49 protein-coding genes and 3 pseudogenes (2 of these 52 cut by a window edge) are annotated in these 56973 nt (G+C 68.5%); 20 read left to right on the plus strand and 32 right to left on the minus strand.

What is annotated here, in order from left to right; all coding sequences use genetic code 11:
* The 4 genes in view from HUJ41_RS02775 to xseA are tightly spaced (at most 34 nt apart) and all read right to left on the minus strand, a layout consistent with a single transcriptional unit that may run on beyond the window.
* Positions 1-187, minus strand: the start of a protein-coding gene (locus tag HUJ41_RS02775; protein ID WP_179873265.1) for a carbonic anhydrase. The gene continues 452 nt to the left of window position 1, outside the view; 187 of the gene's 639 nt are visible here — the first part of the coding sequence; its start codon is at positions 185-187; its stop codon lies beyond the left edge, outside the window.
* 34 nt (positions 188-221) lie between these two features.
* Positions 222-872, minus strand: coding sequence for a DUF4245 domain-containing protein (locus HUJ41_RS02780; protein ID WP_179873266.1), 651 nt, complete (start codon positions 870-872; stop codon positions 222-224).
* On the minus strand, positions 869-1135 hold the full coding sequence (locus tag HUJ41_RS02785) for an exodeoxyribonuclease VII small subunit (RefSeq protein ID WP_179873267.1): 267 nt from the start codon (positions 1133-1135) through the stop codon (positions 869-871). Before HUJ41_RS02785 ends, HUJ41_RS02780 begins: the two co-directional genes overlap by 4 nt.
* 1 nt (position 1136) lies before the next feature.
* Positions 1137-2447 (minus strand): exodeoxyribonuclease VII large subunit, encoded by a 1311-nt coding sequence (xseA, locus tag HUJ41_RS02790; protein ID WP_179873268.1) that lies wholly within the window; start codon positions 2445-2447, stop codon positions 1137-1139.
* 76 nt (positions 2448-2523) lie between these two features.
* On the opposite strand from xseA, the gene HUJ41_RS02795 reads away from it, so the two are divergent.
* The 5 genes from HUJ41_RS02795 to HUJ41_RS02815 are packed head-to-tail and all read left to right on the plus strand — an operon-like array spanning position 2524 to position 8378.
* A complete protein-coding gene (locus HUJ41_RS02795; protein WP_179873269.1) occupies positions 2524-3591 on the plus strand; it encodes a 4-hydroxy-3-methylbut-2-enyl diphosphate reductase in 1068 nt (355 codons plus the stop codon).
* A gap of 12 nt (positions 3592-3603) precedes the next feature.
* On the plus strand, positions 3604-4842 hold the full coding sequence (locus HUJ41_RS02800; RefSeq protein WP_179873270.1) for a sensor histidine kinase: 1239 nt from the start codon (positions 3604-3606) through the stop codon (positions 4840-4842).
* Positions 4839-5972 carry a hypothetical protein gene (locus HUJ41_RS02805; RefSeq protein WP_179873271.1) on the plus strand — a complete coding sequence of 378 codons (1134 nt, stop codon included), beginning with the start codon at positions 4839-4841 and terminating at the stop codon, positions 5970-5972. The genes HUJ41_RS02800 and HUJ41_RS02805 overlap by 4 nt, the downstream gene beginning before the upstream one ends.
* A 4-nt stretch (positions 5973-5976) precedes the next feature.
* A complete protein-coding gene (locus HUJ41_RS02810) occupies positions 5977-7161 on the plus strand; it encodes a sensor histidine kinase (protein ID WP_179873272.1) in 1185 nt (394 codons plus the stop codon).
* Entirely contained in the window at positions 7158-8378 is a 1221-nt protein-coding gene (locus HUJ41_RS02815) for a hypothetical protein (RefSeq protein ID WP_179873273.1), read from the plus strand. The genes HUJ41_RS02810 and HUJ41_RS02815 overlap by 4 nt, the downstream gene beginning before the upstream one ends.
* Here HUJ41_RS02815 and fbaA read toward each other — a convergent pair.
* Complete coding sequence (fbaA, locus tag HUJ41_RS02820; protein ID WP_179873274.1) at positions 8363-9391, minus strand: class II fructose-bisphosphate aldolase; 1029 nt, start codon at positions 9389-9391, stop codon at positions 8363-8365. The two genes, HUJ41_RS02815 and fbaA, sit on opposite strands and share 16 nt — an antisense overlap.
* A gap of 239 nt (positions 9392-9630) precedes the next feature.
* On the opposite strand from fbaA, the gene glpX reads away from it, so the two are divergent.
* Positions 9631-10569, plus strand: coding sequence for a class II fructose-bisphosphatase (gene glpX, locus HUJ41_RS02825; RefSeq protein WP_152582222.1), 939 nt, complete (start codon positions 9631-9633; stop codon positions 10567-10569).
* Between the two features lie 16 nt (positions 10570-10585).
* Here the strand turns inward: glpX and HUJ41_RS02830 are convergent, their stop codons facing one another.
* The 15 genes from HUJ41_RS02830 to mftA form a co-directional block, all read right to left on the minus strand.
* On the minus strand, positions 10586-11536 hold the full coding sequence (locus HUJ41_RS02830) for a bile acid:sodium symporter family protein (protein WP_179873275.1): 951 nt from the start codon (positions 11534-11536) through the stop codon (positions 10586-10588).
* A complete protein-coding gene (locus HUJ41_RS02835) occupies positions 11533-13134 on the minus strand; it encodes an AMP-binding protein (RefSeq protein ID WP_246299293.1) in 1602 nt (533 codons plus the stop codon). Before HUJ41_RS02835 ends, HUJ41_RS02830 begins: the two co-directional genes overlap by 4 nt.
* On the minus strand, positions 13119-15128 hold the full coding sequence (locus HUJ41_RS12635) for a hypothetical protein (RefSeq protein WP_218925628.1): 2010 nt from the start codon (positions 15126-15128) through the stop codon (positions 13119-13121). Before HUJ41_RS12635 ends, HUJ41_RS02835 begins: the two co-directional genes overlap by 16 nt.
* Complete coding sequence (locus HUJ41_RS02840; RefSeq protein ID WP_179873277.1) at positions 15068-15709, minus strand: hypothetical protein; 642 nt, start codon at positions 15707-15709, stop codon at positions 15068-15070. Before HUJ41_RS02840 ends, HUJ41_RS12635 begins: the two co-directional genes overlap by 61 nt.
* Positions 15710-15995: 286 nt before the next feature.
* Positions 15996-17396, minus strand: coding sequence for a mycofactocin biosynthesis glycosyltransferase MftF (mftF, locus tag HUJ41_RS02845; RefSeq protein WP_179873278.1), 1401 nt, complete (start codon positions 17394-17396; stop codon positions 15996-15998).
* Positions 17393-18091 carry a mycofactocin biosynthesis peptidyl-dipeptidase MftE gene (gene mftE, locus HUJ41_RS02850; protein ID WP_224744541.1) on the minus strand — a complete coding sequence of 233 codons (699 nt, stop codon included), beginning with the start codon at positions 18089-18091 and terminating at the stop codon, positions 17393-17395. Before mftE ends, mftF begins: the two co-directional genes overlap by 4 nt.
* A 30-nt stretch (positions 18092-18121) precedes the next feature.
* Positions 18122-19294, minus strand: coding sequence for a pre-mycofactocin synthase MftD (mftD, locus tag HUJ41_RS02855; RefSeq protein WP_152582073.1), 1173 nt, complete (start codon positions 19292-19294; stop codon positions 18122-18124).
* Positions 19295-19327: 33 nt separating this feature from the next.
* Entirely contained in the window at positions 19328-20173 is an 846-nt protein-coding gene (locus HUJ41_RS02860; protein WP_152582072.1) for a vWA domain-containing protein, read from the minus strand.
* A gap of 141 nt (positions 20174-20314) precedes the next feature.
* A complete protein-coding gene (locus tag HUJ41_RS02865; RefSeq protein ID WP_179873279.1) occupies positions 20315-21229 on the minus strand; it encodes an AAA family ATPase in 915 nt (304 codons plus the stop codon).
* The gene (locus HUJ41_RS02870; RefSeq protein ID WP_152582071.1) at positions 21226-22059 is read right to left on the minus strand and encodes a mycofactocin-coupled SDR family oxidoreductase; all 834 of its coding nucleotides are present in this window, start codon (positions 22057-22059) and stop codon (positions 21226-21228) included. Before HUJ41_RS02870 ends, HUJ41_RS02865 begins: the two co-directional genes overlap by 4 nt.
* Positions 22060-22149: 90 nt before the next feature.
* Complete coding sequence (locus HUJ41_RS02875; protein ID WP_152582070.1) at positions 22150-22983, minus strand: mycofactocin-coupled SDR family oxidoreductase; 834 nt, start codon at positions 22981-22983, stop codon at positions 22150-22152.
* A gap of 87 nt (positions 22984-23070) precedes the next feature.
* The gene (locus tag HUJ41_RS02880) at positions 23071-23934 is read right to left on the minus strand and encodes a mycofactocin-coupled SDR family oxidoreductase (protein WP_152582069.1); all 864 of its coding nucleotides are present in this window, start codon (positions 23932-23934) and stop codon (positions 23071-23073) included.
* Positions 23935-24052: 118 nt separating this feature from the next.
* Positions 24053-25357, minus strand: a complete 1305-nt coding sequence (gene mftC, locus HUJ41_RS02885) for a mycofactocin radical SAM maturase (RefSeq protein ID WP_179873280.1) — start codon at positions 25355-25357, stop codon at positions 24053-24055.
* A complete protein-coding gene (gene mftB / locus HUJ41_RS02890) occupies positions 25354-25644 on the minus strand; it encodes a mycofactocin biosynthesis chaperone MftB (RefSeq protein ID WP_152582067.1) in 291 nt (96 codons plus the stop codon). Before mftB ends, mftC begins: the two co-directional genes overlap by 4 nt.
* A 7-nt stretch (positions 25645-25651) precedes the next feature.
* Positions 25652-25756: a mycofactocin precursor MftA gene (gene mftA / locus HUJ41_RS02895; protein WP_152582066.1), complete on the minus strand. Its 105-nt coding sequence runs from the start codon at positions 25754-25756 to the stop codon at positions 25652-25654.
* A 104-nt stretch (positions 25757-25860) separates the two neighbouring features.
* On the opposite strand from mftA, the gene mftR reads away from it, so the two are divergent.
* Together mftR and HUJ41_RS02905 are read left to right on the plus strand one after the other, a co-directional pair.
* Positions 25861-26490: a mycofactocin system transcriptional regulator MftR gene (gene mftR, locus HUJ41_RS02900; RefSeq protein WP_179873281.1), complete on the plus strand. Its 630-nt coding sequence runs from the start codon at positions 25861-25863 to the stop codon at positions 26488-26490.
* On the plus strand, positions 26490-28001 hold the full coding sequence (locus tag HUJ41_RS02905) for a GMC family oxidoreductase (protein ID WP_165638013.1): 1512 nt from the start codon (positions 26490-26492) through the stop codon (positions 27999-28001). Before mftR ends, HUJ41_RS02905 begins: the two co-directional genes overlap by 1 nt.
* Before the next feature lie 407 nt (positions 28002-28408).
* On the opposite strand, the gene HUJ41_RS02910 is transcribed toward HUJ41_RS02905, so the two are convergent.
* Together HUJ41_RS02910 and HUJ41_RS02915 are read right to left on the minus strand one after the other, a co-directional pair.
* On the minus strand, positions 28409-30004 hold the full coding sequence (locus HUJ41_RS02910) for an MDR family MFS transporter (protein WP_179873282.1): 1596 nt from the start codon (positions 30002-30004) through the stop codon (positions 28409-28411).
* Positions 30001-30627 (minus strand): TetR/AcrR family transcriptional regulator, encoded by a 627-nt coding sequence (locus HUJ41_RS02915; protein ID WP_179873283.1) that lies wholly within the window; start codon positions 30625-30627, stop codon positions 30001-30003. Before HUJ41_RS02915 ends, HUJ41_RS02910 begins: the two co-directional genes overlap by 4 nt.
* 215 nt (positions 30628-30842) lie before the next feature.
* On the opposite strand from HUJ41_RS02915, the gene HUJ41_RS02920 reads away from it, so the two are divergent.
* Positions 30843-31421, plus strand: a complete 579-nt coding sequence (locus HUJ41_RS02920) for a TetR/AcrR family transcriptional regulator (RefSeq protein ID WP_179873284.1) — start codon at positions 30843-30845, stop codon at positions 31419-31421.
* Between the two features lie 36 nt (positions 31422-31457).
* Positions 31458-33827 carry an MMPL family transporter gene (locus tag HUJ41_RS02925; protein ID WP_179873285.1) on the plus strand — a complete coding sequence of 790 codons (2370 nt, stop codon included), beginning with the start codon at positions 31458-31460 and terminating at the stop codon, positions 33825-33827.
* Positions 33828-34048: 221 nt separating this feature from the next.
* Here the strand turns inward: HUJ41_RS02925 and HUJ41_RS02930 are convergent.
* Positions 34049-35273 (minus strand): annotated as a pseudogene (locus tag HUJ41_RS02930) (IS3 family transposase).
* A 49-nt stretch (positions 35274-35322) separates the two neighbouring features.
* On the opposite strand from HUJ41_RS02930, the pseudogene HUJ41_RS02935 reads away from it, so the two are divergent.
* Positions 35323-35930: pseudogene (locus HUJ41_RS02935) on the plus strand (DDE-type integrase/transposase/recombinase); the annotation flags it as partial.
* A 224-nt stretch (positions 35931-36154) separates the two neighbouring features.
* On the opposite strand, the gene HUJ41_RS02940 reads toward HUJ41_RS02935, so the two are convergent.
* Both HUJ41_RS02940 and HUJ41_RS02945 read right to left on the minus strand, forming a co-directional pair.
* Positions 36155-36550 (minus strand): VOC family protein, encoded by a 396-nt coding sequence (locus HUJ41_RS02940; RefSeq protein WP_152582028.1) that lies wholly within the window; start codon positions 36548-36550, stop codon positions 36155-36157.
* A 74-nt stretch (positions 36551-36624) separates the two neighbouring features.
* Positions 36625-37872, minus strand: coding sequence for a DNA recombination protein RmuC (locus HUJ41_RS02945; protein ID WP_152582027.1), 1248 nt, complete (start codon positions 37870-37872; stop codon positions 36625-36627).
* 74 nt (positions 37873-37946) lie between these two features.
* Here HUJ41_RS02945 and HUJ41_RS02950 point away from each other — a divergent pair, with 74 nt between their 5' ends.
* Positions 37947-38861, plus strand: a complete 915-nt coding sequence (locus HUJ41_RS02950) for a LysR family transcriptional regulator (RefSeq protein WP_152582026.1) — start codon at positions 37947-37949, stop codon at positions 38859-38861.
* A gap of 106 nt (positions 38862-38967) precedes the next feature.
* Positions 38968-40470: a CoA-acylating methylmalonate-semialdehyde dehydrogenase gene (locus HUJ41_RS02955; protein WP_152582025.1), complete on the plus strand. Its 1503-nt coding sequence runs from the start codon at positions 38968-38970 to the stop codon at positions 40468-40470.
* A 210-nt stretch (positions 40471-40680) separates the two neighbouring features.
* Here the strand turns inward: HUJ41_RS02955 and HUJ41_RS02960 are convergent, their stop codons facing one another.
* Positions 40681-41208: a DUF421 domain-containing protein gene (locus tag HUJ41_RS02960; protein ID WP_179873833.1), complete on the minus strand. Its 528-nt coding sequence runs from the start codon at positions 41206-41208 to the stop codon at positions 40681-40683.
* Between the two features lie 353 nt (positions 41209-41561).
* On the opposite strand from HUJ41_RS02960, the gene HUJ41_RS02965 reads away from it, so the two are divergent.
* Entirely contained in the window at positions 41562-42113 is a 552-nt protein-coding gene (locus HUJ41_RS02965) for an OsmC family protein (protein WP_179873287.1), read from the plus strand.
* A 40-nt stretch (positions 42114-42153) separates the two neighbouring features.
* On the opposite strand, the gene HUJ41_RS02970 is transcribed toward HUJ41_RS02965, so the two are convergent.
* On the minus strand, positions 42154-42768 hold the full coding sequence (locus HUJ41_RS02970; protein WP_179873288.1) for an exonuclease domain-containing protein: 615 nt from the start codon (positions 42766-42768) through the stop codon (positions 42154-42156).
* 67 nt (positions 42769-42835) lie between these two features.
* On the opposite strand from HUJ41_RS02970, the gene HUJ41_RS02975 reads away from it, so the two are divergent.
* Genes HUJ41_RS02975 through HUJ41_RS02985 form a run of 3 tightly spaced genes read left to right on the plus strand, consistent with a single transcriptional unit; the run spans position 42836 to position 45358 of the window.
* Complete coding sequence (locus tag HUJ41_RS02975) at positions 42836-43804, plus strand: DMT family transporter (RefSeq protein ID WP_179873289.1); 969 nt, start codon at positions 42836-42838, stop codon at positions 43802-43804.
* A 7-nt stretch (positions 43805-43811) separates the two neighbouring features.
* Positions 43812-44849: an LLM class flavin-dependent oxidoreductase gene (locus HUJ41_RS02980; RefSeq protein WP_179873290.1), complete on the plus strand. Its 1038-nt coding sequence runs from the start codon at positions 43812-43814 to the stop codon at positions 44847-44849.
* A complete protein-coding gene (locus HUJ41_RS02985; RefSeq protein ID WP_179873291.1) occupies positions 44846-45358 on the plus strand; it encodes a metallophosphoesterase family protein in 513 nt (170 codons plus the stop codon). The genes HUJ41_RS02980 and HUJ41_RS02985 overlap by 4 nt, the downstream gene beginning before the upstream one ends.
* A 256-nt stretch (positions 45359-45614) precedes the next feature.
* Here the strand turns inward: HUJ41_RS02985 and HUJ41_RS02990 are convergent, their stop codons facing one another.
* On the minus strand, positions 45615-47459 hold the full coding sequence (locus HUJ41_RS02990) for a gamma-glutamyltransferase family protein (RefSeq protein ID WP_179873292.1): 1845 nt from the start codon (positions 47457-47459) through the stop codon (positions 45615-45617).
* A 17-nt stretch (positions 47460-47476) separates the two neighbouring features.
* Positions 47477-49132 (minus strand): cell wall-binding repeat-containing protein, encoded by a 1656-nt coding sequence (locus HUJ41_RS02995; RefSeq protein WP_179873293.1) that lies wholly within the window; start codon positions 49130-49132, stop codon positions 47477-47479.
* A 90-nt stretch (positions 49133-49222) separates the two neighbouring features.
* On the opposite strand from HUJ41_RS02995, the gene ychF reads away from it, so the two are divergent.
* Positions 49223-50311 (plus strand): redox-regulated ATPase YchF, encoded by a 1089-nt coding sequence (gene ychF, locus HUJ41_RS03000; RefSeq protein ID WP_179873294.1) that lies wholly within the window; start codon positions 49223-49225, stop codon positions 50309-50311.
* Between the two features lie 131 nt (positions 50312-50442).
* Here the strand turns inward: ychF and HUJ41_RS03005 are convergent.
* Positions 50443-51595: pseudogene (locus HUJ41_RS03005) on the minus strand (IS3 family transposase).
* 665 nt (positions 51596-52260) lie between these two features.
* Between HUJ41_RS03005 and HUJ41_RS03010 the strand changes: the two are divergent.
* Positions 52261-53208: a virulence RhuM family protein/type II toxin-antitoxin system death-on-curing family toxin gene (locus HUJ41_RS03010; RefSeq protein ID WP_179873295.1), complete on the plus strand. Its 948-nt coding sequence runs from the start codon at positions 52261-52263 to the stop codon at positions 53206-53208.
* Here HUJ41_RS03010 and HUJ41_RS03015 read toward each other — a convergent pair.
* Together HUJ41_RS03015 and HUJ41_RS03020 are read right to left on the minus strand one after the other, a co-directional pair.
* Positions 53180-53809 carry an FAD-dependent oxidoreductase gene (locus tag HUJ41_RS03015; protein WP_179873296.1) on the minus strand — a complete coding sequence of 210 codons (630 nt, stop codon included), beginning with the start codon at positions 53807-53809 and terminating at the stop codon, positions 53180-53182. The genes HUJ41_RS03010 and HUJ41_RS03015 overlap by 29 nt on opposite strands.
* A gap of 34 nt (positions 53810-53843) precedes the next feature.
* A complete protein-coding gene (locus HUJ41_RS03020; RefSeq protein ID WP_179873297.1) occupies positions 53844-56312 on the minus strand; it encodes a GcvT family protein in 2469 nt (822 codons plus the stop codon).
* A 146-nt stretch (positions 56313-56458) separates the two neighbouring features.
* On the opposite strand from HUJ41_RS03020, the gene HUJ41_RS03025 reads away from it, so the two are divergent.
* Positions 56459-56973: the 5' portion of a hypothetical protein gene (locus HUJ41_RS03025; RefSeq protein ID WP_179873298.1), read on the plus strand. 25 nt of this gene lie beyond the right edge of the window; 515 of the gene's 540 nt are visible here — the first part of the coding sequence; the start codon lies at positions 56459-56461; the stop codon falls past the right edge of the window.

Genomic DNA, 56973 nt, shown 5'->3' on the forward strand with positions numbered 1-56973 from the left:
TGATCTCGGCGGCGAGTCGAGAGTCCGAGCAGCCGAACAAGGCCGCGCCAGGGGCCTGCGAGCCGGCGAGCTCGGTGCGCCGCTCGACGTCCTGGTGCGGATGCTGCGGCTCGCCCGAGACGAACCGCGCGTTGCCGCGCTCCATCTCGCGCCAGGCCTGGGCGGGGGTGCGTCGGGTTGCAGTCATGCGGTCACCTCGCGTTGATCGATCGAGGCCGCGACTACGGTGCGGTCTCGGTCTCGTCCTCGGCAGGAAGGTCGGCGGCGATCGCAGTAGCCAGTAGCGCGAACTCGTTCTCCGACGCGGTGCCGTAGAGCACGATCGTGCTCTCGGCGGCCTCGGTCACGAGGGCGTACTGGCGGCTGCCGACGGCGTCGACCCCACGTCGATCGTAGAGGTTCCACTCGACCCCGGCGATCTCCACGGGCTCTCCGCCCGACGCACCCCGCAGCAGGTCATCGAGCCACGTCGGATTCGTCTCGAAGCCCTGCACCAGGGCGATGAAGGCGTCGGTGTCGGTGAGGAAGCCGATGTACCACTCGCGCACGCCGCCGCTCGCGGTGAGGTCGGCGCGGTTGGCCGACCAGGCCGGGGGGACGGTGGGCGCCAGCACGTCCGTGCCGAGCGCGGCGGAGGCATCTGCTGCGGTCGACGGGTAGTCCACGGGCGGGGGAGTGGGTGTCTGCCGCACGACGACGACGACGAGGAACAGGACGATGCCGAGCGACGCGACGAGGGAGAGCACGAGATTCTTCGTCGACTGGTTCGCGCGGCGACGGCGCCGCGACTCGGCCACGCGTGCCGCGGTCTCCTCCGGCGTCTCGGGCCGACCGAGCTCGGCGACGACCCTGCCCGCTCCCGCAGACGTCACGGGGCGCTGCCGTCATCGGAGGCGGCGGCGCGAGCAGCGTCGAGGCGAGCCTTCGCGCCGAGCAGCCACTCCTCGCATCGTCGCGCGAGCGCCTCGCCGCGCTCCCACAGGGCGATCGACTGCTCGAGCGTCGCGCCGCCCTGCTCGAGCTCGGAGACCACGCGCACGAGCTCGTCTCTCGCCTGCTCGTAGCTCAGGCCGCTGACCTCGGCGCGCTCGGGTGGGGAGGTCTCGGAGGCGGGGGAGTCGGTCACGTCAGTCATGCTAGGTCTGCTTTCCTTCGCTCGGGGTGGGAGTGTGCGATGGGGCGTCGTTCGGCGAGGGCTCGGTGCCCGTCACGGTCGCGGTCAGGCGGCCCGCGGCGAGAGTCACGTGCAGCGCATCGTCGAGCGACGCTCGCGCGGCGTTGCTCACCACGCGCCCGGCGTCGTCCTGCACGATCGCGTAGCCGCGATCGAGCGTCCGCTGAGGAGAGAGCGCCCGCAGCTGGCGGCGCCGCTCGTCGAGGGCGTCGAGCGAGCTGTCGAGGCGGCGCGTCGTCAACTCCGCACCGCGCGCGACGAGGCGCGTGAGCTCCTCCGCTCGCGTGGCGATGATCCACGTCGCACTCGCGAGCGCCGGTCGGGAGCGGAACTGCGCCACGCGCTCGATCTCGGTCGTGAGCATCGAGGTGAGCCGGGTGATGAGCCGAGACCGGGCCTGCTGCACGGTCGCGAGCTGCTCGCCGACATCGGGCACGACCCGTTTCGCGGCATCGGTCGGTGTCGAGGCGCGAAGGTCGGCGACATCGTCCAGCAGCGGTCGGTCGTTCTCATGCCCGATCGCACTCACGAGGGGCGTCTCGCAGTCGGCGGCGGCGCGCACCACGGCCTCGTCGCTGAAGGGCAGCAGGTTCTGGAAGTCGCCGCCGCCGCGCGCGACGATGATGACGTCGACGTCGGGGTCGGCATCGAGCGCTCGGATGCCCGCCACGAGCTCGCCGACGGCCCGGTCGCCCTGCACGGCGGAGTGGTGCACGCGGAACGAGACGGACGGCCAGCGCAGCTGCGCGTTCCGCAGCACGTCCTTCTCTGCGTCGCTGTCGCGTGCGGTGACGAGCCCGATGCACTGCGGGAGGAAGGGCAGGGGCCTCTTGCGCTCGGGGGCGAAGAGCCCTTCGGCCGTGAGCTGACGCCGCAACTGCTCGAGGCGCTCGAGAAGGTCGCCCAGGCCGACGCGTCGCATCTCGAACACCTGCATCGTCAGGGTGCCGCCCTTGACCCACCAGTTCGCCTTGACGAGAGCGATGACCCGATCGCCCTGACCGAGTCCCTCCGGCAGCTTCCCGCGCACGGAGGACCAGATGGTGAAGGAGACGGTCGCCTCGGCTGCGAGGTCTTTGAGCTTGCCGTAGACGTTGCCGCCGGAGACGCCCCACTGGGTGATCTCGCCCTCGACCCAGACCGTGCCCAGGCGGTCGATGTACCCCTTCAGCTTCGAGGAGAGCTGCCCCACCGGCCACGGCGCGTCGGCGGCGCTCGCCGTCGGATCGGGTGCGGCTCCCGGGCGGCGGGGAGCCTCGGGGGCATCGGTCACGCCCCCAGGGTAGCCGCGGGCGGCGACACATGGGCACGGAGTCCACCTTCAGGGGCCCGCGCCTAGACTGGGCCCTGTGAGCACCATCACCAACGGAGCCCCCGTCAGCACACCGATCGTTCCCGCGCGGCGCGCGCGGTTGACCGACGAACCCGTCGCGGGCAGCAAGCGGGTGCTGCTCGCCGCGCCGCGCGGGTACTGCGCCGGCGTCGACCGGGCGGTCATCGCGGTCGAGAAGGCGCTCGAGCAGTACGGCGCACCCGTGTACGTGCGCAAGCAGATCGTGCACAACATCCACGTCGTGACCGAGCTCGAGAAGAGCGGTGCGATCTTCGTCGACGAGGTCGAGGAGGTGCCGCCGGGCTCGCACATCGTCTTCTCCGCCCACGGAGTCAGCCCGGCCGTCGTGCAGGGCGCGGCCGACCGCGGCCTCGCCGCGATCGACGCGACGTGCCCGCTCGTGACAAAGGTGCATCGCGAAGCGGTGCGCTTCTCGAAGCAGGACTACCGCATTCTGCTCATCGGTCATGCTGGCCACGAGGAGGTCGAGGGCACGATGGGTCACGCGCCCGAGCGCACGATCCTCATCGGCAGTCCGGAGGAGGCCGACACCGTCGAGGTGCCCGACGCCGACGAACTCATCTGGCTCTCGCAGACCACGCTAAGCGTCGACGAGACGATGGAGACCGTTCGGCGTCTGCGCGCGCGGTTCCCGCATCTGCAGGACCCTCCGAGTGACGACATCTGCTACGCGACGCAGAACCGTCAGGTCGCGATCAAGAAGGTCGCCCCGGAGTGCGATCTCGTGATCGTCGTCGGGTCGGCGAACAGCTCCAACAGCGTGCGCCTCGTGGAGGTGGCGCTCGAGTACGGTGCGCGGGCGGCCTACCGCGTCGACTACGCGAGTGAGATTCGGCAGGAGTGGCTCGAGGGTGTCGCGACCGTCGGCGTCACCTCCGGGGCGAGCGTTCCCGAGGTGCTCGTGCAGCAGGTGCTCGCCGACCTCTCCGACGCCGGCTACGGCGAGGTGGAGGAGATCACGACGGCCGAGGAGGACCTGCTGTTCTCGCTGCCGAAGGAGCTACGGGTCGACAAGTCGGGCAAGCGTGACGACCGCGCGCTCGGCGGGCGCACGCGGGCCTGACGGGCTGGCTCCATGACCACCGCCGATGCGACCGCTTCGGCGCTGCGACTGCCTCCCCCTCGCGAGGTGACGGCGAGCGCTCTCGTGCGCGGGCTGGCGACTGCGCAGCGCCTCATCGGCCCCGCGAGCATCCTTCTGGCCGGTGGCATCCTGCTCGAGGTGGGCGCTCGACGCGGCGACCTCGCGAGCGTCGCACCGCTCGCGGCGCTCCTCGCCCTCATGCTCGTCAGCTCGCTCGCGCTCGCGTGGCGACCGACGGCGCTGCTCGCGGCGGCGCAGCTCGCGCTCGGCACCGTCGCCGGCACGGTCTATGCGGCGGTCGCGATGCTCACGCTGTCGCGGGGCGAGTCGCAGAGCGCCTACCTCATCGAGGCCGTCGCGACCGCCCTCATCTTTATCGGCGCGATCCGACCGCGCGCCTCGAACGGCATTCTGTGGGTCTCGGGCGCGTGGCTCGCGGGCAGCGTCTCCCTCGCCGCGGGGGCCGCGCTCGTCGGGGAGACCTACGTGCTCTCCTGGGACCGCGTGACCGACGCCGGCATCATCTGCGGGGCGTACGCGATGGTCGCGATCGGCTGGCGCCGCCGGCGGGAGCGCCTGCCCGAGCTGCCTGCGCTGACGCAGTCCTCCCGCAGCGGCGAGGATCAGCGCGTGCGGGAGCGCGCCGCGACCGCGGTCGTGCACGACACGGCGCTCGCCGCGCTCACGCTCGTCGCGCGCAGCGCGCCCGAGCTCGACGCGCGGCTGCGGCAGCGCATCCGTCGTGATCTTCGCATCGTCGCGACCGCGACGGTGTCTCCACGCGGCACGTCGCCGGCACCGGATCCGCGGCGCGCGAGCCTCGGTGCGCGCCTGCTCGCCATTGTCGACGACGTGCGCTGGCGGGGCATGCGCGTGGACGTCGCGGGCGCTGATGCCGCCCTCGGGTATCCCGGTGATGACGCGGCCGAGGCGATCCTGGGGGCGACCGCGGCCGCCCTCGACAACGTCGTCGCGCATTCGGGCACGACTCATGCGGACGTCACACTGGGGTCGGCCGAGGGGCTGCTCACCGTCATGATCGTCGACGGGGGTCGGGGGTTCGACCCCGCGACCGTGCCCGCGGACCGCCTCGGCCTGCGGGAGTCGGTGGTCGGCCGCGTCGAGCGCGTGGGAGGCTCGGCGCGCGTCTGGTCGGGGTCGACGGGCACGACCGTGCTGCTGTCGGTTCCCGCCGAGCCGGTCGCGACAGTGGACGAGGTCGAGCGATGAGACGGTGGTGGCGATTCTCGGCGATCGATGTCGACACGCTCAGCTGGCTCACGTCGTCCCTCGTGACGATCTGGGTGTCGATCGTCGTCGCGCTCCACGGCATCGTCTCGATCACGGCGGGCGGGCAGGCCGGTGGCTCGATCACGACGCAGGTGCTCGCCCTCGTCCTCCTCGTGGCTGCCGGTGTCCTGATCCACGTCGGGTCTCGCCCGTACCGGGGGCGGCTCGGTGCGGCGCTGTCGATCGCCGTCTTCGTGCTGACGGGTCTCGGGGTGCTCGTCTCGGCTGCGGGCCTGCGCGGCGAGGCCGTCGTGCCAGAACTGTGGTGGGCGTCCCTCGCCGCAGCGCTCATCGCCATGTCTCTCGCCCCGTTCGTGCCCGGCCGCGTCTTCCTGCCCGGCATGATCGGACTCTCCGTGTGCACCATCCTCGGCGCGTTGAGCGCGACGGGGGGAGAGGGCGTGCGGCTGCCGGTGGCCGCTGCCCTGACCGCGTCCTCCCCCGTGCTCTTCGCCATCATCGGGGGGTCGGTGCTCACGGGCGTCATGATCGCCGACGTCGAGCGCTGGCGCGGCCTGGTGGGCGACGCCCGCGTGAAGGATGAGCAGGAGGAGCCCGTGCTCGCCATCCTCGAGCGGGTCACGGCGGGCGCCTGGTCGCAGCGCATGCAGCCGTTCCTGCAGTCGATCGCTGCGGCGGAGGAGGTGAGCGACCGAGATCGTCGGCGTGCCGCGGCGCTCGCCGACGAGCTGCGGCGGGCGCTCGTCGATCGAGACGCGCAGTCGTGGTTGAGCGCGATCGTGGCCGAGTGGCCCGTGCACGTCGACGACCCGCACCGCCTGGCCGGCACGATCACGGTCGATCAGCGCAGTGCCATCACAGCTCTCATCACCGGCCTGTTCTCCGACCCGGACGCGGGTGTCTTCGGGGCTCGTCTTCGCTTGGCGGCTGCGGGGGACGACGCGGTGGCCGTGGCCGTCACGGTCTCGCTCGATCTTCCCGAGGGGCGGCGCACGACGGTCCTCGCCCCCTACTATCTGAGCGTGAAGTCCGTCGTGAGGCGCATCGAGTGGCGCAACGGGGAGTCGCTCGTCGTGAGCTTCGACGTCGACGCGGAGGGTCAGCGGTAGCGGCATGGCCGTCTTCGAAACACCCAGGCCGGTGGCGGCGGCCGCCATCGTGCGCGGTCTCGCGGCGGCTCAGCGTCTCATCGTCGTGCTCGGCCTGCTGTTCGGCGCCCTCACGATCGCCGACCTGCTCGCCGCCCGGGGGCACGGCGGGTACACGACGCTCGTCATCGCGCCTGTCCTCGCGGTCTCCCTGCTGGCCCTCGTCCTCCTCTGGCGGCCCACCCTGCTCACGGCGTCCCTCTTCCTCGCCGGTGGGGCGGTGAGCTCGGTCGCGGTCATCACCCTCGGCCTCACCGTGGACCCCGGGTTCGCCGAGCCTGGACCGTTCGCGCTCAACCGCACCGCGAGCGCACTCGTGCTCGTGGGCGCACTGCACGGCAGCGCGCTGAGCGGGATGGTGTGGAGCATGGCAGGTCTCATCGTGGCCTATGGCAGCCTCGCCGTCGGGCTCGCCGCCGGGGGAGGCTCGGCGGCGCCGGGATGGGGCCCGCTGCTCCTGTTCATCGTGTCGTTCCTCGCCTACGGCATGCTCGCGCTCGCCCAGCGCCGCGCCCAGCTCGCGACCCCGGCTCTCGAGAACGCGCTCGCCTCGCTCGAGCGAGCCGAGCGGCAGCGAGCGCTCGAGCTGCGCTCCGCGGCGGTCGTGCACGATACCGTCCTCGCCGATCTCGCCGTGGTCGCGGCATCGCCCGGTGCGCTCAGCGATCGCGCCCGCGCGCGGTTCGTCTCCGACATCGACGTCATCCGGTCGTCGAGCGTGCGGGAGCCGGCCGCCACCCGGCCGGTCGCAACCGAGTTCGGCTCGGCGCTGCTCGAGTTGGCGCACGACTTCCAGTGGACGGGAGTGCGCGTGGAGGTGAGCGGGGCTGAGATGCTCGCACGCACCGTGGAGGCGCGGGTCGCCGATGCGCTGCTGGCCGCTGCGCGTGCCGCCCTCGACAACGTGGCGCGCCACTCCGGTTCCGATCACGCCGACCTCGTCGTCGGCGAGCGCGCGGGGGTGGTCTCTCTCCTCGTCGTCGACGACGGTCGCGGCTTCGACCCTGACGCGGTGCCGGCGGATCGCCTGGGCTTGAGCACGGCGATCAGGGGTCGCGTGGAGGATGTCGGCGGCTCGGTGCGCATCTGGGCGGGCGAGGACGGCACGACGGTCATGCTGACCGCGCCGCTGCGAGAGGACGCCCCATGAGCGGCCGTGCGGCGGCACCCCGGCAGCATCGCACGCCGTGGGACGCCGATCCGCTGAGCTGGCTCGCCGTGCCGAACCTGCCGCTCGGGGCCATCGGGGTGACCCTCGTCTACGGTGCCATCGTCATGCTCGTCGGCGGCCAGAGCGGCACGCCGCTCCTGATGCAGGGCGTCGCCCTGCTGCTCGCGACGCTCGGGCTACTGTCGCTGTTCTTCTCGACCCGACCCCGACGGGGGCCGCTGTCGGGCGGCCGAGCAGCGGTCGCCGTCGCGCTCGTGAGCGCGGGGATGCTGATCTCGGCCGCCGCGCACCGCGGCAACGACGAGATCGTGCTCGAGCTGTGGTGGGCGCCCTTCGTCTGCACCCTGCTGCTGCTCGCGATGGCACCGTACAGCGACCCGCCGTGCGTGCTGCTCTCGGGGCTCGTGCTGCTGATCACCGCGCTGGGTGCCGCCGCATTGCTCGACGCCGGGGCGGCGAGCGCGTGGCCCCCGCTCGCCGCGACGAGCATGATCGTCTCGCCCGTCGTGTTCGGCACCGCCGGCGCCGTCGCGTTCATCGTCACCGTGACGAGGCGGCTCACACGGTGGTCGGAGCGCCCGTGGTCGGAGGGGCCGGCCGCCGCCGTCCACGATGCGGGAGGCGATCCAGACGGCACCGAGCTGCTCATCGCGCAGGTCGACGAGCAGACGAGCGCGCAGCTGGCGGAAGCGCTCGCGCTGCTGGCCGGCGTCGTCGAGCGCGGCGAGATCGACGACCGCGACCAGGGGAGGGCGGCCGAGGTGGCGACGAGGCTGAGAGAGCAGCTGCTCGCGTCGGCGAACGACAGCTGGCTCGAGCGCATGGCGCGCGGCAGGCCGTTGAGCGTGCGCGACCCTGATCGGCTCGCCGACCGCCTCGGCGTGCCGCAGCGTACGGCTCTGCGCGCGATGCTGGATGCCCTGCTCGACGACCCCGCCTCCGGGTTCGTGTCTGCGCGCATCGAGTTGCGGTCGCCCGTGGAGGGCACGATCGCGGTCGCGCTCAGAATTCTCACGACTCTCGCCGAGGGGCGCCGCGTGACGTTCCTCGAGCCCTACTACGTGAGCCTGCAGTCGACCGTCACGGGTATCCGCTGGCGCAACGGGTCATCGATCGCGCTCGACTTTACGACCGCGCCTGACCCGCGGTCGCCGAAGCCGCCGCTCGCGCAGCGTCAGGCTCAGCTGCCCGAGTGACCCGCTGAGCCCAGCTGACGGGTCGCGTCGACGACGCGCGCGGCCATCGCGCTCTCCGCCGCCTTGCCCCATGCGCGCGGGTCGTAGACCTTCTTGTTGCCCATCTCGCCGTCGACCTTGAGGAAGCCGTCGTAGTTCTTGAGCACGCTGTCGGCGACCGAGCGGCTGAAGGCGTACTGCGTGTCGGTGTCGATGTTCATCTTGATGACGCCGTTGGCGACCGCGGTGGCGATCTCGTCATCGGTCGAGCCCGAGCCGCCGTGGAAGACGAGGTCGAGAGGCAGAGCATCCGTGCCGTACTTCGCCTGGATGCCGTCCTGGATCTCCTTGAGCAGCTCGGGGCGCAGCTTGACGTTGCCCGGCTTGTAGACGCCGTGCACGTTGCCGAAGGTGAGAGCGGCCATGTAGCGGCCGTGCTCGCCGAGCCCGAGAGCCTCGACCGCCGCGGTGACGTCGCCGAGAGTCGTGTATAAGGCGTCGTTCGAGCCCTCGTGCTGCACGCCGTCCTCCTCGCCGCCGACGACGCCGATCTCGACCTCGAGAATGGCGTTGATGGCCTTCATGCGGGGCAGGAGGTCTTTCGCGATCTCGAGATTCTCGGTGAGAGGCACCGCCGAGCCGTCCCACATGTGCGACTGGAAGATCGGGTTGCGGCCGGCCTTCACCTCGGCCTCGCTCGCCTCGATGAGCGGCATGACGAACCCGGGCAGGGCATCCTTCGGGCAGTGATCGGTGTGGAGGGCCACGGTGACCGGGTAGTTCTTGGCGACCTCGGTGGCGAAGGCGGCGAAGGCGAGCGCTCCCGACGCGCGGGCCTTGACGCTCTGGCCGGCGAAGTAGTCGGCGCCTCCGGTCGTGACCTGGATGATGCCGTCGGAGCCGGCGTCGCTCAGGCCCTGCAGCACGGCGTTGATCGTCGACGACGACGAGACGTTGATCGCGGGGTAGGCGAAGCCGCCCTTCTTGGCCTTGTCGAGCATCTCGGCGTACTGGTCCGGCGTGGCGATGGGCATGAGACTCCTCGGTACTGGGGGTGTCGTGGTTTCGCGTCGAGTCTAGCCACGGGCGTGCCCGCTGCCACCGGCTGATCGCCCCGACGGGTGTTCAGGCTCGACGCTAGGCTGGTCGCGCGCTGCACTGCCACCCGGCGCGTCCTCATCTTCTCGACGCATCGCCGACCCACGGAAAGGACGCCATCGTGGTGACCACTGAGACCGGAACGCTGTTCCTCCACCCCGACCGCAACCTCGCGATGGAACTCGTGCGCGCCACCGAGGCGGCCGCGATCCGCTCGGCACCGTTCATCGGCAAGGGCGACAAGCTCGCCGCCGATGGAGCGGCTGTCGACGCCATGCGCAAGTTCCTCGGCACCGTCAACTTCTCGGGGCTCGTCGTCATCGGCGAGGGCGAGAAGGACAACGCCCCCATGCTGTTCAACGGCGAGGAGGTCGGCAACGGGCAGGGCCCCGCGTGCGACATCGCCGTCGACCCGATCGACGGCACGTCCCTCACGGCCGCGGGCCGCGGGCACGCCATCTCGATGATCGCCGTGGCGGATCGCGGGTCGATGCTCGACGCCTCGAGCGTGTTCTACATGGACAAGATCGTCGCGGGCCACGAGGGCATCGGCGTCCTCGATATCCGCCAGTCGGTCGAGGAGAACATTCGGGCCCTCGCCGCGGCGAAGAAGAAGCGTGTCGACGACATGCGCATCGCGGTTCTCGACCGCCCGCGGCACGCGCAGCTCATCGAGGAGATTCGCGCGACCGGTGCGGGCACGCGCATCATTCTCGACGGCGACGTGGCCGGCGGCATCAACGCTGCGCGCCACGACTCGCGCATCGACATGTGCATCGGCACCGGGGGCAGCCCCGAAGGTGTCGCGACCGCATGCGCCGTCAAGGCGCTCGGCGGCTTCATTCAGGGCAGGCTCGCGCCGGGCAGCGATGACGAGCGCGAGAAGGGCGAGGCCGCGGGTCTTCTCTTCGACCACGTCTACGAGGCGAACGACCTCGTGCGCAGCGACAACACCTTCTTCGTCGCGACGGGCGTGACCGACGGCGAACTCGTGCGCGGCGTGCGCCGCGAGGGCGAGATCATCACGACCGAGTCGATCGTGCTGCGCTCGCGCTCGGGCACCGTGCGCCGCGTCATCGCCGACCACCTCGTCGCGAAGTGGCTGGACTCCTGACGACTCGCCGAACGCGCTACAGCAGGTTCGGGATCTTCTGCTCCTCGGCGAGGTTCGCGCGGCGGAAGTAGAACGTCACGACCGTCGACACGATGACGATGAAGAGCGAGTAGAGCGCCGGCACGATGAGGATGAGCCCGATGTCGGGGCTGCCCGCGAAGGTCAGCAGCACGATCGCGATCGCGAGCGGGCCGTTCTGGATGCCCGTCTCGAGCCCGATCGTGCGAGCGTTCATCGGGTGCATGCGGATCGCCCGCGCGATGGCGTAGGCGATCGCGATGCCGAACAGCCCGAGACCGATCGCCACGAGGTAGGTCTGCCACGGCGTGGAGGTGAGCAGCGCCCAGTTGCGCGGCACCCACGTGGCCATGAGGAACACGATGAAGAAGAGGCCGAAGAAGCCGCCCAGCAGCTCCATGACGGCGCCGATGTTCGCGCTGTAGCGGCGCAGGATCATGCCGGCGACGACGGGGATGAGCAACGTCGCGAGCGTCACGACGATGTTGAGGATGGGAATCTGCAGCTCAGAGTCCGCGTCGAAGACGAGCGAGCCGTAGAACGCGAGCACGAGGGGGGTCATCAGGATCGCCCACAGGGTCGAGTTGGTCGTCATGATGACGCTGAGTGCGAGGTTGCCCTTCGAGAAGTACGTGAAGATGTTCGACGTCGTCCCGGCCGGCACGCAGCCCATGAGCAGAGCACCGAGGGCGACGGGAGCGGCGCACTCGCGCGGCAGCTGGAAGAGCACGGCGATCACCAGCAGGTAGGCGAGCAGTGGCATGATGCCGAACTGCGTGACGAACCCGATGATGAGACCCCACGGCCGGCGCAGGGCGGAGCGGAAGTCCCGCGGTGTGAGGCCGGCGCCAAGGCCGAACATGATGACGAAGACGAGGCCGACGAGCAAGACCTGCTCGAACTCGGTGACGACGGTCTGGGTCAGAACGATGAGCGAGCCGCCGGTCATGACAGCTCCCTTCCCTGGGTCTCGATACTCGCGGTCGCGGAGGTGACGCCGATGGCACGCAGCTCGCGGCGCAGGATCTTGCCGATGGGGCTCTTGGGCAGCTCCTCGACGAAACGCACCGACTTCGGCACCTTGTAGGCGGCGAGAGCCTCGCGGCAGTGCGCGATCACCTCGGCCTCGGTGGGCGGGTTCTCGGTGGCGACGATGTAGGCGCGCACGGACTCGCCGGTCTTCTCATCGGGCATCCCGATGACACCGACTTCGAGCACTCCCGGCATCGCGGCGATGCGCTCCTCGACCTCGTTCGGGTACACGTTGAAGCCGCTCACGAGAACCATGTCCTTCTTGCGGTCGACGATCGTGAAGTAGCCGTCCTCGTCCATCTGAGCAATGTCGCCGGTGCGGAACCAGCCGTCGAGCATCGCATTCGCGGTGTCGTCCGGTCGATTCCAGTAGCCGCTGGTCACCTGCGGCCCTCGGGCGATGAGCTCCCCGTCCTCGCCGACGTCCTCGCCGACGCCGTCCTCGCCGACGCATCGAATGTCGGTCGACGGCACGGGAATGCCGATGGTGCCATCCTTGCCCACCCCACCGAGCGGGTTGAACGTGAGGGCCGGAGACGTCTCCGTGAGCCCGTAGCCCTCCACGATGGGAGTACCGGTGACGCCGCGCCACCGCTCGGAGACCGACTCGTGCAGAGCCATTCCGCCCGCCGCCGAGGCGACGAGGTGTTTCGGCGGGTTCTCGGAGAACCACCGCTCGTTGAGGAGGGCGTTGAACAGTGTGTTCACGCCCGTCGTCCACGTGATCTTGTAGTTCTCGAATGCCCGCTTGAGGTTGCTGGGCGGCCGCGGGGACGGGATGAGGATGTTGCGTGCGCCCTCGTGGAAGAAGCCGATGAGATTCACCGTGAAGGCGAAGATGTGGTACATCGGCAGGGCCGTGAGCACGACCTCCTTGCCGGGGCGGATGTGCGTGCTGAGCAGCTGCATCATCTGCAGCGTGTTGGCGACGAGGTTGCCGTGGCTGAGCATCGCGCCCTTCGCGACGCCCGTCGTACCGCCGCCGGTGTACTGCAGGGCGGCGAGCGAGTCGGCGTCGAGATGCGCCACATAGCTCTCCGCCTTGCCGAGCCGCTCGCGGCCTGACGCGAGAGCCGCTTGCAGCCCCGTGTGCTCGACGGTGATGGCCGGCAGGGAGCGGTTCCACCACTTCTGCACGAGACGGATTACGCCCGCGATGACGGGCGGGAAGAACTCGCCGATGCGCACGGTGACGACGGTCTCGACGTCGGTCGGCGCGACCACTTCCGGCAACCGGTCAGCGAACATGTCGATGATCACGAGCGCCTTCGCACCGGAGTCGGAGAACTGGTGGATCATCTCGCTCGCGGTGTAGAGCGGATTCGTGTTCACGAGCACGCAGCCGGCCTTGAGGATGCCGAAGGCGACGACCGGGTAGCTCAGGCAGTTCGGCATCTGCACCGCGACGCGGTCGCCCGCCTTCAGGCCCACATCCTCGCGCAGGTATGCGGCGAAGGCGTCGGAGAGCGCCTCGACCTGCGCGTAGGTGAGCGAGCCGTTCATGCCATTGGGCATGCACTGCGTGAACGCGACGGTATCGGCATACTCTGCGGCCGCATTCGCGATGAGCTCCGGCAGAGTACGGAACGGCGGGGGCACGAGCTCGTGCTCGACATCGGCCGGGACTGCTGAAGGTTCTGGTGACTCGTCTTCTCCGGCACCCACGAAGCACTGGGCTTCACGTCAATGTCCTCCGGGCCTAGCTCAGGCGGGATCACCGCCTCGAGCGCGGCCAGGTTGCGCACCAGTGTCGGGTCGTCGGCGAGCTCTTCCCGCACCAACCGCGCGCGAGCGCGCACGTCGCCCGATAGGTATTCGGCGACCGGCACCAGCTGTCCGTGTTTCGCCGGGTCAGGGAACGTGAACGGGGTCACCAGGGCGACCGCGGCCGCTTCGTCGACGCCGAGCAGTTCCGCCACCAGGGGTACGCTGACGCGCCCTTCACGGTCCATGCTGACCGCGACGGCATCTTCCGGTGAGTCCACACGGGTCACCTCGTCGACGTAGCCGATGACACGTTTGGTGAAGATGTCCGCCTTGCGGGCGCGCCCGGAGTCTTCGTCGAAGATCTCCAACGCCGCCACGACTGCGAAGTGCGGGTCGCGGCGCAACTCCAGCAGCGCCCGTGGATATTTCCGCCTGACGATCTCTTCGCCGTCGTCGTCGAACTGCCCCGTGCCGCGCGTCTCGACCCGGTTGATGGGGCCATGCGCGCGCACGTAGTCGTCGTAGGAAGTGTTCAGCGTTGCCCGCAGCTCAGCCAGCAGGTCGCCGTCGTGGGATGACCGTGACTCTGCTTCCAGCACCGTCACCGCCGCATCGCGCAGGCCGATCAGTTTCCGCAGCTCACCTGAGACCGCTGCCGGCAGGCGCACTTCGACGCGACCGTTGATGCCTTGGGCGACGATCTGCCCCATCGCGTCAACCAGCAGACTTCCGACCACACCGCCGGGTTTCTGCGCGATGCGCGCCGGCGGCCTGTCAGTGACGATCTGGCCTTCGGCGGCCCATCCACGGCCCGCCCTGCGCGCACGGGTGGCGACGTCGATCGCCGCCGCACGGAACGCAGCGGCGATCGCGTCATGGCCACCGTCAGGCGGCGGCACGGTCGGCTCGAATCCGAACCGTCCCTGACGGGAGGCGAGTGTGCCAACAACCTGTGCTGGGTTCGCATAGATGTAGTCGCTCACGCGGACGGTGTTTCCGTCGATCAGCCGGTCAGAGGAGGTCAGCCGGTCGGTGCGGGACTGCGTATTCTCCCCCGGCAGGTGCCGACGGAACATCACCAGGTCTGTGACCGCATCGGTGCCGGCGACGTCATCGTGAGCGCCGGCAGGCAACCGCACGGCGCCGAGGAACTCCCCGAGCTCCGCCATCCGCTGACGGGCCGCGTCGTCTTTCGAGTCCAGCGTGAACCGGCTGGTGAGCACCGCGACGATTCCGCCGGGCTTGGTCATGGCCAACGACTTCACGATGAAGTGGTTGTGCATGGACAGCTTCTCGATGTTGTACGCCGGGTCGTACAGGGTCGCGTTGGAGAACGGCACGTTGCCGACCACTGCGTCGAACCCATCGCCGGTCAGTTGCGTGTCGGCGAACGACTCGATGCGGATCTGCGCTTGCGGATAGACCAACTGGCTGATGCGGGCCGTCGTCGGGTCCACCTCAACGCCCACCATGTGCACGCCGGCAGGGGCGGTGCCGATGAAGATGCCCGAGCCGCTTCCAGGCTCCAGCACCTCACCGGTGGTGACGCCGCTCTCAGCGAGCGCTTCCCAGATGCCGTGGGCGAAGTCGCGGGAGGTGTAGTGGGCGTTCAACACCGTGCGGCGTGCTGCCGCCCACTCCCCGTCGGTCCACAGTGCCTTTAGCTGTGCGCGCTCGTCGGCGTAGCGCGCGTCGTCCTCGTCGAACAGTTCCGGGGTGGCACCCCTCCCCGGCCAGCAAGCTAGAAGACGCCGCTCTTCTTCGGTCGGCGCTCGAGACTCAAGAACCAGCTGCTGGAGCACACGTCCTGCAGATACTCCCAACTGAACGCGCGCTCGTCCTCGCACAGTCGGAGCATCCGCCACAGCACGCGCAACTGCATCGGATTCATCGGCCAGGAAAGCCCCTGCGCTTTCGCCACCGGCTCCATCACCTTCGAAAGCGCCACCACCACCTCCGGCGCCCTCCGCAGCGACTGCTCCTGCTCCTTCGACATCCAGAACAGCGTCAGCGACCGGTACTCGCTGGACCACGCCAGCTCGTCCATCTGCTCCGAGTCCTCCACGTACTCCAGCAGCTCCAGAGCTATCGGGCTCGGCATGATCGGCGCGTTCCTCGCGTGCCGATACAGCAGCTGGAAAGCCTCCAGCGCGGTTGGCCTGGCGGTCAGAAAGTAGTTGCGCTCCGCTTTCGTGGTCCAGTACCCAAGTTCGGAGTATTCCGCTGTCTGCTCCGCGTAGGCGATCTTGTTTGCCACCATCCGGTCGTTCGTGAACAACCCCATCCGCTTCAGATACAGGTCGTCGGCCGACACCGTTCGACGGTTCAGGTCGATCTCCACCTGCCGCACCAGCTGCGGGTCCGGACTGAACTGATCGCTCATCGACATTCCTCTCCTCATCGCCGGCAGATGCCGGCGCGCCGTCGTCCGGGATTGGGTCTTCGAGCCCCCACAGGTCGAAAGACAACTGCATGTCACCGACATTCGAACCGCGCCTGCGAGCCATCGAAGCACTCCTCCACGTAGATGTGGAGGCTCACGACGTGTGAGCCTCCGTCTATAGGGAGAGGGTCGATAGTGCGCAGTGATCATGACATGACGAGCGGTCGCCTGAGACCATTGAGCTAGCCCGAATCACGATCATTGCCAAAGGCATGTCCGGGTTCGGCTAGCGAATACGCGACCGGACCCGCACAACCGGTCGCAACGCACGGCTCGACCGCTCGCGCATGGCACCAATCCAGAGGCCAGCGCCATAGGCGAGGTCGTCCAAGCGTCGGGCGATCGCGAAGGAGGCCAGCCCCATGCCGGTGGCGGTGCGCCGATGCTCGTACACGGCATCGGCGACCGCAGCCACGACCACCGCCCGCCCCAGTCTGCGCGACACGAGCGAGCCGACCGCAGCGACGGGCCACCAGTGGCGCGTGAGCAGTTCAGCGGTCTGCGCCGTCGCGGCGAGCGCCCCCAGGCCCGTGAGCCGCACGGCGATGCGCGCGCGATCGGGGGTCGGGCGCAAGCGTGAGCCGATGCGCACTGCTGCCAGTGCAGCCGCGCCGGCCGCGATCGGCAGCGACCAGCGTCGTTGAGCCAGCAGCGCGCCGACGAAAACGAGGGTCCATGGCGTGAAGACCGCGGGCGCGACGGTGTCGCCGTGGCGGGCCGCGAGGTCGTCTGCGCCCGTGCCGTAGAACGCCTTTCGTCCGAGCCAGTCGAGCACGGTGCGGCGATGCTCGTGCCGAGCTTCGACCGCGGGCTCGTATCGCACGCGCCACCCGTTCTTGACGAGCCGCCACACGAGATCGACGTCTTCCGCGACTCGCATACCGGGGGAAAATCCCGCGCCGATGACTTCGGTGCGCGCCACGAGACAGGCGGCGGGCAGCCACGACACTCGCGCGCCCGGGCGCACGTTGGCGGGCTCGGCGCCGAGGTCGAGCGACGATCGCGCTGCCTCGTAGCGCGTAATCCAGTTCGGGCCGGATTCGGGCTCGAGACCCACGATACGCGGTGCCACGAGGCCCACTCGCGGGTCGGCGAAGTGTCGTAGCAGGCGTGGAACCGTGTCGGCGTCGATGACCATGTCGCTGTCGATGAAGGCGACGAATGGCGTTGTCACAGCAGCTAGCCCCGCGTTTCGGGCGCTGGCAGGCCCGAGGTTCTCCGGCAAGGCGATCAGATTCGCACCGAAGCGATCGGCTACGTCGCGCACGGCCTTCGGATTCCGTGAGCAGTCGTCCACTACTATCACGGGAATGCCGCTCGGGATACTGGCGAGCAGCCGCGCGACCGCTTCGGGCCGATCGTGCACAGGCACCACAACCGTCACTGCCTCAGCCTGCTTGGGCAGCTCAGCGACCACCGGGTCGGCGATGCCGGCGTCGAGCAGTCGCTCGGCAAGCGCCGCGGTCGTGGGTGAGGTGACCACGAGGCGACCGCCCGTCAGCATCGCCCGCGCGAGTGCTGTCACGTAGAGCACTCGTGTCGGCACACCGCCGACAAGGGTGGCGCCGCCGTCAGCGACATGCGTGCGCCTGTTGAGGCGCACCGTGAAGCCGTTGGGCAGCTTCACGATCGAGCCTGCAGCTCGCCGTGTGCTCCCACTCGATCGAGCCCGATGCGCACGACCACCTCGTTCACTATCTGTGCGAGTAGTGTCTCGCCCTCGGCCGCGGTCGCAGCACGCGGGTCGCCGAGCACGCCGTTCGGCGTGACCTCGCGCAGTCGGCCCTCACGCAGGTGCGGCAGCAGGTCGCTGATCGGCTCAGTCGCACCCACCACGTTGTCGAACGCGCCGACGCGAGCTGGATCGAGGTGCAGCATGAGCGAAGTCTCGGTGAGGCCTGCGTGCGCGTCGCCGTTCGGTGCCCCCAGCCCGAGCCACGCGACTTCATGGCCCTCGGCGCGCAGGGTCGGCACGACCTCCCACAGCACGGGCGCATTGCCGCCGTGCCCCGCGATGAGCACCACCCGTGCCGCCCACGTGCGCGCCGAGCGCACGAGCTCGACGAGCAGCAGGCGCAGGGCATCCTGCCCGATCGAAAGCGTGCCCGCGAACCCCTGGTGCTCGCCACTCGACCCGTAGGCGAGCGCGGGCGCGACGACAGCGCCGAGCCGTTCTGCCGCCTCTCGCGCGACCGCCGCGGCGATGTCGGTATCGACCGAGAACGGCAGGTGCGGTCCGTGCTGTTCGGTCGAGCCGAGCGGCACGAGCAGTAGCGGCTCCATCGGCACCGACGGCCAGGCCGCCTCATCGAGTCGCGTCACGACGCCACCGTATCGGGCGGCTGCGACGGCTCAGCGCTCTCGTTCGAAATCGTCGGGCACGTAGATGTCGTCGCGCTCGAGTTCGCTCAACGCGCCGCGGCCGAGGCCGAGCACGGCCGAGTCGATGCCGCCGCGCATGATGTCGAGCACGTTCTCGACGCCGGCCTGCCCGTTGGCCGCGAGGCCCCAGAGGTAGGCGCGCCCAATCATGACGGCCTTCGCCCCGAGCGCCACAGCTTTCACGACGTCGCCGCCGCGCCGAACGCCGCCGTCGAGCACGACCTCGACCTGGTCGCCGACAGCGTCGACAATGCCCGGCAGCATGCGGATCGGCGCCGGAATCGTGTCGAGGTTGTTGCCGCCGTGGTTCGAGACCGAGATGGTCGTCGCACCGATGTCGATGGCCCGCTTTGCGTCGTCGACGCGGCCGATGCCCTTGAGCATGAAGGGGCCGCCCCACTGCTCGCGCAACCATTGCACGTCGTCCCACGTCGGAGGCGGGGTCGACATCCACTCGCCGTACGCCCCGAAGAACGTGGGAGGCTCGCCGCCTGCTCGGGGCTTGAGGTTCGGCGCCTTGAGATCGGGAATCTTGAAGGTCTTCGCGAACGACCACAACCACGGGATGCGCGGCAGCGCGTGCGGGGCGAAGTTCATGGCGGCGCCGAGCGTGAGTCGCTCCGGAATCTGCGGACTGCCCCAGTCACGACCGTTCGAGAACGACCAGTCGAGCGTTGCGATGAGGCCCTTGGCGCCGGCCGCCTTGGCCCGCTCGATGCGGTGGATCATCTCGTCGCGCTCGCCGCTCCAGTAGACCTGGAAGAGAGTGTTGGCGTTCGCCGCGACGACGTCTTCGACCGGCTTCGACGCGAACGAGCTCAAGCCCATGATCGTTCCGCGGTTGGCCGCAGCGCGTGCCACCGCGACCTCGCCCTCGGGGTGCACCGCCTGCACGCCGGTCGGCGAGATGATGACGGGCAGAGAGATGTCGATGCCCATGACCGAGGTCGACAGGTCGCGCACCGCGTGATGATCGGCAATGCGAGCGGCGAACCCCAGCTCGCTGTACGCCGCAATGTTGTCGTCGAGAGAGACGCCTTTCTCCGAGCCGGCGATGAGGGCGGCATAGACGGGACCAGGCAGTCGCTTCTTGGCGCGACGTTGTGCTTCGGCGACGGTCTCGAACCAGGCGTTCCTACTCATCGTGATTTCTCCTTGCAGTCATCGTGGGTGTGATCAAGTCGTGAAGATGCGGGTCAGCGCGGTCGCGACATCGCGGTGGGTGAGCACGGTCTGCATCGCCCCTCGTCCGGCTCGGGTCAGTTCTCGGGCGAGCTCGAGGTCGTGCTCGCCGCTGAGATCCAACACCACATCGAGTCGCGGCAGCCGCGCTGCGATCGGGCGCGGGTCGGGCCCTGCGTTGTGCACGCAGTCGGAGAGCAGCAGCACCCGGGCGTCTTGCGCGGGCCGCTTGCGCAGCTCTTTCGCCGCGAGCTCGAGGGGGAATCCGACATTCGTCAGCCCTCGAGCAGGGATGCTCGTCAGCAAGTCGAGCAGCCGGTCGGAGCTCTGGTGCTGGCCAAAGGTCTGCAGCACGGCCGCGTCTGACCAGAATGCGATGAGCGCCAGGTCGTCGTTCGACAATTCTCCCGCAAGGGCGCCGACGATCGCGGCCGCGGTGCGGATGCGCTCGCCTTTCATCGATCCCGAGACATCGACGACGAGCACGAGTGCCCGGCGCGTGCGCACCCGCTCGCGCACGATGATGTCTTCGTCGTCGGGCACCGGCTTCTCGGCGAGCATCTCGATGGTCTTGTCGAGATCGATCTCGTCGCTGCCGCGCCGGTAGGGCACACTGGCGAACGCCCCCGACCCCCGCTGCGAGCGCGAGTCTTTCTTCGGTCGCGGAATCATGAGACGCGAGGCGATCTGCCGCGCGAGCGCTCGCACCGCGGGGTCGAGCGTGCCCGACGCCTCGATCGGCACGAGTTCGGCGACCTCGTCGGTGAAGCCTTCGGCCGAGCCGCCCGGGCGCTGCTTCGCGTGCCCCGGTCGGCTTCCCGGCCGCGAGCGGAACACCATGCCCGCCCCGCCCTGCCCCGGCTCGAATACCGTCGGCTTCTGGTCGAGCTGCTTCGGGGTGCGCGAGAGCGGCCGCGCAGCCGTCGTCGACCTCTGACCCGAGCGCTTGCGTTGGATGGGCGAATCGAGGTGCAGTTCTCTTCATCCCGGCTTGGCCATCGCCGGCTCGAGCACGAAACGGTCTTCCCAAATCTCGCGGAGCACAGCCTCGGGCGTGATGTCGACGGCCTCATCAATGTGGATGCGACCCGACAGCGCGACAACCATGGCGTCGTAGACGAGCTCGGTGTACCGCTCGTGGTCGGAGCTTGCGATCGAGCGCAGGCCCGCGAGCTGCTCAGCGACGGCGACCAGGTCGATCGCGCCGCGCACGCTCGAACCCTGTCTGATGTACGGATGCTCACGGGTTGCCCGGGTGACCGCGACCGCATCGCCCACGAGCCGGTCTGCGATCGCGGATGTCGGCTTCGCTCGCAATCGCACGATGCTCTCCTCCGCCGGAGCATCCTGATAGTCGACCGACAGTCGATTGAGACGGTCGGTGATCGACGACGACAGCTTTGTCGTACCGACGTTGTCGTAGGGGTTCATCGACGCGATGACCCGGAAGGTTGGCAGCGCCTCGATCATGCCGACGCGCGGTATCGCGAGGCGCCGATCGGCCATCGCCGTCAGCAGCGTGTTGAGGGTGTCGTCGGGGGCGCGGTTGAACTCCTCGATGTAGAGGAACCCGCCCGTCTGCATCGCCTCGGTAAGCGGGCCCGGCACGAAGTTGTCGGGCGAGTAGTCCTCGCGCAGCACGCGCGAAGGGTTGTGGTGCCCGACGAGCTTGGCTGGCGTCAGATCGGCGTTGCCCTCGACGAACATGAGCGGAATGCCCCATTCGTTGGTGATCGCCCGCAACATCGTCGTCTTGCTCGTGCCGGGGGGCCCTTCGAGCACGATGTCGCGTCCGGCCGCGACGGCCGCGAGCGTGAGTTCGATCTCACGCTCGCGGCCGACGAGGTGCCCGGCGACCCGGTCACGGCTCGCCGAGACGGTGGAGGCGTCGGTCACTGAACCATCGATCCGGCGTCGACCGGCAACGTCACGCCCGTGATATATCGCGCCTCGTCGGATGCGAGGAACACCATCGCATTCGAGATATCGTACGGTTCGAGCATGTCGGCACCCATGGGGTTCATCTGCTGTGCCACAGCAATGACATCATCAGCAGTCGGGTTTTCAAGGTCTGGCCGAAATACTCTGGCGAGGACATCGTTCATCACCATGACGGTGTTGACCGTCCCCGGATGGACCGTGTTCACGCGAATTTGACTCGGTGCAAGCTCAAGCGCCAATGTCCGCATCAGTCCGACGAGAGCATGCTTCGACGCCACGTAGTGTGCGAAATTGGCAATCCCTGAGAGGCCAGCGACGGAACTCGTCATGATGATGGAGCCACCATTCGCGTTGTTCTTGAGGTGGGGGATCGCCGCCTTCGCCGTGCGCCAGACGCCGGCCACATTGATGTTGAGAGTGTCCATGAAGATGTCGTCCTCCATGTCCTCGGCGAGCGACGGCGCCGTGAACACACCTGCATTGCCGAGGACGACGTCGAGACGCCCGAGTTGGGCCACGCCGTCGTCAACCGCGGCCTTCACCCCCGCCCAATCGCGCACATCGGCCTTGGTCGCGATAATGCGCCGGTCGAGAGCCTCGACCTGTCTCACTGTCTCGTCCATGTCGGCCTGCGTCGCCGGTCCCGATGCCGAGCCTTTGATTTCATCCAAGACATCGAAGCCGATCACATCGGCCCCCTCCTCAGCGAACCGCAGCGCATGGCTGCGGCCTTGACTGCGAGCGACGCCCGAGATGAGAACTACTTTTCCGTCCAACCGTCCCATGATGATCTCCTTGCTTTCGATTTGTGTGTGAAAAGCGCCCCGCCTAGCGAGGTTCTGCCGTGCGGGGCGCCGCGACGTCGGTGTCGCAATCTACTTGACGAGCATTCCGGCATCGACGGGCAACGTGACGCCTGTGACGTAGCGCGCTTCGTCCGAGGCGAGCCAGACCATCGCGTTCGAGATGTCGACAGACTGAACCCAGCCCACGGGCAGAGCATTCATGACCTTGGCCGCCTCGAGGAAGTCGTCAACGCCGGGCTTGTCGAGATCGGGCCGGAAGAGCTTGAACGTGGCCTCGTTGTTGACCATGGGAGTGTCCACCGTTGTCGGATGGATGGAATTGACCCTGATCTTGTGAGGGGCCAGCTCGAGAGCGAGCGCTCGCATGAGGCCGACGACACCATGTTTCGCCGCGACATAGTGGCCGAGGTTTGCCAGGGCCGTTAGTCCAGCAGCGGAACTCGTCATGATGATCGATCCGCCACGCTCACCAGTCTTGATATGAGGGATAGCCGCGGCGCACGTGCGCCAGACGCCGTTGAGGTTGATATCCACGAGATCCGTGAATGCCTCCTCGCTCAACGATTCTGTCGGCCCCGTAAACGTCGACACTCCCGCGTTCGCCAGGACGACATCGAGTCGCCCAAGCTCGGCGACCCCGTCATCCACCGCTTTCTTGACTTGCTCCAGGCTGCGCACGTCGGCCTTCGTCGCGATGATGCGCCGATCGAGAGCTTCGACCGCGGCGACAGTCTCCTCCATATCAGCCTGTGTCGTGGGGTCGGACACAGACCCGGCAATCGGTTCGAGCACGTCGATACCGATGATGTCGGCGCCTTCCTCGGCGAACCGGATCGCGTGACTGCGACCCTGCCCCCGGGCGACACCCGTGATGAAAACCACTTTTCCATCTAAACGCCCCATTGCGTTCTCCGTTCTGTTTGGGTGCGGGTTTGCCGCACCTTGGTGTGCCGCGAACCGCGCGGCGCGGTGACGTCTGGTGTCGGGCGACTAAGCGCGCACCGGTGACGCGTTTACGCCGGGAATGAGCAGGTGCCCGGCGTCGACCGGAAGGGTGACGCCCGTTACGGCGGAGGCCAGATCGGAGTTGAGGTACAGCGCGGCGTCGGCGATGCGCTGAGGGCTCAAGAAGCCGTTGCCCTTGAGGGCGTGGAAGTGGTAGCCCGCCTCGAGCATGTCGTCTTCGGTGCCTTCGCCGGCGGGTTTGCCCGACATCATGTCCCAGGCGCCTTGCCAGCTCGTCATCGGCGTCAAGATCGCGCCGGGGTGCACGGAGTTCACGCGGATGCCGTGGTTCGCGTACTCGAGCGCGAGTGTCTTCATGAGGCCGACGACGCCGAACTTCGACGAGCAGTAGTGCGCGTAGTTCGCGCCGGGCTCGATGCCGTTGATCGACGAGGTGATGACGATCGATCCGCCGCCCTGCTCCATCATGTGCGGCAGCACGGCCTTCGCCGACTTCCAGACCCCCGTGAGGTTGACGGCGATCATGTCATCCCACTGCTCATCGGTGAGCTCGTGGGCGGGGGCGAGCGAGAAGATGCCGGCGTTGGCGATCAAGATGTCGATGCGGCCGAGACTCGCGATGCCCTCCGACACCGCTCGATCCAGATCGGCCTGCTTGCGCACGTCACCGACGACGGAGACGATGCGCCGGTCGAGATCTTCGACCTGCCGCACGGTCTCGTCGAAGTCGGCCTGCTGCGCCATCGGGTAGGCGACCGACTCGATCTGGTCGAGGGTGTCGATGATGATGACGTCGGCGCCTTCCTTGGCGCACGTGATGGCGTGGGCGCGACCCTGGCCGCGCGAGCCGCCCGTGATGAGGGCGACTTTTCCGTCGAGCATTCCCATGAGATGTCCTTTCGGGTACGACTGAGAGCCACGCCGGCAGGCGAGCGGGCGTGGGTGAGGCGAGTGTGTGAGGCGCTGAGCGTGCTGGGTTCGAGCGTGGTCTCGGGTGCGGCGGCTCCTAGTGGTCGGTGCCGCAGGCGCAACCCGCGGCGGTCGTCGTCGGTGAAAACCCGGCGAGCGGGCTCTCGGCGCAGGCGTGCGCCGGGGGTGCGTCCGGTCGTCGGACGCTGAGAGTCAGGGGCACGGGGCCCGCCCCGCCGCGCGGCCGCGGCGGCGAAGTGCGGTGCGAGTGGTCGCCCGAGGGCTTCGGCAGAGCATCCTCGGCCCGCTCGGCCAGCAGCTGCTCACCGAAGCCGCGCACGCACTCGGGGTCGGGGCCGTCGATCGGCAGGCCCGTGAAGAACTTCGCCGCCATGCAGCCGCCGCGGCACGAGTCGTAGAACGAGCAGCTCGCGCACGCCCCGCCGCCCGTCGGCTCGCGCAGCCGCTGGAAGAGCTCGCTCTCCCGCCACACAGCCTCGAACCCGCCCGGCTCGCGGATGCTGCCGGCGAGGAACTCGTCGTGGATCGCGAAAGGACAGGCGTAGACATCGCCGATGGGATCGATGAGGCACACCACGCGGCCGGCACCGCACAGGTTGAGACCGGGCAGGGCGCTGCCGAAAGCCGACAGGTGGAAGAACGAGTCGCCCGTGAGCACTCCCTCTCCGTGGGCGACGAGCCAGTCGTACAGCTCGCGCTGCTGCTCGGGCAGGGGGTGCAGGTCGTCCCACACGTCCGCACCGCGGCCGCTCGGGCGCAGGCGCGTCAGCCGCAGCTGCGCGTCGAAGCGATCCGCGATGGCCTTGAACTCGTCGAGCTGCGGAATGTTCTCCCGTGTGCACACGACGGAGATCTTGAAGCCGCGGAAGCCCGCGTCGGCGAGGTTCTGCATCGCGCGCATGGCGGTGTCGTACGACCCGGGGCCCCGCACGTGGTCGTTGACCTCGGCGGTCGCACCGTCGAGGGAGATCTGCACGTCGACGTAGTCGCTCGCGGCGAGGCGCTGGGCGATCTCGGGGGTGAGCTTGATGCCGTTGGTGGAGAACTTCACGCCCACCTGGTGGTCGGTGGCGTAGTCGACGAGCTCCCAGAAGTCGCTGCGAACGGTCGGCTCGCCGCCGCCGATATTGACGTAGAAGACCTGCATGCGCTGCAACTCATCGATGACGGCCTTGCACTCCTCCGTGGTGAGCTCGCGCGGGTCGCGCCGACCGGAGCTCGACAGACAGTGGCTGCAGGAGAGGTTGCAGGCGTACGTGAGCTCCCAGGTCAAGCAGATGGGAGCATCCAGACCGGCCTCGAAGTGGCCGATGAGGGTGCTCGAGGTGCGAGCGGGGGCGACCGGCGACGTCTGTACTGGCGATGGGGCGACGAGCGTCATGCCGCCACCTCGTTCGCGGGTCGGCTCTCGAGCATCGTCGAGTGCACTAGCGTCGCGACGGCGCGCCGGTAACGCTCAACCTGAGCATCGGGCACGGCAGCCTCGGCGAGAGCCTGAGCCAGAGTGCGGGTGCCGTCGCAGGCCCTTACGGCATCGAGCAGCACGCGATCTTTGAGAAAGCTCAGCTGTCGGGTGCCGAAGTGGTACAGCAGGGCACCGAAGGGTTCGGGCCGAATCGAGACGCGAGGGTGAACTGTGAGTGTGGCGTCGAGCCTGATGGAGTCCATGAGGGGCTCAATACACCCCGCACATTCCATCGATCGAGACTTCTTCGACGAGCGATTCCTCGTCGACAAGTTCGTCGATCGGGGCCTCAGGTCGGTTGTCGGCGTGGCTCATGGCATGCTCCTCCGCGTAGGGTTTCTGACATCGGTGTCGGATTCTCCCAGTGCTCAGTACGGTAGTGGCACTCAGTGCCGAAGGGAAGAGGCAGGTGATGAGAGTTGAGTGAGTTCGTAGACGCGGCGGCCAACCCCGTGGTGCGCATCGGGCGTCATCCCGCCACAACGCATGTCGAGATAAGCCACACGGGCCTGCGGTTGTTCATCGAGCGCGGCTTCGATCAGGTCACAGTTGATGAGATCGCCGCGGCCTGCGGCATAGGACGCCGCACTTTCTTCCGATACTTCCCCTCGAAGAACGACCTGCCCTGGGGTCAGTTCGACGACATGCTGCGAAGCATGCGCGAGCACCTCGACTCCCTGCCGCGCAGTGTCCCGTTGAGGGACACCCTCCGCATCGCCATCGTGGTCTTCAACCGCACACCTCCCGAAGAACTGCAGTATCACCGCGAGCGGATGACGCTACTGCTCACGGTGCCCTCCCTCGTCGCGCACTCGACCATCCGCTACGAGTCGTGGCGCCAGGTGATCGCCGATTTCGTCGCCGAGCGACTCGACACCTCGCCGAGCGGCCTCCTGCCCCAAACAATTGGCTGGGCGTGTCTCGGTGTCTCGATCGCCGCCTACGAGCAATGGCTCAAGCACGAAGACGCATCACTGAGCGACTTGCTCGACCAGGGCTTCCTCGCCGCTCGCGACCTCATGCTGCTCGACGAGCCCGGCCCGCGCTGATGACCCCTCGCGCGCCCGATGTGATTGTGGTCGGGGCGGGAGGCTCGGGTGCTCCGCTCGCGGCTCGACTCGCTGAAAGGGGCGAGCGCGTGCTGCTGCTCGAGGCCGGCCCAGTGCCCGCACCCCACTCGACGCGGGACGGTTCGAGCCTCGCCGCGGCCGTCCCCGGGCATCCACTCGCGGTCAGCTACCGCGGCACCCTCACGCCGGGTCGCGATCACACGGTGGTGCGCGGGCTCGTCGCGGGCGGCTCGACGGCGATCAACGGCGCCTACTTCAGGCGCCCGCGCAGTCGCGACCTTGATAGCTGGGCCGCCGTCGCGGCCGACCACCGCTGGAGCGCCTCGGCTACTCTGCCGCTCTGGGCCGAGATTGAAGGTGACCGCGAGTACGGGCATCGCGGCTCGGGCCCAATGCCCATCACACGCAGCTCCCTCGACCATCCGCTCAGCGCCGCACTGCTCACCGCTGGAGTAGAGCTCGGTCTACCGTTTGTCCCTGACCAGAACGCCAGCCCCGACCCGCCGCCCGGAGTCGGCGCGTTGCCCACAAACACTCGCGACGGGCAGCGCTGGAGCACGGCGCGCGCCTGGCTAGAGCCCCCAACTTCAGGGCTCACCATCCGGGGCGGATGCACCGTGACGCGCGTTCTCTTCAATCGAGGAGGGCAGACGACCGGTGTCGAAATCGTCGTCGACGACGCGGTCGAGGCCATCAGGGCTGACCGCGTCGTGTTGTGCGCCGGTGCCATCGCCACTCCACAGCTACTCGTGCACAGCGGTGTCGGCCCACCGGGCGCGGTGCGCGCAGCGGGCGCGACCGTCGTGCGGGATCTGCCAGTGGGGGCGCAACTACACGACCACCCGCAGCTCGAGCTGCGTTTTCGAGTGCCGACCGAGGTGCTGGACCACCCGACCGAGACGACGCTTGGGGTGGTAGTGCACGGCTCCAGCCGTTGTGACCCCGGGACGAGCGCGGAGGACGTGCCCGGTGACGTCGAGGTGCTCTCAGTGCTGCGTCCCATGGGTCGTCTGCTCGACAGCGACACAGGTGACACTAGCCTCAGCGTGCTGGTCTCTGCGCTGCGCACAGAGCAACCGGGCCAGCTATTGCTTGACAGTGGCGGGATACCACGGCTCGACTTTAGATATCTTCGCACCCCTGGCGATCGCGCGCGCTTACGGGTCGCCGCGCGACTCGCTGCCGCCCTACTCGCGAGTGAGCCACTCCTACAGATCGGCGTACGGCCGGAGTATCCATCGCTCGAAGGTGGTCTCGACGACGATGCCCTTGACGATTGGATGCGCGGCCGTCTTTCGACAGCGCTGCACAGTTGCGGCACGACGCCCATGGGCACCGACCCTTCAACGTCGGTCGTCAATGGCCGCGGTGCCGTGCACGGGATCGAAGGTCTGCACATCGCCGACCTCGGCATCCTGCCGACCACGCCAACGAGTGGTCCCGCGGCGAGCGCCGTGCTCGTCGGTCTCGTGATCGCAAACGCGTTGTGATCTGCAAGAGGGGATAGACGTCAATATTGAAGGGTTTGGCGAAAGCGAATTGAGGAGAGTACATCCATCCTGATGTGAGGCCGCAGACGTTAAAGAGGAAGACCGGGCATGATGGTCTCTTTCTCGTGCGCTCGAACCGGCACTAAAGATCGGTTGTCAAGAGTTCGTTTTTCACGCCCGCGGAGATAGGCAACCTGGCTGGAGCGACGTAGGAACGAGCATCGCCACCCCGCACGTGTCCTGAAAAGCGTCCTTGAGCTGAATCGCGCCCGGCCGCACGGCCGACCACGACGCTGGTCAGCGCGAAGCCTCGGTTCATGCCCGCTCAAACATGAACGCGGCGTTCGACCTGGAATCCGGTTTGCCGTCTCGCATCCACAAGCACCAGACCGGATAGGAACAATGCCCTAGCGCCGGTCGTCGTCCAGGTACGGGGGCATGAGCTGTCCCTCCGAGAGCGCCTCGGCGAGGATCTCCTGCTCAATGCGAGTGGAGAGCGGCTTCTGGACGATGAAGCACAAGACGATCGCGGCGGCGATGGCGAGGGGGACCATGAAGATGAAGATCGGCATGAGTGCCTCGTTGTACGAAAGTATGATCGGCAGTCGGAGCGCGTCAGGCAGGTCGCTGACAGCCGCAGGGGTCAGTGAGTTGCCGCTCCCGCCTCCACTTCCTGCTTGCGGCAGCCGCTCGGCAAGCAGCGAGGTAAGCCGGGCGGCGAACACCGAACCGACCACGGCGGAGCCGAGGCTGCCGCCGACTTGGCGGAAATAGTTGTTCGACGCGGTCGCGGTTCCGACCATGCGGTGCGGGAAGGAGTTCTGCACCACGAGCGTGAGAATCTGCATGCTCGAGCCGAGGCCGAGGCCGATCACAGCAAGGGCGACGCAGATCTCAAAGATCGGAGTGTCCACTTTCACCGTGGACAGCAGCCACATACCGACGGCAAGAATCACCGAGCCGATGATCGGGGGCAGCTTGTACTTTCCCGTCCGCGAAACCAGTTGCCCGGTGCCGATGGACGTCACGAGCAACGCCCCCATCATGGGGATCATCAGGAACCCCGCCTCCGTGGCGGTCGCCCCGGTGGCCATCTGAAGATAGGTCGGCATGTAGCCGATTGCACCGAACATCGCGATGCTGGTGAGCAAGGCGGCGACTGTCGTCAAGTTGAAGTTTCGGTCGCGGTAAAGTGCGAGCGGCATAACCGGTTCGGAGACACGTGTCTCGACAAGAACGAAGATGCCCGCGCACACTACCGCGCCGACAATGAGGCCGATGATTGTGGGCGAGTTCCAGTCGAAAGTCGACCCGCCCCAGGTGGCAATGAGGACGATCGCGGTAGTGGCAACTCCTAGCGTGGCCATGCCGAGGTAGTCGACCTTCGGTCGCTCCTGATTGTTCTTGGCAGGAAGGCGCAGGAGCAGGGCAGTGGCAACGATGGCCAGGATGCCGAGAGGGATGTTGATCAGGAAAGCCCAACGCCATCCCGGCCCCTCGGTAAACCAACCGCCAAGAAGCGGGCCGGCGACGGAGGACACGGCGAAGACCGCGCCGAGAACGCCCATATACCGACCGCGGTCCCGCGCAGGGACGACATCGGCGATCGCCGCCTGGCTGAGGATCATGAGGCCACCACCACCGAGCCCCTGCACGACGCGGGCAAAGATGAGAGCTCCCATGTCGCTCGCGAAAGCCCCCAGGACCGAACCGATGACGAACAAGACGATGGCGACGAGTAGCACCGGCCTTCGACCGAACGAGTCGCTCACCTTGCCGTAGACAGGCATGACAATGGTGGACGCAAGCAGGTAGGCAGTGATGACCCAGGTCATGTGCTCCACGCCGTCGAGCTCGCCAACGATCGTCGGGAGCGCGCTGGACAGCACAGTCTGACTGAGCGAAGCGAGCAGCATAGTGACAAGAAGCGCACCAAAGAGGAGCGTGATGTTGCGGGATGTGCCGGTCTGGGTCGGCGATGCCAATGCAGCTGGGTGAGTCACTTTGCTTCTTCCATTACGGTGCGGAACAGTGCGATTGCAGCGTCCAGGTCGGTGTCAGATGGGATGCCGCCGAGCGAACCGCCGCGCTCGAACGCAAAGCGAATGGTCGTGCCGGCGAGCACGACGAGTGCGCGAAGCGAGGCGGGGAGAGCCTCCGGAGCGCCCGCCAGGCTGATACGCCCGGTTGCGACTCGGTCCTCGAGGAGTTCTTCGACGAGGTGTTCTGCCTGGGCAACGTGCCGGGTGAGGTGGACTCGCAGTTCGGGGAAGCGTTGGACGAGGTCGCGGCGAATCGCAAGATCCGAATGGTCGCGAACGGTGGTCGACGAGACCGCAGCGAAGAGCCGGACAGTGCGAGTGAAGAGATCCGTATCGCGTGCATCGAAGGCGGTGATGGCACCGCCGGGCATGACTGGCGACTGGATGCCGAGCACCGCTTCCTCCTTGCTCGAGAAATAGTTGAAGAAGGTGCGAGGTGAGACGCCCGCTCGGGCAGAGATTGCGTCAATGGTTGCACCGGTCAAGCCATGTTCCAGGGCTAGGTTCGCCGCGGCCTCGCGGAGGGCTGCCCACGTGGCGGCGCGGTGCCGCTCCCTAAGCGGCGGCAGAGCGATCTCTTGCACCGGTATAAACTATGCAGTTATGCAACTTTGCGCAAGTGTAATCATTGACGGGCGCCTCTGGCGGACGCCGGGCGCGCTTTCGCTCTGCTCACGCCCCGCGCCAGGTATCTCGCAAGGCGCTCCGTGGATCCAGCCATAGTTGCCCATAGAATAATGTTGCATTTTGGGCAGTTTGCGGTTGGGGCATGACTGGGCTACGAGAAGACAAGCGTGCGGTGACCTCGCGGCTGCTTGCTGAGTCGAGTTTCCGTCTGGCGGTCGAGCGTGGGATGGACGGTTTTGTGATTGACGAAGTCACTACCGCCACCGGTTACTCCCGGCGAACGTTCGCCAACCACTTCTCCTGCAAAGAGGAGGCGGTTGCAGCGGTAGTGGTGATCGATGCGCTCCAGGTGCTGAAAGGTATGCGCGTCGAGTCGGGCGAGACGGCCATCGACGCACTTGAACGGGCGATACGCTCGCAATTGAATCAGGGCAACGTTGAGCGATTGACACAGTTGCAGGACTTGGCACGCGACCACCCTGCTCTGCGCCCGTACTTGCTCGCCACCTATGGCCAGGTCATGCGACCACTCCTCAGCGCCCTCGGCATGACCACTGGCGGCGTCGGTGCTGACCTTGACACCCTGCTATTGGTGAACGCCTGCTGTGGGATCTTCAGCGCAATCACTTTGGGTGAGATCGCCCTCCCGGCGCGCGGTGACGACGCGCTGCCCACACTCGCCCACAACATGGATCCGCTCATCAACGTGATGTTCGCCAGACTTCGCTCTGGTTTCGCGAACACTCGGTAACACACAACTGCCACCGGCAAACCCAGGAGTTCACATATGTCAAGCCTTCTCTACCGCCTCGGCCTTTCCTCGTTCCATCGACCTTGGATCGCGATCAGCGCCTGGGCTCTCGTCCTGGGGGTGCTCGGCGCCGTAATTGCGGTGGGAGGCGTACAGCTCACATCGAACCTGTCTATTGACGGCACTCCGTCCCAGGATGTCCTCGACACGCTCGCCGATGAGCTGCCCGACGCGGCGCGTGGCCAAGGGAGCTTCATCCTTACCGCCGAAGACGGCAGCTCGGTTGCCGAGCCGGAGCGTGTCGAGGTGATTATGGACGTGGTCGAATCGGTCTACGGCACAGAGCACGTCGTAGGGTCCGTCGAGGAGGCGCAGCAACCGTTCGTCGAGCAGCTCGAAGCCCTCATGTCCCAGGCCGCTGCGCTTCCCGCAGCGGAACAGGCGGCATACCTGGCGCAGATCCAGCAGCAGGCAGACGCGCAGATCCAGCAGCAGATCGACGACTATGGGTTCGCGCCGCTGATCGTCGACGGGCTTCCCATCCCGCAGGTGCTGATCTCCGAGGACAAGAGTGCAGCTCTGTTCCAGTTCGCACTCGATCAGCAGGTGCAGTCGATGGGATCCGCTGACATCGAGAAGATCATCGCGGCCGGCGAGGCCTACGACGGAGAGGCCGGCCTGACCGTCCTGCCCGGCGAATCACTCAAGTTCGCGCTGCCCGCGCTGGGCGCCGCCGAGATCGTGGGCGTCTTGATCGCAGCTGTCGTGCTGGTACTCGTTCTCGGCTCGTTCTTGGCAGGCGCCCTGCCCTTGGTGACCGGCATCGTCAGCGTCGGCGTGGGCGTGGGAATTGCCATCGCGTCCGCTGCTGGCGAGCCGATCAACCTGATGACCCCGATCCTCGCCGTCATGATCGGGCTTGCGGTCGGCATCGACTACTCACTGTTCATCGTCAACCGCCAACGCAACCTGATCAGGGTCCAGCAGCTCACCGCTCGCGAGGCCACCGGCCGTGCAGTTGGCAGCGCAGGCTCGTCCGTCGTGTTTGCCGGACTCACCGTTGTCGTCGCACTCGTCGGCCTCGCCGCCGTGGGCGTCTCGATGCTCACCGCGATGGCCCTCGTCGCGGCCGGAACCGTCACCGTCGCCGTCCTGGTGGCCCTGACCCTGCTGCCCGCCGTCCTCGGCCTTGTCGGCGAAAGGGTCGTCTCCGTCAAAGCACGCGCCACGGGCGCGACCGCGGATCAACACCACCGCATCGCACGCGGATGGTCCGGGTTCATCGTCAAGCGCCGCTGGCTAGTGCTCCTGGGCACCACGGTCATCATCGTACTTGCGGCCCTACCCGCCACGAACATGACCCTGGGGATGCCCACCGGCGGCAACTCGAGCCCGGACTCATCCGCCCGGCAGAGCTACGATGCGGTCGGCGATTCGTTCGGCGCCGGCTTCAACGGGCCGCTCATTGCGGTCGCCGAGGCCGAGGCCGGGTCCAACTTCGACGAGGAACAGATCACAGAGATCACGACACGGATCTCCGACGCGGACGGCGTGCGGCTAGCCCAGCTGATCGGCACCAGCGACGACAACGCCACCGTCGCCTTCATGGTCATCCCCGAGACCGGGCCGGGCGACGAGCGGACCGCGCACCTCGTGGACGAGCTGCGTGAAACGGCCGTGGACGGTTCCGGCGACGGCGCAACGCTGGGAGTCACCGGGCTCACTGCTGTGATGATCGACATGACCGAGAAGATGGCTGAGGTCTTCCCGATCTATATCGCCATCATCGTGATCCTGTCGATGATCATCCTGCTGTTCGCCTTCCGCTCCGTGCTGCTGCCAATACTCGCTACCGGCGGCTTCGTGCTATCCATCCTGGCGACCCTGGGCCTGACGACTCTGGTATTCCAAGACGGCTGGCTAGGCGGCTTGTTCAATGTGGAGCCCGGCACTCCCCTTGTGCCGGTCATCCCCATTATCGGCACCGGCATCCTGTACGGACTGGCGATGGACTACCAGGTGTTCCTGTCCTCGTCGATGCGCGACCACTTCCTCCGGGGCGAAAGCCCGCAGCAGGCCATAGTCAACGGGTTCTCGGCCACCTCGCGCGTCGTGGTCGCCGCAGCGATCATCATGGCATCCGTCTTCGCCGGCTTCATCTTCTCCCCGGAGACGATGATCGCCCAGATCGGCTTCACCCTCGCTATTGGTGTGCTCATCGACGCGTTCCTGGTGCGCATGACCCTCATCCCCGCGGCGTTCGCGATCCTTGGTCGGGCGACCTGGTGGGCACCCCGCTGGCTCCAGCGGATCCTTCCCGACCTCGACATCGAAGGGCACAAGCTTGAACAGCAACCCGACGGACGGATGCATTCGGAACTGTCAGCCCAGGAGCCGTCGCGCTGAGGCATTTCCGTCGTCGACTACCGAGCGAGGGTCGTCGAACGCACTTGTCGTCCGATGGTTCGGATTTTCCGACCAGCACGGTGCACCGTCGCTAATGAATGCCACCGCATCCCCGTGAACGAGGTCGGCGCGGGATTGCGGGGGCGCCTCGCAGACGAGTTCGCGGACACCCTCCGCCGTGAGGCAGTCGAAGAAGTACTGAATCGGCCTGACTTTCGTTCCTATCGGGAGCCTTGTCCGGCGGGTGCCGGTTGGGCTGATTCGAGGTCAGCGTAGTACGCCTGCTCGACCTCAAGTGGGGTGCGCATGTCGAGCTCGCCGTGGAGGCGAGCGTTGTTCCACCACCACACGTATTCGAGGGTCGCGAGCTCGACCGCTCGACGGTTCGCCACGGCCCGCGCTGACGGATCAGTTCCGTCTTGTAGAGTCCGTTCACGGCCTCAGCGAGGGCGTTATCAAAGGAATCGCCGACGGTCCCCGTCGAGGGTTTCGCGCCGAGTTCTTCGATGCGGTCGGTGTAGACCACGGCGAGGTAGTTCGACCTGTGATCGGCATGGTGGATCAGCCCGTCGAGTCGACCACCGGCGGCCCATGCGGCCATGTCGAGCGCCTGCAACGGCAGGATGTCGGATCTCAGTGTCGACGCGACGTTCCAGCCGACGATGCGACGCGAGTAGACATCGGTGACGAACGCGACGTAGGCGAACCCTGACCACGTCGCAACGTAGGTCACGTCGGCGACCCAGAGACGGCGTGGGCCAGGGGCCGTGAACCGGCGCTGCACGAGATCCTTCGGCTTCTCCACCGTCGGATCGGACTTCGTCGTGAACACCTTCTTGGATCGCTTCACGCCTCGCACGCCGGCGAGCCGCATGAGCCGTTCAGTTTGATCGCGACCGATGCCCCACCCTTGCCGGCGCAGGAGCGCGTGCATCTTCCGTCGCCCATAAACGCCGTAGTTCTCCGCGTGCAGCCGCGCAACCTCGGGCACGAGCAGATCATCACGCAACTGCCGAGCGGACGGCGCTCGGCCCGCCGCAGCGCGATAGCCGCGCGAGGTCAGGAATCCTCTCACTGCCGGCCGCAGGACCTGGCAGATGAGCTCGACCCCGAAACGATCCCGATGCTCGTTGATGAACCGGATCATCTCGTCGAGGGGTGGTCGAGCTCCTTCGCGAAAAAGATGCTCGCAGCCTTGAGGATCTCATTCGCCTTTCGCAACTCCGAGACCTCCTTCTGCAATCGCTTGATCTCAGCCGCTGCATCGGTCGTCACCCCGGCGTCGACCTCGTATCGGCGTTGCCACAGCCGCAGCGTCTCGGGGCTCATCCCGAGCAGCCCTGCCACGTGGCGGACGGCGCTCATCATCGTGGGGTGCGACGGCCGCGTCTCCGCGAGCATCCGCAACGCCCGCTCACGCATCTCCGGCGAATACTTCCTGTTCATCGTGTTCCATCCTTACTTGAAGAACGGAACGAAAGTCAGGCCGATTCAGAACGAGGTGCTCCGTCGAGCGGCTGCCTATCTGTCTCAGGGCGCTATCTCAAAATGATCTACCCGCTCGTCCGCGAGCTGGCCGCGCCCGGCGCTCCCGTGAGGGTGCCGGTCGCGGTGACGTGCCGGGTGTTGAAGATCGCCAAGCAGCCCTATTACCGGTGGCTTGCCGACCCGGTTTCGCAACGGGACTGGGACGAAGCGCACCTGATCAACGCTGCGATCGATATCCACGTCGACGATCCGGCGTTCGGGTATCGGTTCATCGCCGACGAGCTCGCTGACGCCGACTTCACCGCTTCGGAGCGACGCGTCTGGCGGCTGTGCTCCCAGATGGGCATCACCAGCGCGTTCGTGCGCAAGAAGCGGGGCAAGAGCCGCCTGGTCGGGCCGCCGGTGCGCGACGACCTCGTCCGACGCGAGTTCACTGCGAATCGGCCTGACCTGCTGTGGTTGACGGACATCACCGAGCATCCCACCAGCGAGGGGAAGGTCTATCTGTGCGCGATGAAGGATGTGTTTTCCAACCGCATCGTCGGATACTCCATCGCTGACCGGATGACCTCGGAGCTCGCCGTCGCGGCCCTCAGAATGGCGATCCAACAACGAGTACTAGGCAGATTGACGCCGGTCGAGTTCGAAGCAATTATGACCACACGGGCCGCATCCGCGGCCTAAGAAGACGAGTCACCAGAACCTTCAGCAGTCCCGCCGGATAGTGGGCGAGCCAGGGGCGTTCGGTCATCGTTGATCTTTCGCCGTAGGGTCAACGACGATCGATCACCGCCGTTGGTGTGTGCGGCTCATCCTAGCCAGCAGTGGTCGCCCTGCGGCTAGGTGCTTGTGGGATTCTCCAACACCGAGAGGATGTTGCCCGCCGGGTCTGTGAACCATGCGATATCGGGCCCGAAGTCGCCCTCGATGCCGCGGGCGATGCCGAGCTCGTCCTGCTCGAAACCCTCGTAGCGGGTCATCTCGACACCGCGTGCCATGAGGTCGGTGACGGCGTCGTCGATGTCGGAGACCTCGAGGTTCAGCACCGTGTAGGTGGCGGGGGAGTGGTCGGGCTTGGGGTACACGAGTACCCAGCCGCCGCCCGGGAGGGTGAGCGAGAGCTGGCCCATCTCCGCGTCGGTCACGTCGAGCCCGAGGGTGTCGCGGTAGAAGGTGCGAGCGGCGTCGATGTCGGGCACGGCGAGCCCACTGAATCCGTAGACGTAGTCGGGCATCGGATGCTCCCCTCTCGTGTCGGCGGAGCGATCGCCGCCCTGCCGCTCAGAATGGCACCGCGCCCGCCGGGGCGCTACCCCTTCGCTTCGGAGCCGCGCTCCGTGCTCGCCTCGCCCTGCTCGAGCTCAGCGACGAGCTCCATGGCCGTGAGCTCGCGCGGCCCCTCCTCGATCGCGTCGAGCGTGCCGAGCACGGTCGACTCGTCGAGGCGCTGCAGCTTGCGCGCAGTGGGGAAGACCTGGCGCTCCATCGACCCGACGAAGCCGTTGTAGTTCTTGATCGTGCTCTCGATGGAGCGCCCGAGCTTCTCGACGTGCCCGGCCATCGTCGCGAGGCGCCCGTAGAGCTCGCGGCTCAGATCGAAGAGCACCTTCGCATCGGCGGTGAGGACATCCTGCTGCCAGGAGAACGCGACGGTCTTGAGCACCGACCACAGGGTGACGGGGGAGGCGAGGGCCACGCGCTTGCTGAAGGCGTAGTCCATGATGCCCGGGTCGGCCTCCATGGCCGACGACACGAGCGACTCGCTCGGAATGAAGGCGATGACGAGCTCGGGCGAGGCCTCGAGGCCCGCCCAGTAGGCCTTGCTCGCGAGGGTGTCGATGTGGCCGCGCACGAGCCGCACGTGCTGCTTCATGAGGGTCTCGCGCTGCGCGCCCTCCTCACCCGTCGCGGTGACGGGAATCTGGCTCGCGCGCAGGTACGCCTCGAACGGCACCTTGGCGTCGACGGCGATGTTCTTGCCGCCGGGAAGGTGGATGACCATGTCGGGGCGACCCGCGCCGGCGTCGGAGGTGATGCTCGACTGCACGTCGAAGTCGACGCGCTCGATGAGCCCCGCCGCCTCGACGACGTTGCGCAGCTGCGTCTCGCCCCAGACGCCGCGCACGCTGTTCGAGCGCAGGGCCGAGGCGAGCGACTCGGCCGTGCTGCGCAGCCTCTCCTCCGACTCGGTCGCCGCGCGCAGCTGCTGCGCGAGCTGGCCGTGCTGCTGGCTGCGCTGCGCCTCGAGCTCGGTGACCTTCGACTGCATCGTGCGCAGCGACTCCTGCACGGGCGCGAGGGCCTGCAGCACGCGGCTCTCCTGCTTGTCGCGCTCCTCCCGCTCGAGGTCGCGATGCCGGGCGAGGGCGAGCTGCTCGTCGAGGGCGCTCGCGCGCGACTCCGCCTGGGCGACGCGCACCTCCGCAGCGGTGGCCTGCTCGCGCAGTGCGGCGAGCTCTGCCGCTGCGCCCCCGCGACGCGAGAGGAGGAGGCCGATGATGACGCCGAGCACAGCGCCGACGACGAGGCCGAGCAGGAGCGGGAGCAGGAAGTCCATACGAGCCAGTGTGCCAGGAGCATCCGACAGCGATCGTCCCGAGGAGACGGTGGCCGTGGTCGTATCGTGAGGGCATGACCCAGGCGCCGCGCTCCCTCGACGTGAGCACCGATGACCTGCGCTACCTCGTCGCCGTCGCGCGCGTCGGCCGCATGGTGTCGGCCGCGGCGCTCCTCGGCGTCGACCACACGACCGTGCGGCGGCGGCTCGACCGCCTCGAGGCGGCGCTCGGCGTGCGACTGCTCGACCGCGGTGCCGACGGGTGGCAGCTCACCGCGATCGGGCGCGACGTCGTCGAGCGCGCCTCGGGCCTCGAGGGGCTCGTCGAGCAGGTCGTCGCGGCGGCGTCCGGCAGCGACGTCGTGCGCGGCACCGTGCGGGTCGCGACGCCCGACGGCTTCGGCGCGGTGTTCGCGGCTGCGGCGCTCGCGCGGGTGCGCACCGAGCATCCCGGAATCGCCGTCGAGCTCGTGACCTCCACGAAGCCGATCTCCTTGCGCGGCTCCGGTTTCGATCTCGTCGTGTCGATCGGGTCGACGGCGGGGTCGCGCGTGCAGTCCGAGCTTCTCACGGAGTACTCGCTGCGCCTCTACGCCTCGCCCGAGTACCTGGCCGCGCGGCCGCCTATCCGCGACCCCGCCGACCTCGCCGGCCACGACCTCGTCTTCTACGTGGATGCCCTGCTCACGGTGCACGAACTCGACCTCGCCCCCGTGCTCGGCGACATGCGGCTCGGCTTCGGCTCGACGAGCGTCTTCGCGCAACTCGAGGCGGCGCGCGCCGGGGCGGGCATCGGGCTGCTGCACGCGTTCATGGCCGAGGGCGTCGAGGGGCTCGTGCCGGTGCTGCCCGGCGCGGTCGACTTCCGGCTGCCGTTCACGCTCTCCACGCGCCCCGACAGCCCCGCGGTGGATGCCGTCGCGATCGTGCGCGAGGCGCTGCGCGATGAGGTTGACCGGCGTCGCGCCGAGCTGCTGCCGGGTGGCTAGTGCTGTGCGTTTTCGCAGATAGCGTGTGCGACTTCGGTGCTTGATCGCAGAGCGTGGGGAGCGCAGACTGGGGTCGACCACCGTCGTCCGCGTGAAGGAGCACCCCATGACCGATGTCCAGAATTCGCTCGTGCAGCACTGGGTCGGCGGCGAGGCCTTCGCCGGCACCTCTACGCGCACCGCGCCGGTCTACAACCCTGCTCGCGGCGCCGTCGCCCGCGAGGTCGCCCTCGCCTCGACCGCCGACGTCGACCACGCCGTCTCCGTCGCCGCAGTAGCGCAGCCCGGGTGGGCTGGCACGTCGATCGCGAAGCGCCAGCAGATCATGTTCGCCTTCCGCGAGGCGCTCAACGCGCGCAAGGACGAGCTCGCGGCGATCCTCACCGAGGAGCACGGCAAGGTGCTCAGCGACGCGGCCGGCGAGATCGCGCGCGGCCTCGAGATCGTCGAGCTCGCCTGCTCGATCCCGCAGCTGCTCAAGGGCGAGTACAGCGAGAACGTCTCCACCGGCGTCGACGTCTACTCGCTCAAGCAGCCTCTCGGCGTCGTCGGCATCATCAGCCCCTTCAACTTTCCCGCCATGGTGCCGCTGTGGTTCTTCCCGCTCGCGATCGCTGCAGGTAACACGGTCGTGCTCAAGCCCTCCGAGAAGGACCCCTCGGCGTCGCTGTGGATGGCGCAGGTCATGAAGGAGTGCGGTCTGCCGGACGGCGTTCTCAACGTCGTGAACGGCGACAAGGAGGCCGTGGATGCTCTGCTCGAGCATCCCGAGATCGCCAGCATCTCCTTCGTCGGGTCGACGCCGATCGCCCGCTACATCTACGAGACCGCCTCCAAGAACGGCAAGCGCGTGCAGGCCCTCGGCGGCGCCAAGAACCACATGCTCGTGCTGCCCGACGCCGACCTCGACCTCGTCGCCGACTCCGCCGTCAACGCGGGCTTCGGCTCGGCCGGCGAGCGCTGCATGGCCGTGTCGGTCGTCGTCGCCGTCGAGCCCGTCGCCGATGAGCTCATCGACAAGATCCGCTCGCGCATGAGCGGCCTGAAGGTCGGCGACGGCACGCGCAGCTGCGACATGGGCCCGCTCATCACGCAGGAGCACCGCGACAAGGTCGCCTCCTACCTCGACGTCGCCGCCGAGGACGGCGCCGAGATCGTCGTCGACGGGCGCGGCATCGAGGTCGACGGCGACGCGAACGGCTTCTGGCTCGGCCCGACCCTCGTCGACAAGGTGCCCACGACCTCGCGCGTCTACACCGACGAGATCTTCGGCCCCGTGCTCTCCGTCGTGCGCGTCAAGACGTACGAGGAGGGGCTCGCCCTCATCAACGGCTCGCAGTACGGCAACGGCACGGCGATCTTCACCAACGACGGCGGAGCCGCGCGGCGCTTCCAGAACGAGGTCACCGTGGGCATGATCGGCATCAACGTGCCCATCCCCGTGCCGGTCGGCTACTACTCGTTCGGCGGCTGGAAGAACTCGCTCTTCGGCGACGCGAAGGCGTACGGCACGCAGGCGATCCCGTTCTTCACGCGCGAGAAGGCGATCACCTCGCGCTGGCTCGACCCCTCGCACGGCGGCATCAACCTGGGCTTCCCGCAGAACTAGCGCCGCTCCGCGCGAACGCCGCGCCGCTCCGCTCCGCGCGAGCGCCCCTTCGTGCCAGATCTGGCGCAAAGGGGCGCTCGCCGCCCGCGGTTCAGCCTTTCTGGGGCAATTCTGGAAGCACAATGAACGGGCTCGGGGCAAGAGGCACGGGCTTGGGGCGGCGATCGGGTTGGGCGCGGGCGCGGGCGCGTGCGCGGGCACGACACACGACTAGGTCTCGTCGGCGGTGTCCCGCTCGCGCATGGTTCCCATCGCGGAGCCATCGCCGTACTTCTCGCGCGGGATGACGCTGAGCGTGCCGTTGGTCTCGAGTACGACCGCGGCGATGCTCGCGAGGTCCGCGCTGCCGCTTGAGCGCACCGCCTGCTCGACCTCGGTCTCCGTGAGTCGGTTGCGCGCGATCGCCGTGTGCTGCAGTTCGCCGTCCCGTACGAGCACGACAGGCTTCGTCGAGACGAGCGACCGGGCGCGCGGCCACCGTGATGACACGAGCGCGACGACGAACTGCAGGCCCACCAGCAGGGCGAGCGCCGCGAGGCCCTCCGACCATGACACATCGGAGCTCAGCAGGATCGTGGCGAGCGTCGAGCCGATGGCGACGGTGATGACGAAGTCGAAGGCGTTGAGCTGGCTCAGCGTGCGCTTGCCACTCAGTCGCAGTACGACGATGAGCGTCGCATACGCGGCACTCCCTACGAGCAGCACCCGCGCGATGTCTCCCCACGAGTCGAACCACATCACGCTCCCCTTTCCGCGCGCGGCAGTCGGGGGCCGCGAGCACGCGCCACGGTAGCCCGTCGGCGGGAGCCGCCTCCCAGCTTCGGGCACGATGCGCCCGCCACTGCGGGGCTCCACCCGCAGCGTCGCATCCACTGCCAGATCTGGCGCAAAGAGGCGCTCGCCGCCTCCGGATGCGCCAGTTCGCGTCAGATCTGGCGCAAAAGGGCGCTCGGCGCCTCCGACGCGCCCGTGTGCGCCAGATCTGGCGCTTGTTGCGGGGTGTGACGCCGCGCGTCACTGCGTGACGCCGTGTTGCGGTGCGTGACGGCCGCCCTCGACGCGCGCCGGGCATCCCGCCTAGCGTCGCCCGCATGACTCTTCTCACCGCACCCTCCGTCCCCACGTCCACCGCCGACGAGCGGGCCGCGCGCCTCACCGAGGCGGGCACCGCCTGGGGCGACCGCATCGCCGCCGACGCCACCTCCGCGCAGCTCACCTACCGCGTCTCGGGCGTCGGCGAGGGCTCGGTTGCGACGACGATCCGCGCGGGCAAGCACGCGTTCGTCGTCGACGAGCCGGCCGCGCTCGCGGGCGACGACGTCGCACCGAGCCCCGTCGAGTTCGCGCTCGGCGCCCTCATCTCGTGCCAGGTCGTCGTCTACCGCCTGTACGCGCAGGCGCTCGGCATCCAGGTCGACGACATCTCTATCGACGCGGAAGGCGATCTGGATGCGCGCCGCCTGTTCGGCATCGACGAAGGCGTGCGGGCCGGCTTCAGCGACGTGCGCCTCGCGATCACGATCACCGGTCCCGAGTCGCAGGAACGCTACGAGCAGCTGCGCGACACCGTCGACGCCCACTGCCCGGTGCTCGACCTCTTCGCGAACGCGACGCCCGTGAGCGCCTCGGTGCGCAAGGGCTGAGCCGCGCCCGTCCGTCGGGTCTGAGCCGGATCGACTCCGCCTAGCCGAGCACGGCCGGGCGTCGGTCGGCTGCTGCTGCTTCGGCGGAAGGCCCGATGAGGCCCAGCCCGCCGCCGGTGATGCGCGCGAGGTCCTCCATCGTGGAGACGTCGTGGCGCTTCGCGGCGTGCACGATGATCGCCGCGCAGGCCTCGGCGTCGGCGAGCGCGTCGTGGTGGGCGAAGTCCTCGAAGCCGGCGGCCATCGCCGCGACGGGCAGCTTGTACGAGTCGAGGTGGTAGGTCTTGCGGGCGACCCGCAGGCTGCACAGGTATCGCAGGTCGGGCGTCTCGAGCCGGCTCGCCTCGCAGGCGGCGCGCAGCACCCCCATGTCGAACCCCGCGTTGTGGGCGGTGAGAACGTCGCCGTCCACGAAGTCGAGCAGGGCATCCACCTGATCGCACCACAGCGGCGCATCGACGATGTCGGCGGCGGTGATGCCGTGGATGCGCGTGTTCCACTCGAGCATGTGGTCGAAGCCGAGCGGCGGGCGGATGAGCCACCCGGTCTTGTCGACGACGCGGCCCTCGCGCACCTTGACGAGCCCCACCGAGCACGCGGAGGCCGCGGCGTTGTTGGCGGTCTCGAAGTCGATGGCTGTGAAGTTCAGGGGCACGTCTCGATGCTCGCATGCGCCCCCTACCGCGTGCTCCGGGCGCGCCGGTCGGCCCTAGCCTGAGACCGTGAACGCCCTCCGCCGCTTCAGCCCCGCCGTGCTCGCGCAGTTGTTCTGGGCGAGCAACTTCGTCGTCGCCGACCGGGTCGTCGCCGAGTTCTCGCCGCTCGAGCTGACGTGGCTGCGCTGGGTGGGCGCGCTGCCGATTCTGCTCGTCGTCGCGTGGTGGCTGGAGAAGCCCCGGTGGCGGGATGCCCTGCGCGAGTGGCGCCTGCACCTCCTACAAGCCTTCCTCGGCATGGTCGCGTACACGCTCTTCCTCTACTCGGCACTCGAGTCGACGTCGCCCGTCACGGCGAGCGTCATCACGGCGCTCAACCCGGCGGTCATCGCGGTCGCGGCGGTCATCGTGCTGCACGAGCGCATCCGACGACTCGGCGTGGTGGGCATCGTCGTGTCCTTCGCCGGCGTGCTCGTCGTGATCCTCACCGGGCAGGGCCTCGATCAGGGGCTCAGCTTCTCGCCCGGCGATCTGCTCATGCTGGGCGCGATCAGCATGTGGACCGCGTACGTCATCACGAGCCGACGCGTGTCGACCCCGCCGATCACGGCGACGACGGTGCAGGCGGGGTTGAGTGCCGTGATGCTCGTTCCCGTCGTCGCGCTACTCGGCGCGCCCGGCATCGCCGCGGGGCCGAGCGCGGGCGCGTGGTGGGGGCTCGTGTGGATCATGGTGTTCCCCTCCGCCCTCGCCTACCTGTTCTGGAACATCGCCGTAGGTCAGCTCGGCGCGTCGAAGACGGGCGTGTTCCTCAACCTCCTGCCGGTGTTCACGGCGGTCATCGCTCTCGCGTTCGGCGACGTCCTCACGATCGGGCAGGTCGTCGGCGGCGCGGTCGTGCTAGTCGGCGTGTACCTGACGACGCGGCCGGGCAGGGCGAGCGAGCCCGGCATTCCCGTTCTGCCGGAGCCGCTCGACCCGGATGCTCCGGCCGACCCCGCGCACCGGGAATGGTTCTGCATGCAGACGCATTGACCCCAGCATGACGAAGCTCGGATTCCTCTCCTTCGGACACTGGCAGGACGTCCCCGGCTCGCGCACGCGCACGGGCGCTGAAGTGCTGCAGCAGGCGATCGAGCTCGCGGTCGCCGCCGAGGAGGTCGGCGTCGACGGCGCGTACTTCCGCGTGCACCACTTCGCCCGCCAGCACGCCTCGCCGTGGCCGCTGCTCGCCGCCGCGGGGGCGCGCACGAGCCGCATCGAGCTCGGCACGGGCGTCATCGACCTGCGCTACGAGAACCCCCTCGCGATGGCTGAGCTCGCGGCGCAGGCCGACCTCATCGCGAGTGGACGACTGCAGCTCGGCATCAGCCGCGGGTCACCCGAGACGGTCATCGACGGCTGGCGTGCGTTCGGCTTCGAGCCTGCCGAGGGCGAGACCGATGCCGACATGGCGCGGCGCCACACCGACGTCTTCCGCCGCGCGATCGCGGGGGAGGGCTTCGCGCCCGCGAACCCGCACATGACGGGCACGTCCGCGATGCAGCCGATCCAGCCGCACGCGCCGGGGCTGAGCGACCGCATCTGGTGGGGCGCGGGCACGCGCGCGACCGCGGTGTGGACGGCCGAGCAGGGCATGAACCTCATGAGCTCGACGCTCCTCACGGAGGACACCGGGGTTCCGTTCGACGAGCTGCAGGCGGATCAGATCGCGATGTACCGCGAGGCCTGGGCGGCGGCCGGTCATGCTCGTACGCCGCGGGTGTCGGTGAGTCGGAGCATCCTGCCGATCATCGACGAGGAGACGCAGTACTACTTCGGCATTCAGGCGCAGGGCGCGCAGAGCGACCAGGTCGGCATGCTCGACGGCTCGCGCTCGCGGTTCGGCCGCTCCTACATCGGAGCACCGGACGTGATCGCCGCGGAGCTCGCGCAGGATGCCGCCGTGCAGGCGGCCGACACGCTGCTCGTGACGGTGCCGAACCAGCTCGGGCCGGAGTTCAACGCGCGCATCCTCGAGTCGATTACGCGCGACATCATGCCGATCGTCGACGCCGAGGTCGTACCCTCACTCGCGTGAGACTGCTGCTGCTGAGCGACACGCACCTGCCGGCGCGCGCAAAGGCTCTGCAGCCGCACGTGTGGAGCCTCGTCGACGAGGCCGACCTCGTCATCCACGCGGGCGATTGGGTCGACGTCGCGACGCTCGACGCGCTCGAGTCGAGGGCCGCGCGCCTCGTCAGCGTCGCAGGAAACAATGACGGCGCCGAGCTGCACGCTCGGCTCGGCGAGGTCGCGCGCGTCGAGGTCGAGGGGGTACGTATCGCCGTCACCCACGAGACGGGTGCCGCCGCCGGTCGGGAGCGTCGGTGCGATGCCCTCTTCGGCCCCGACTCGGATGCCCCCGCCGACGTGCTCGTCTTCGGCCACTCGCACATCCCGTGGGATTCGACGACCCCCGGCGGCGTGCGCCTCCTCAACCCGGGCTCGCCGACCGACCGGCGGCGGCAGCCCGTCGGCACGGTCATGACCGCGCGCATCGCCGACGGCGCGCTGCACGACGTGACCCTCGTGCCGACGCCCCGCTGACCCTCGGGTTTGCGTCGAGCAGGGCGTTCGGGACGGTGGGACCCGGCTGGCCACCCTGCGGACGGACGGTGGGTGCTTCGGGACGCCGCGCCCCTCGGGCCGCAGCGCCCATCGGGGCAGTGTGCCTCGCGAGGCATGTGCCGTGAGAGGCACACAGGAAGAACGCGTCCCTCCTATGGTTCCGACTGACGAGGCAGGCCGCTGGGCCGCGTGCCCGCGTCTCAAGTTGCAGCGCAGACCACCCCGGATGCCGCGCTCAGCGCCCGGCGGCGTACCCCTGCGCCCCGCGCGAGTTCGCCGCAGCGTAGAACCAGCCGCGCTCGGGGTCGACACCCACGCAGCTCAGGCGGCCGAGGCTCCACGGCCCCATGACCGTCACCTCGTGGCCGCGCCCCCGAAGCTCATCGATGACCGAATCGCCGAGCCGCGCCTCGACCGTGAGCGACGCCGGCTGCACCGTGCGCGGCTCGAACGACGCGACCATCGCGTCGGTGTGGAACATGGGCGCGTCGATGGCCTGCTGCGGCTCGTAGCCGCCCACGAGTCGGCGCAGCAGGTAGAGCAGCTGCCACTGGTCCTGCTGGTCTCCGCCCGGCGTGCCGAGCGCCTCGATCACGCGCCCGTCGCGCACGAGCATGGTCGGCGACAGCGTGCTGCGCGGCCGGATGCCCGGCTCCAGCCGAGACGGAGCATCCTCGTCGAGCCACGCCATCTGCAGGCGCGTGCCCAGGCAGAAGCCCAGCGCAGGAATCGTGGGCGACGACTGCAGCCAGCCGCCCGAGGGCGTGGCCGAGATCATCGTGCCGTACCGGTCGACCACGTCGAGGTGGCACGTGTCGCCGCGCTGGCGCCCCGCGCGGTCGAGCGTCGGCTCGCCCGAGCCGGGCAGGGGAGTGGCGGCAGTGTCGCCCGGCGATCGCACGGGCGGCATCCACGGCGAGCGGCCGCCGGGGTGCCCGGGGCGCACCTCGCGCGACGCGGTCTCGCCGATCAGCGCGGCGCGCTCGGCGGCGTACGACGCGCTCAGCAGTTCGGCGAGTGGCACGTCCGTCTGGGCGGGGTCGCCGTACCAGGCGTCGCGGTCGGCGAGGGCGAGCTTGAGAGCCTCGGTGATGGTGTGCACGCCGAGCGCTGTGGAGGGGTCGAGCACTGCGTCGCCGTGCGTCGCGACGCGCGCCTCGAGGATGGCGAGCGCCTGCAGCAGCACGGGCCCCTGGCTCCACGGGCCGGCCTTGACCACCTCGACGCCGCGGAAGGTCAGCGCGACGGGCGCCTCCTCGGCGGGCGCGTAGGCGGCGAGATCCGCCGCGGTGACCACGCCGGGCAGCGCCCCGCCGAGCGAGTGCTGCACGGGCTCGCGCACGAACTCCTCGACCGAGGCGCCGACCTCCCGGTTCCACCAGTCGATCGCGGCGCGCACGCGCGACTCGCGGCTGCTGCCGGCACCCGACGAGGGCGCCTCGCCCGCACCCATGAGGCGCGCGAGCACCGCGGCCCACGGCTCGTTGGTGATCATGTCGCCGGGTTCGGGAATCTTGCCGCCGGGCATCCACTGCGCAGCGGAGGTCGGCCAGTGCGCCTCGAACAGCGGGGCCACAGCGGTGATCACCCGCACCACGCTCTCGTGCACGGGGTGCCCGTCGCGCGCGTAGCCGAGGGCGGGAGCGAGCACGTCGGCCAGCTCCCACGTGCCGCGCGTCTCGAGCAGGTGAAGCCACGCGACTACCGAGCCGGGCACGGCGGCCGCGAGCGGCCCCGCACCGGGAATCTCGTCGAGCCCCAGCGAGCGGTAGCGCTCGATGGTCGCGGCGGCGGGCGCGGCACCCTGACCGGCGAGGACGAAGGGATGCTCGCCCACGGGCGCGACGAGCGCCGTGAGGTCCCCGCCCGGCCCGTTGAGGTGCGGCTCGACCACGTGCAGCACGAAGGCTGCGGCCACGGCGGCGTCGACGGCGGTGCCGCCCCGCTCGAGCACCGACTGCGCGGTGCCGGTGGCGAGCCAGTGCGTACTCGCCGCCATGCCGAACGTTCCCCGCAGCTCGGGGCGCGTGCGGTCGGAGGGCGCCGGGGTGAACGCGGGGGAGGGGGAGTCGGCGGTCATGCTCCCACGCTAGGCGCTCAGTAGCGCGGCGCGGCCGGCTGGCCGTAGAACTGCTCGAGCGTGCGGCGGCCGCTCGCGGCGTAGTCGGCGGCGAGCGTCTCCCCGACGTAACGGAAGTGCCATGACTCGTACTCGTACCCCGTGACGCTCGTGGTGCCCTGCTCGTAGCGCAGGATGTAGCCGTACTTCCACGAGTTGGCGGCCAGCCAGCGCCCCTGGCGGGTGGCGCCCAGGCACGTGTACGAGCCGCAGTTGGAGGCCCCGATGGGGTACAGGTCGGCGGCGAGCCCCGTCTGGTGCTCGCTGTGCCCCGGTCGTGCGACGTACAGGTCGGCGTACGTCTGGCCGCGCGTGCGGACGGCGTTGTTGTAGATCGCCGCCTGGGAGGACGCGGGCCGGTAGCCGCTCGTGAGCCCCACACTCCCCGCGCCCGCCGCGCGCACTCCCGCGTACATGCGCTCGAGGGCCGCCGCCGCATCCGATCGCAGCAGGTAGGAGCCGCTGCTGGGAATCGAGGGGCGACGCAGGCTGCTCGGCACGTAGCTCGTCGGAATTCCGTTGCGCTTGTTCACGAGCACCCACAGTGAGGATGCTGAGCTCAGGCTTCGGCACTGCTCGAGTCGCTCGACGCCCGGGCTGAGGGCGCCCGGCCCGCCGACGAGGGTGCGCGTCGTGATGGCGCTCGAGCCCAGGGCGCTGCGCACGGAGCTGGGGGCGCAGTAGGGGAGCGAGAGGTACAGCGGCAGGTTCTCGCGCGCGGCGAGGACGGAGATGGAGAGGGCGTCGGCGAAGCTCGTGCCGGAGGCGATGAGCACGCGGGGCGCGCTCGTGCCGAACGCCGACTCCGAGATCGCGCGCGCCGTGGCGTAGCGGTCGGCGCCGGCGGCGCGCTGCACCTGGCTCGAGCCCAGCTCGGAACTCAGCTCCGATGCGATGCCGCGGGAGACGACGCTCGTGCCGCCGACGAGCACGACCGAGGTCGTGCCGAGGTCGCGCAGCAGCCGCAGAGCGGCGCGGTCGAGTCGCGAGCCGTTGCCGCGCACGATGAGCACGGGCGCTCCCGCGGAGCCCGCGGCGGGGCCGGCGGCGAGGGCGTCGGGGAAGCTCGCGCCCGTGGCGACGAACACGGTGTCGGCACTGCTGAAGACGGAGCGCACGAGCAGCTCAGCGGTCGCGTAGCGGTCGGCGCCGCCGATGCGCTCGACGGGCGCGATGGCGTCGGCGGCCCTCGCGACCGACGACGAGATCGCGCTCGTGCCGCCGACGACGACGATGCGATCGGGGTCGAGACGTCGCAGCTCGTCGGAGACGACGCGCGGCAGGCTGCGCGAGGCGGTGAGCAGCAGACCCCCGCCGGCGGCCGCCGCGACGGGGCCGGCAACGATCGCGTCGGGGAAGTTCTCGCCCGCGACGAGATACACGACGTCGGGGGTGTCGGGGCCGGGGAAGGTCGCGACGCTCGCCGCCACGGAGGTCGCGTAGCGGTCGGCGCCGCTGATGCGCTCGGTCGTCGCGGCGGCGGGCGAGACGGTCGACGTCACAGGCGGCGTCGAGCCGAGTGAGGTCGGCACGGCGGGGCGCTCCGCTTGAGCGGGGGCCGCAGCCGCGAGCACGATGCCCGCGCCGGCGAGGAGGGCGAGGGCTGTGGCGGCGCGAGGGCGGAGGCCGAGCATCCCTCGATGCTACCGACGGCGAGGGCAGCTCTCCAGGCCCGCCCTCGATCGGCGCTCTCGGCTCAGCGGTCGCCGGTAGGCTGAACCCCCGTGGCTCTCACTATCGGCATCGTCGGCCTGCCCAACGTCGGCAAGTCCACCCTCTTCAACGCGCTCACCGAGAACGACGTGCTCGCGGCGAACTACCCGTTCGCCACGATCGACCCGAACGTGGGTGTCGTCGAGCTGCCCGACGAGCGTCTCACGGTGCTCGCGGAGATCTTCGGCAGCGAGCGCATCCTGCCCGCCACTCTGTCGTTCGTCGACATCGCGGGCATCGTGAAGGGCGCGAGCGAGGGCGAGGGTCTCGGCAACCAGTTCTTGGCGAACATTCGCGAGTCTGACGCGATCGCGCAGGTCGTGCGCGCCTTCACCGACAGCGACGTCGTGCACGTCGCGGGCGGCGTCGACCCGGCGAGCGACATGGAGACGATCAACACCGAGCTCATGCTCGCCGACCTGCAGACGCTCGAGAAGGCCCTTCCTCGCTATGAGAAGGAGCTGCGCGGCAAGAAGCTCGACCCGGCTGTCCTGGATGCGGCCCTCGCCGCGAAGGCCCACCTCGAGGCCGGGCGCACGCTCTCCGCAGCCGGGTTCGACGCCTCCCCGATCCGCGAGCTCGGCCTGCTGAGCGCGAAGCCGTTCATCTACGTGTTCAACGTCGACGAGGGCGTGCTCGGCGACCGAGCCCGCATGGACGAGCTCGCTGCGCTCGTCGCGCCCGCGCAAGCCGTGTTCCTCGACGCGAAGATCGAGAGCGAGCTCATCGGGCTCGACCCGGACGACGCGGCGGAGCTGCTGGAGTCGACGGGCCAGACGGAGAGCGGGCTCTCGCAGCTCGCGCGTATCGGCTTCGACACGCTCGGCCTGCAGACCTACCTCACGGCGGGCCCGAAGGAGTCGCGCGCCTGGACGATCGGCAAGGGCTGGAAGGCGCCGCAGGCCGCCGGGGTCATCCACACCGACTTCGAGAAGGGCTTCATCAAGGCCGAGATCATCGGTTTCGACGACCTCGTCGCGTGCGGCTCGGTGGCGGAGGCCCGCGCGAAGGGCAAGGCCCGCATCGAGGGCAAGGACTACGTCATGCAGGACGGCGACGTGGTCGAGTTCCGCTTCCAAGCAACATCTGGTCAGAAATAGGCCGCGGATTGTGAGCGGGCCTGCAGAACCCGGTCAATGGTCCACATGACTGACCGATCGAAGCGAACCTGGCAAGTGGTTCGACACAAACATGCGTCGAGCGGGAGAGTGAATCGGCCTGACTTTCGTTCCTATCGGGAGCCTTGTCCGGCGGGTGCCGGTTGGGCTGATTCGAGGTCAGCGTAGTACGCCTGCTCGACCTCAAGTGGGGTGCGCATGTCGAGCTCGCCGTGGAGGCGAGCGTTGTTCCACCACCACACGTATTCGAGGGTCGCGAGCTCGACCGCTCGACGGTTCGCCACGGCCCGCGCTGACGGATCAGTTCCGTCTTGTAGAGTCCGTTCACGGCCTCAGCGAGGGCGTTATCAAAGGAATCGCCGACGGTCCCCGTCGAGGGTTTCGCGCCGAGTTCTTCGATGCGGTCGGTGTAGACCACGGCGAGTTAGTTCGACCTGTGATCGGCATGGTGGATCAGCCCGTCGAGTCGACCACCGGCGGCCCATGCGGCCATGTCGAGCGCCTGCAACGGCAGGATGTCGGATCTCAGTGTCGACGCGACGTTCCAGCCGACGATGCGACGCGAGTAGACATCGGTGACGAACGCGACGTAGGCGAACCCTGACCACGTCGCAACGTAGGTCACGTCGGCGACCCAGAGACGGCGTGGGCCAGGGGCCGTGAACCGGCGCTGCACGAGATCCTTCGGCTTCTCCACCGTCGGATCGGACTTCGTCGTGAACACCTTCTTGGATCGCTTCACGCCTCGCACGCCGGCGAGCCGCATGAGCCGTTCAGTTTGATCGCGACCGATGCCCCACCCTTGCCGGCGCAGGAGCGCGTGCATCTTCCGTCGCCCATAAACGCCGTAGTTCTCCGCGTGCAGCCGCGCAACCTCGGGCACGAGCAGATCATCACGCAACTGCCGAGCGGACGGCGCTCGGCCCGCCGCAGCGCGATAGCCGCGCGAGGTCAGGAATCCTCTCACTGCCGGCCGCAGGACCTGGCAGATGAGCTCGACCCCGAAACGATCCCGATGCTCGTTGATGAACCGGATCATCTCGTCGAGGGGTGGTCGAGCTCCTTCGCGAAAAAGATGCTCGCAGCCTTGAGGATCTCATTCGCCTTTCGCAACTCCGAGACCTCCTTCTGCAATCGCTTGATCTCAGCCGCTGCATCGGTCGTCACCCCGGCGTCGACCTCGTATCGGCGTTGCCACAGCCGCAGCGTCTCCGCGAGCATCCGCAACGCCCGCTCACGCATCTCCGGCGAATACTTCCTGTTCATCGTGTTCCATCCTTACTTGAAGAACGGAACGAAAGTCAGGCCGATTCATTTCGAGGCCCGAACGATGACGCACATGCTGGTTGTGGAAGATGCGACCGCCAGTCGTGACTGGTAGGTCAAGGTCTTGGGCGCCTCCGTGTATGGAGAGTACGGAGGCACGTCGGTGGTGCTGGATCTGCTCGGGAACTGGCTGTTGCTCGTCACCGGGGGCGAACCGAGCCCGGAGAAGCCGACCGTCACGTTGGCCCCGCCGGGTGATCCCGATCACGTCAGCTCACAGCTCATCTTCCGAGTCGATGACTGTCAGGGAACATACGACATGCTCAGCGCACTTCCCGCGCAAGCAGCCGTTTGCGGTCGTTGCGCCCGTCGACCTCTTCGGGAATGAGCCACCAGAGCCACCCGACCAGGAAGTCGCCGAGGAGGCTGAACACGAAGCTCACTCGACCATCCTGGCACTCGGATCGCGCAACCACGAGAACTGGTGTTGTGTGCCCCTGCAGTGACTATGGAGTCGCGCAGAGGTTGGGACCCGCCTTCACGCTCCAAGAATCAAAGTTCACACGATCGGGTCTGTCCGTGGTGCCGGATAGCCTGACCTGTGTGGTGGCTCGAACGCTGATCCGGCTAGCAGTTGAATCGAGACGATCGAAGCGAGGTTCTGCATGAACGCGGCGCACAGTGTCGAGTTGTATCGTTCGTCGAGCGGTGACTTCGAGCTCGCGGTGCAGACAGACTCGGAGACCGTCTGGCTCTCAGCTGAACAACTCGTCTCGCTGTTCGGTCGTGACAAGTCGACTATCTCACGACACCTTCGCAACGTATTTGGGGACGGAGAACTCGATCGTGAAGCAGTTGTTGCAGAAATTGCAACAACTGCCGCGGACGGCAAGACCTACGCGGTCGCACACTACAACCTCGATGTCGTCATCTCGGTCGGCTACCGCGTCAAGTCAATTGAGGGCGTCCACTTTCGCCGGTGGGCAACACAGGTACTGCGGCGATACGTGCTCAATGGAGTGGCGCTCAACGCGCGGCGGCTGGAGCAACTAGGGTCCATCGTTCACGTGCTCTCTCGCTCCACCGATGAACTCGTCGCGGGCGTCGCCGAAGTCGTCGAACGATACCTGCCAAGTCTGCGCGCGCTGCGTGCGTATGACGAGGGCGAGATCGAGCACGCGGCAGGCACGCTACCGACCTGGGTGCTGTCGTACGACGAAGCGCGTGCAGTAATCGACCAGGTCGGCGCTGAATTTCCGGCGGACACCCTCTTCGGAGGCGAACGAGGCGACGCATTGAGAGGCGTCATCGCGACGATCTACCAGGGTTTCGGGGGAGTCGAGCTGTACCCGACCGTGCAGTCGAAGGCGGCGAACCTTCTCTACCTGGTCATCAAGGATCATCCGCTCACCGACGGAAACAAGCGCAGCGCCGCCGCGCTCTTCGTTCACTTCCTTCAGCGAAACGACGCGTTGTCTGGCGGAGGCGACACGCCTCGCATCTCCAACAACGCTCTCGCCGCCATCACCCTGATGGTCGCGATGAGCGATCCGAAGGAGAAGGAGCTAATGATCGCGCTTGTCGTCAGCATGCTCGTTGGCGAGAGTCACTAGGCCGGCGACTCACAGATTCACGGCGCGAGCTCTTCGCGCAACCGCGGCTCGACGCGGTGCGCGGGTCGGGCCCCCGACTTGTCGGCGTAGAAGGCGCGAATGCGGTCCATATCGCGCGCACGACGTCGGGCGTCGCGCCCTCCGACCGCAGCCAGTCGCCGACCGAGATCCGGTCGAGGGCGCGAGCATCGGGATGCGCCCACGGGTCATCGGGGTCGACGCTGCCCGCGAGCGCCGAGAAGCGCCGCTCGATCTCCTCGTACAGGGCTCGATCGCGCGCCGACATCCACGGCATCTCGTCGCCGAGGAACCGCCCATCGTTCATGAGCCACGTCGACTCGCCCGGAATGTCGGTGAAGCTCGGGCCGAGCGTGAGGCCGAGCTCGCCGACGAGGGCGCGGTAGGAGGTGTGCGAGGCGCCGACGACTTCCCCGCCGAGCTGCACGAGCCGGCCATCCGCCGTCGTCGTCTGCTCGACCCGTCCGCCTGCTCGGGCGCGCGCCTCCAGCACGAGTACGTCGGCCCCCGCGGCAGCAAGGTCACGCGCCGCGCTCAAGCCCGCCAGGCCCGCCCCCACCACGATCACATCGTGCGTGCTCATCGCATCCTCCTCGTCGTGAGTCCCACTGCCACCGTCATCCTCGCAACCGCTCTCCTCGAGCGTCGTAGAAGGGGCGCCGCGACACGGTGGCCGGGTAGCGCTCGCCCTTGCACTCGACCGTGAACGGTGCGTCGAGCGAGACCGCTGGTGAGATCGCCGCGATGCCCACCGCAAGGCCGAGCGTGTGACCGTAGGCGCCGCTCGTCATGCGCCCGACTGCGATACCGTCCGCGAAGACGGTCTCGTCGTGCACGAACACCGGCTCGGGGTCGTCGAGCGCCACATGCACGGTGCGGTGCCGTGGCGCCTTCGGGTCGAGCGCCGCAACAGCGTCGCGCCCCATGAAGCCGCCTGGCTTGTCGAGGGCGACCGTGAATCCGAGGCCCGCCGAGTACGGGTCGTCGGTCGCGCCGATGTCATGGCCGAGGTGCCGGTAGCCCTTCTCGCTGCGCAGCGAGTCGAGCGCGTGATAGCCCGCAAGCCGCACACCGAGATGCTGGCCCGCATCCCACAGCGCATCGAGGACGTTGAGCGCGAGATCGGCCGACGGGTAGAGCTCGTAGCCGAGCTCGCCGACGAAGCTCATGCGCAGGCTGTAGGCGAAGCCGTCGGCCACCTCGACCTCGCGTCCCGTCGTGTAGGGCTGCGCGGCATCGGACCAGTCGTCCGGCGACACGCGCGAGAGCAGCTCGCGGCTGAGCGGACCCATGACCCCGATCGTCGCGAGTGCCGCCGTCACGTCGACGACCACGGCCGCGTGCCCGCGCGCAGCCCGCCGCAGCAGCCACAGCGACTTGTGGTGGCTCGTCGAGGGCGTCACGACCAGCAACCGGTCGTGGGCGAGGCGGGTGACGGTTCCGTCGAGCTCGATGCCACCGTTGCGGTTAAGGAACAGCGTGTAGACGGCCTGCCCCACGGCCACGTCGACGTTGTTCGTCGCGGAGTGCTGAACGACGGCGAGAGCATCCGCCCCCACGATCTCGAACTTCGCGAAGGGGCTCAGATCGAACAGGGCGACGCCCTCGCGCGCGGCCCGATGCTCGGCCGCGACCTGCTCGAACCAGCCGGGCCTACCGTAGCTGTACCCTTCCGCCGCGGTCGGGCCGCCGTACCAGTTCGCGCGCTCACCGCCGTTGATCTCGCCGAAGCGCGCGCCGAGCTCGGCGAGCCGGGAGTCCAACGGGGTCCGGCGCACGTTCCGTGCGGTCTCCGACTGCAGGTGCGGCCAGTGCATCGCGTAGAGCCTGCCGAGGCTCTCGACGGTGCGGGCGTGCAGGTAGCGGCGGTTGCTCTGATGCCGTGAGAAGCGCTGCACGTCGACCGAGGCCGAGTCGAACTGAGGCGACCCTTCGACGATCCAGCGTGCCAGCTCGCGCCCGATGCCGGGGGCGAAGATGATGCCCTGCGAGTTGAGTCCCGCCGAGACGAACAACTGCTCGACCTCGGCCGTCTCGCCGAGCAGGAACGAGGTGTCTGGTGTGAAGCTCTCGGGCGCGGTGAGGAAGCGGTCGTACCCGGCGGGGCCGAGGGTGGGCACCGTGCGCTCGGCCGCTGTGCGCACGGGGGAGAAATGCGCCCAGTCGTCGGGAAAGGTCGCGAATCCCGTCGTGGCGATGTCGCCGACCGCGCGAGGGATGCCGTTCGGCTCGAACGCGCCGACGAGCAGCCGCCCGGCCTCATGGCGGATGTAGTAGCTGTGGTCGACGTCGCGCAGCACGGGCAGCGAGGCGACGGCGCCCTCGATCGGCTCGGAGCGCACGTGCACATGCTCGGCGGCATAGAGAGGCAGGTGCACGCCCGCGGTGGCGGCGAGGTCGCGGCTCCACAGTCCGCCCGCGATGACGACGCGGTCGGCGAGCACGGTGCCCCGCTCGGTCTCGACGCCCGTCGCGCGCCCGTGCTCGTGCAGAATCGCGGTGACGGTGACGCCCTCGCGAATGCTCACGCCGGCCTCGTGCGCGAGCTTCGCCATGGCGAGCGCGGCGTAGCCGGGGTTCACGTGCCCGTCGTTCGCGAAGTGCAGGCCCGCCAGCACGCCTTCGGTCGACGCGATCGGCCAGAGCTTCGCGATCTCGTCGGGGTCGACCAGGCGCGCCTCGATGCCGTTCTGCACGGCGACGTCGCGGGCGTACGCCAGCTCGTCGACGCGACCCGAGTGGCGCGCGAGGCTCAGCGACCCGCATCGCTCGAACGAGACGTCGAGCCCCGAGCGCTGCTGCAGGTCTGCGTAGAACGCGAGCCCGTAGGACGAGAGCCCCGTCATGGCGGTCGACCCGCGCGCTCCCGCGACGAGCCCTGCGGCGTGCCAGGTCGTGCCGCTCGTGAGCACGGCCCTCTCGAGCAGCAGCACGTCGTCGACCCCGGCCTCGGCAAGATGCAGCGCGATGCTCGCCCCGATGATGCCGCCGCCGACGACGATGGTCCCGGCTCGGCGCGGCAGCGGGTCGTGAGCGGTGTCGGTGACGATCGTGGCACTGAGCGTGCGATCAGCGAGCCTGTCCATGAGCGTCCTCGTCTCCTCCCGCTGGTGCGGTGCCGACGCAACGGCCCGCTCTGGCACGCTAACCCGTTGTTGACCTCGTGGACAACAGCGCCGCTCGCAGGGTAGGTGATCGCGCAGCGCCCAGGTGCCTCCGGCACGATAGAGGCGTGGATGCACAGCGCGCGCTGACCGACGCCCGAGAGGCGCTCGCCGCGGCCGCCGCCGAGCTCGCCGCCCGCGGCATCCCGCCCGAGCAGCTCGCCACCACGGTGCCGCCCCGTCGTGCGCTCGGAATCATCCCGCGACCCGCGACGATGCGGCGCGCCGGCGAAGGATTCCTCCTCGGTGCGATCCTCGCCACCGTCGACGGCGGGGCTTTCGACCCCGGTACGATCCTGCGAGCGACACGCCAGGTGCTCCCCGGCCATCAGGCCGCGTCTGCCCAGGAGCGGCGGGCTCTGCGGCAGACCGCGCTCGACGCTGGCTTTCGCGAGGGAACCACCGTCGTGCTCGACTCCCGCCCCCTCCCGCTCGACGATGAGTCGGCCATGCGCGCCGAGGCCGGCCCGCTCGTCCTCACCGACGACGGCGTGCTGGTCCGGTGGATCCCCACCGCCCCCGACAGCGCGCTCCGACCGCTCGGCGACTACCTGCACGAGAGGCTCGACCTCAGCAGCCCGCG

This window comes from Microcella indica, assembly GCF_013414345.1.
Lineage (GTDB): Bacteria > Actinomycetota > Actinomycetes > Actinomycetales > Microbacteriaceae > Microcella > Microcella indica.

Bases quoted from the DNA above. Each gene is read 5' to 3' on its own strand.
- HUJ41_RS02875 (WP_152582070.1), bottom strand. From the start codon at position 22,983: ATGGGGCGTTTAGATGGAAAAGTGGTTTTCATCACGGGTGTCGCCCGG.
- HUJ41_RS02995 (WP_179873293.1), bottom strand. From the start codon at position 49,132: ATGCTCGGCCTCCGCCCTCGCGCCGCCACAGCCCTCGCCCTCCTCGCC.
- HUJ41_RS02960 (WP_179873833.1), bottom strand. From the start codon at position 41,208: ATGTGGTTCGACTCGTGGGGAGACATCGCGCGGGTGCTGCTCGTAGGG.
- HUJ41_RS02950 (WP_152582026.1), top strand. From the start codon at position 37,947: ATGACCCAGGCGCCGCGCTCCCTCGACGTGAGCACCGATGACCTGCGC.
- HUJ41_RS02980 (WP_179873290.1), top strand. From the start codon at position 43,812: ATGACGAAGCTCGGATTCCTCTCCTTCGGACACTGGCAGGACGTCCCC.
- HUJ41_RS02805 (WP_179873271.1), top strand. From the start codon at position 4,839: ATGAGACGGTGGTGGCGATTCTCGGCGATCGATGTCGACACGCTCAGC.
- HUJ41_RS03015 (WP_179873296.1), bottom strand. From the start codon at position 53,809: ATGAGCACGCACGATGTGATCGTGGTGGGGGCGGGCCTGGCGGGCTTG.
- HUJ41_RS02905 (WP_165638013.1), top strand. From the start codon at position 26,490: ATGACCCCTCGCGCGCCCGATGTGATTGTGGTCGGGGCGGGAGGCTCG.
- HUJ41_RS02835 (WP_246299293.1), bottom strand. From the start codon at position 13,134: ATGCCCAATGGCATGAACGGCTCGCTCACCTACGCGCAGGTCGAGGCG.
- HUJ41_RS02800 (WP_179873270.1), top strand. From the start codon at position 3,604: ATGACCACCGCCGATGCGACCGCTTCGGCGCTGCGACTGCCTCCCCCT.
- mftB (WP_152582067.1), bottom strand. From the start codon at position 25,644: ATGGACTCCATCAGGCTCGACGCCACACTCACAGTTCACCCTCGCGTC.
- HUJ41_RS03020 (WP_179873297.1), bottom strand. From the start codon at position 56,312: ATGGACAGGCTCGCTGATCGCACGCTCAGTGCCACGATCGTCACCGAC.
- mftC (WP_179873280.1), bottom strand. From the start codon at position 25,357: ATGACGCTCGTCGCCCCATCGCCAGTACAGACGTCGCCGGTCGCCCCC.
- glpX (WP_152582222.1), top strand. From the start codon at position 9,631: ATGGAACTCGTGCGCGCCACCGAGGCGGCCGCGATCCGCTCGGCACCG.
- HUJ41_RS02870 (WP_152582071.1), bottom strand. From the start codon at position 22,059: ATGGGACGGTTGGACGGAAAAGTAGTTCTCATCTCGGGCGTCGCTCGC.
- HUJ41_RS02880 (WP_152582069.1), bottom strand. From the start codon at position 23,934: ATGGGAATGCTCGACGGAAAAGTCGCCCTCATCACGGGCGGCTCGCGC.
- HUJ41_RS02940 (WP_152582028.1), bottom strand. From the start codon at position 36,550: ATGCCCGACTACGTCTACGGATTCAGTGGGCTCGCCGTGCCCGACATC.
- HUJ41_RS02830 (WP_179873275.1), bottom strand. From the start codon at position 11,536: ATGACCGGCGGCTCGCTCATCGTTCTGACCCAGACCGTCGTCACCGAG.
- fbaA (WP_179873274.1), bottom strand. From the start codon at position 9,391: ATGCCCATCGCCACGCCGGACCAGTACGCCGAGATGCTCGACAAGGCC.
- HUJ41_RS02965 (WP_179873287.1), top strand. From the start codon at position 41,562: ATGACTCTTCTCACCGCACCCTCCGTCCCCACGTCCACCGCCGACGAG.
- HUJ41_RS02945 (WP_152582027.1), bottom strand. From the start codon at position 37,872: ATGGACTTCCTGCTCCCGCTCCTGCTCGGCCTCGTCGTCGGCGCTGTG.
- HUJ41_RS02840 (WP_179873277.1), bottom strand. From the start codon at position 15,709: ATGAGCGATCAGTTCAGTCCGGACCCGCAGCTGGTGCGGCAGGTGGAG.
- HUJ41_RS02925 (WP_179873285.1), top strand. From the start codon at position 31,458: ATGTCAAGCCTTCTCTACCGCCTCGGCCTTTCCTCGTTCCATCGACCT.
- mftD (WP_152582073.1), bottom strand. From the start codon at position 19,294: ATGAGTAGGAACGCCTGGTTCGAGACCGTCGCCGAAGCACAACGTCGC.
- HUJ41_RS02955 (WP_152582025.1), top strand. From the start codon at position 38,968: ATGACCGATGTCCAGAATTCGCTCGTGCAGCACTGGGTCGGCGGCGAG.
- HUJ41_RS02785 (WP_179873267.1), bottom strand. From the start codon at position 1,135: ATGACTGACGTGACCGACTCCCCCGCCTCCGAGACCTCCCCACCCGAG.
- HUJ41_RS02990 (WP_179873292.1), bottom strand. From the start codon at position 47,459: ATGACCGCCGACTCCCCCTCCCCCGCGTTCACCCCGGCGCCCTCCGAC.
- HUJ41_RS02815 (WP_179873273.1), top strand. From the start codon at position 7,158: ATGAGCGGCCGTGCGGCGGCACCCCGGCAGCATCGCACGCCGTGGGAC.
- HUJ41_RS02860 (WP_152582072.1), bottom strand. From the start codon at position 20,173: ATGGTGTTCCGCTCGCGGCCGGGAAGCCGACCGGGGCACGCGAAGCAG.
- HUJ41_RS03010 (WP_179873295.1), top strand. From the start codon at position 52,261: ATGAACGCGGCGCACAGTGTCGAGTTGTATCGTTCGTCGAGCGGTGAC.
- mftA (WP_152582066.1), bottom strand. From the start codon at position 25,756: ATGAGCCACGCCGACAACCGACCTGAGGCCCCGATCGACGAACTTGTC.
- HUJ41_RS02810 (WP_179873272.1), top strand. From the start codon at position 5,977: ATGGCCGTCTTCGAAACACCCAGGCCGGTGGCGGCGGCCGCCATCGTG.